Origin of the sequence: Agrococcus sp. TF02-05 (genome assembly GCF_017565345.1) — a bacterium.
Taxonomy (GTDB): domain Bacteria; phylum Actinomycetota; class Actinomycetes; order Actinomycetales; family Microbacteriaceae; genus Agrococcus; species Agrococcus pavilionensis.
The window spans coordinates 1-56,238 of sequence record NZ_JAGEKO010000010.1; the positions used below are offsets into that span (position 1 = coordinate 1).

The window sequence follows — 56,238 nt, forward strand, 5'->3', positions numbered from 1 at the left end:
GGAGGCGGTCGTGATGTCGCTCGTACCCCGCGACGTCGGGTCGACTGGTGCGGTTGCACGCGCGTGCTTATGCTCGAGCCGGGGAGGGCCGGGGTGTGAGGCCGTTGGGTCGGGCGTGCAGTCGTGTGCGCCGCGGTCGCAGGCGAAAATCCCGACACGAAAGCCCGACAGACGACGAAGGGCCTCCGCCGATGGCGGAGGCCCTTCGTCGTCTGTCGGGGTGACAGGATTTGAACCTGCGACCTCGTCGTCCCGAACGACGCGCGCTACCAAGCTGCGCCACACCCCGGTGCTGCCCGACTCGAGCCTAGGCTCGCGCGTGCAACCGCACCAGTCTACCCGACGTCGCGGGGTACGAGCGACATCACGACCGCCTCCGGGGGAGTGCCGAGCCGGAACGGCGCGAAGATCGACGATCCGATGCCCTGCGAGACGCCGAGCGGCACCGAGCGACCCTCGTGGCTCCACGTGCTGAGCCCCGACGCCTGCGCGCGCGGGATGTCGCAGTTCGTGACGATCGCGTGCCCGCCCGGCACCCGCACCTGGCCGCCGTGCGTGTGCCCCGCGAGGATCGCATCAGCCCCGAGGTCGACGAAGGCGTCGAGGATGCGGCGATACGGCGCGTGCGTGATGCCGAGCGTCGTGCGCGGCTCGTCGCCGAGCGCCTTCCGCATGCGCGAGATGGCCGCCTCGGTCTCGTCGAGCCGATCCCAGGAGCGGTGCGGGTCGGCGACGCCGAAGGCGGCGATCGTCGTCCCCTTGACCTCGATCGCGCGCGCCGAGTTGTTGACGTCGAGCCAGCCGAGGCCCTCGTAGGCTCGCTCGAGCGCCGCGAGGTCGAGCCGCTCGGGCCCGCTGCCCGCCGGCTCCTTCGAGGGCCCGGCGAAGTAGCGCAACGGGTTCTTCAGCTGCGGCCCGAAGACGTCGTTCGAGCCGTGCACGAAGAACCCTGGCACGCCCTGGAAGACGCGCAGCGCATCCGCCAGCACAGGCACTGCGGCGCTGTGGCCGAGGCTGTCGCCCGTGTTGACGATGAGGTCGGGCTCGACCGACGCGAGCCCCTCGAGCCACTCGAGCTTCGCGCGCTGCCACGGCGCGAGGTGGATGTCGGCGAGGTGCAGGAGCGTCAGCGGGCGGGCGCCCGCCGGCAGGATCCGCAGCTGCTCATGGCGGATGCGGAAGGCGCGCGGCTCGATCGCGGTCGCGTAGGCGCCCAGCGCGGCGCCGGCGGCGAGCACGCCGCCGACGACCGCGCCGAGGGCCCTCGGACTAGCAGCCAGGGTCGCCCCCGGAGGCGTTCGTGCCGACGACGAGCGAGACCGGGTCGGTCGGCTCGCCGGGGCTGCCCGCGAGCGGGTTCTGCGCGAGCACGGTACAGAGGTTGCTCTCGCCGTGGTCCTGCCACGTCACCTGCACGAGTGCGGGATCGAAGCCCGCGTCGGCGAGCGTCGCCTTGGCGTCTGCGAGCGACTGCGCGACCACGTTCGGCCACGTCTGCGCGCCCTCCGGCGCCTGCGACGGATCCGCGGCGGGGGCGCCGCTCGAGGGGTAGATGATGATCGGCGTCGTGGTGGTCACGAGCGCGCCGGCGCCCGGCGCCGTGTACTCGACGGTGCCCTCGGCCTGCGTGCCCTCGACCGGGCCGGCGACCTGCACTGTGAAGCCCGCGGCCTCGAGCGTCGCCTGCGCGTCGGCGACCGACTGGCCGCTCACGTCCGGCAGCTCGCCCGCGTTGCCGCGCAGCGTGTCGGCGTCGGGGGTGAGGAACTGCCCGCCGGGGTAGCGCGCGATCGCCTCGCCCATCGCGGCGCGGAAGATCGTCGAGCGCACGTTCCATCGCGGCTGGAGCGAGTAGTTGCCCACGATGTTGCCGACCCAGACGGCCGTGGCGACGGTCGGGCTCGAGCCGTTCACCCAGGTCTGCACGACGCCGTTCGTCGTGCCGGTCTTCGAGATGACCGGGGTCGAGCCCGGAGGGTTGTTGATCGGGTTGCGCTCGGTGACCGTCGTGAGCACCGACTGCATGACCGACGCGACCTCGGGCGAGATCGCCTCCTGGCAGTCCTGGCCGGGCGGCTGCACCTCGGATCCGTCGCGCGCGACGATGCGGTCGATCGCGATCGGCTTGCAGTAGATGCCGCCGTTGGCGATCGTCGCGAACGCCGACGCCATGCCCATCGGCGTGACGGTCGAGCCCGAGCCGATGACAGCCGGGGCGAAGATCTGCCAGTCGCCGTTCGCGGGGAACGTGCCCATCCGCTCCGCGGTGTCGTGGATGTCGCAGAGGTCGAGCTCGCTCGCCATGCGCACGACGCCCGTGTTGACCGAGTTGACCATGATCTCGGTCGGGGTCATCCGGGAGTACTCGTTGCCCTCGTTGTTCTGCGGGTCCCACGGCTCGGAGACGAGGCCGGTGCACTCGGCGCGGAACGACCCCCGCGGCCACTCCTCGCGAGTGGCGTCGAGCTGCTGGTTGACGGAGTGCCCGTCGATGATCCACTGCGCGAGGGTGAAGATCTTGAACCCCGAGCCGGGCTGGAAGCCGCTCGATCGGCCGTGCTCGAAGTCGGCGTTGAAGTTCACCGCGGTGCCGGTCGGCGCATGCTCGGTGCGGTTGTCGTAGTCCTTGTTCTGCACCATCGTGAGGATGCGGCCAGTACCGACCTCGAGCTGCGTGACCGCGGCGCCCGACTGCCAGCGCGTCTCGTCGTTCGGCACCTGCGCGTCGACCGTCGCCTGCACGGAGTCGTTGAGGTCGAGGTCGATCGACGTGAAGATCTGGTAGCCGCCCTGCGCGAGCGCGCGCGCGTTGTCCTCGGGTGTCGCGCCGAGGATGTGGTTGCCGTCGATCGTGTCGACCGCGAGCACGCGCTGCACGTAGTCGCAGAAGAAGCGCGCGGAGTCGTAGCCGGCGATGCAGCCGTTGTTCGGCGGCTGGATGTTGACGAAGCTCTCGTCCACGGGAGTGGCGAGCGCGGCGTCGCGCTCCTCGGCGGTGATGAAGCCCTCCGAGGCCATGTTCCGGATGATGAAGTCGCGCCGCTCCTGGTTGCGCGCGAAGTTGTCGGCGTTGAAGAGGTTGCGGATCGACGGGTTCTGCACCGTGGCGATGAGCGCCGCCGACTCCGCGACCGACAGCTCGGCGGCAGGCTTGCCGAAGATGCGCTGCGCACCCGACTCGATGCCGTAGACGTTGCCGCCGAAGTTCGCGATGTTGAGGTAGGCGAGCAGGATCTCGTTCTTCGTGTAGCGCTGCTCGAGGCTGATCGCGAGCCGCATCTCGGCGAGCTTGCGCTGGTACGACTCGGTGTACTGCTGGTCGCACACCGCTTGCGCTTCCTCGTCGTCCGAGAGGCACGCGTCGATCGCGATCTGCTGGCGCACGAGCTGCATCGTGAGCGTCGAGGCGCCCGACTCGCCGCCGAAGCCCAGCTGCGAGAGGCCCGCGCGCACGACCGAGGGAGCGTCGACGCCGCTGTGCGAGTAGTAGCGGCGGTCCTCGCCGGCGACGAGCGCGTCGACCGCGGTGCGCGGCACCTGCTGCCACTGCAGCACCTGGCGGTCCTGGCTGTAGAACTGCGCGATCTCGACCGGCTGCCCGTCGCGGAGCCCGTAGATGCGATTGCGCTCGGCCTGCTGGGTGATCTGCGAGTACGTCGGCAGGCTCTCGAAGATGTCGAGGCCGCTGTTCGCGGTGCTCGACGCGACCGCCAGGGCAGGGGTCAGCGTCGCCGAGACGAGGATGCCGGCGATCGCGCTGAACCCGATGAGACCCAGGAGGGAGCCGAGCAGGCTTCCTGGCTTGTGACGTGAAGCGGCCATAGCATACGAGGGTACGGCACCGACCTATGAGAGCTGAGGCTGCAGAACGATGGCGACCACGACTTGGGAGTACGCGACGACGCCGCTGCTCATCCACCGCGAGACGGCGATCCTCAACACCTGGGGAGCCGACGGATGGGAGCTCGTGCACGTCGCGAACGGTCCCGAGGGCGGGCTCGTCGCGTTCCTGAAGCGCCCCATCGAGGCCGGCGCGTGAGCGTCGCGCAGCGGCTCGAGGAGCTCGGGTTCGAGCTGCCCGCGGTCGTCCCGCCGGTCGCCTCCTACGTGCCCGCGGTGTCGGCGAACGGCTTCGTCTATACCTCCGGCCAGCTGCCGATGGTCGACGGGCAGCTGCCCCGCACGGGCAAGGTCGGCGCGGAGGTCTCGGCCGACGAGGCGATGCTCGACGCGAAGCAGTGCGCGCTCAACGCGCTCGCGGCGATCGCCGCCGAGATCGGCTCGCTCGACCGCATCACGCGCATCGTGAAGGTCGTCGGCTTCGTCGCGTCGGCGGATGGGTTCCACGGCCAGCCGGGCGTGGTCAACGGCGCGAGCAACGTGCTCGGCGAGATCTTCGGCGATGCCGGCAAGCACGCCCGCAGCGCCGTCGGCGTCGCGGAGCTGCCGCTCGGCGCGCCGGTCGAGGTCGAGGTCATCGCGGCCTTCGCCTGACCCGCCGATCGTCGAGCAGGCCCCACTCCTCTCGTCGAGTAGGCCCGCACCCCGTTCGTCGAGTAGGCCCGGAGGGCCGTATCGAGACGGCAGCGATCGGTCTCGATACGCGCCTTCGGCGCTACTCGACCAGCGGAGTGGCGCTACTCGACCGACGGGGCGACTACCGCAGCTGCGAGCGGATCGCCTCCACCACGCCCTGGTCGGCGAGCGTCGTCGTGTCGCCGAGGTCGCGGCCCTCGGCGAGGTCGCGCAGCAGCCGCCGCATGATCTTGCCCGAGCGGGTCTTCGGCAGGTCGGGCACGATGAAGACCTGCCGCGGCCGCGCGATCGCGCCGATGTCGCTCGCGACGTGCTGGCGCAGGATCTGCTCCGCCTCCTCGATGGAGTGCTCGCGCGACGCGGACTGCTTCAGGATCACGAACGCCACGACCGCCTGGCCCGTGGTCGCATCCGACGCTCCCACCACCGCCGCCTCGGCGACGCCGTCGTGCGCGACGAGCGACGACTCGATCTCGGCGGTCGAGAGCCGATGTCCCGAGACGTTCATGACGTCGTCGACGCGGCCGAGCAGCCAGATCTCGCCGTCCTCGTCCTTGCGGGCGCCGTCGCCGGCGAAGTACTTGTCGCCGAACTTCTCCCAGTACGTCTCGCGGTAGCGCTCGTCGTCGCCGTGGATCGTGCGCAGCATCGACGGCCACGGGCTCGTCACGACGAGCAGCCCGCCCTCGCCGTCGCCGACCGAGGCGCCCGACTCGTCGAGCACGTCGATCTCGATGCCCGGGATCGGCACCTGGGCGCTGCCGGGCTTGAGCGTCGTCACGGCGGCGAGCGCCGAGATCATGATCGCGCCCGTCTCGGTCTGCCACCACGTGTCGACGACCGGGGTCGTGCCGCCGCCGACGACGTCGCGGTACCACATCCACGCCTCGGGGTTGATGGGCTCGCCCACCGTGCCGAGCACGCGCAGGCTCGAGAGGTCGCTCGACTGCGTGTGCTGGCGCCCGAGCTTCATGAACGTGCGGATGGCCGTGGGTGCCGTGTAGAAGATCGTCACGCCGTAGCGCTCGATGATCTGCCAGGGGCGCTCGGGCGTCGGGGTGTCGAACGTGCCCTCGTGCATGACCTGCGTCGTGCCGTTCGCCATCGGGCCGTAGACGACATAGCTGTGGCCCGTCACCCAGCCGATGTCGGCCGTGCACCAGTAGACGTCGGTCTCGGGCTTGAGGTCGAAGACGTGCCGGTGGGTGAACGAGGTCTGCGTCAGGTAGCCGGCGCTCGTGTGCAGGATGCCCTTCGGCTTCCCGGTCGTGCCGGAGGTGTAGAGGATGAAGAGCGGGTGCTCGGCGGGGAAGCCTTGCGCCTCGTGCTCGTCCGACGCATCCGCCATCGCGTCGTGGTACCAGACGTCGCGGCCGTCGACCCAGTCGATCTCGTTCTCGCCGCGCTTGACGACGAGCACGTTCGTGACGCCGTGGCCCGGCTCGCGGAGCGCCTCGTCGACGGTCGGCTTGAGCGGGAACACCTTGCCCTTGCGCCACGCGCCGTCGGTCGTGATGACGAGCGTCGCGCCCGCGTCGTCGATGCGGCTGCGGAGGTTGGAGGGGCTGAAGCCGCCGAAGACGGCGGTGTGCACGGCGCCGATGCGAGCGCACGCGAGCATCGCGACGACGGCCTCGGGCAGCATCGGCAGGTAGATCGCGACGCGGTCGCCCGCCTTGACGCCGAGCGACGTGAGCACGTTCGCGAGCCGCTTCACCTCGGCTGTCATCTCGGCGTAGGTGATGGTGCGGCGGTCGCCCGGCTCGCCCTCCCAGTGCAGCGCGACGCGGTCGCCGTTGCCTGCCTCGACGTGGCGGTCGAGGCAGTTGACGGCGACGTTGAGGGTGCCGTCGTGGAACCAGCGCGCGTGCGGGGGCTGCCAGTCGAGCACCTCGGTGAAGGGCGTCTCCCACTGCAGCTCGCGCGCCTGCTCAGCCCAGAACCCGAGGCGATCCTCGGCCGCGCGCTCGTAGAGCTCCGCGGTGGTCGACGACGCGCTCGCGAGCGCCTCCGGGGGCGCGAATCGGCGGGTCTCGGTGAGCAGGTGATCGATGCGGTCCGACACTGGCGTTTCTCCTGACTTCTTCGTCCGCGGATGAGTCTATGCACGAGCCGATGCGCTCGCCGCCGTGTTGCTCCCGGTTGCGCATGATTGCGTGCCTAGCATTGGCCTCGTCGGCCCTGCCGACGCGAGCAGGCGACCGACGGATCCCCCATTCGTCCCCCTGCGGCGGCGTCCTCCATCCCCCGGTGGGCGCCGCCTTGCTCGTCCTGCGGCACTGGCTCTCCACAGGCGGATGCGTCGGGCCGGCCGCGTCGCGCTCGCGCCGCTACCGTGCGGGCTCGTGCAGGCTCGATCGCGGGGCGTCCCCTTCGTCGCCGGCGCCGATCGCGCGGTCGACGCGGGGCCGGCGCGGACGAGCGCCGCCGGGGCGCCGCTGCGCGAGTTCGCCGAGCTCGCGCCGCTCGTGGCGGAGGCGGCGGTGACGGATGTGTTCGTCACCGGCGGGCAGGTGTGGGTCGATCGCGGCGCGGGCGCCGAGCCGGTGCCGCTGCGGCTCGCGCCGGAGCGGGCGAGGGCGCTCGCCGTCGCGCTCGTCGCCGCCGGCGGCCGGCACGTCGACGAGACGACGCCGTGCGTCGACGTGCGCCTGCACGACGGCATCCGCGTGCACGCCGTGCTGCCGCCGATCGCGGTGGCGGGCGCGCAGCTCTCGATCCGGCTGCCGCGCGTGCAGCCGCTCTCGCTCGACGAGCTCGACGCGAGCGGGTGCTTCGCGACCGTGCCGCTCGATCGGGTGCGCGAGCTCGTCGAGCGGCGCGCGAACGTGCTCGTCACCGGAGCGGCGGGCTCGGGCAAGACGACGCTGCTCGGCGCGATGCTCTCGCGCGCGTCGCCCGCGGAGCGCATCGTGACGATCGAGGACGTCGCCGAGCTGCGCATCCGCCACCCGCACGTCGTCGCGCTCGAGGCGCGGCAGGCGAACGCCGAGGGCGCGGGTGCGATCGGGCTCGAGCAGCTCGTGCGCGAGGCGCTGCGCATGAGGCCCGACCGGCTCGTGCTGGGGGAGTGCCGCGGCGCGGAGGTGCGCGAGCTGCTCTCGGCGCTCAACACCGGGCACGACGGCGGCGCCGGCACGCTGCACGCCAACTCGCTGGGCGACGTGCCCGCGCGGCTCGAGGCGCTCGGCGCCGTCGCGGGGCTCTCGCCGCCCGCACTCGCGCGGCAGGCGGTGAGCGCGCTCGACGCCGTGCTGCACGTCGAGCGCGACGCGCGCGGCCGCCGGAGCGTCGCTGCGATAGGGTCGCTCGCGCTCGACGGCGAGCGGCTCGCGGTGCGGCCGCGATGAGCGGCGACGTCGCGCTCGACGACACCGCCGCGACGGTGCACCGGCTCGCGGCGCTCGTCGCGGGCGGGGTGCCGCTCGCGCGAGCCTGGGCGGTGCTCGGCACGGATGCGTCCACGCTCGACGCACGAGCCGGCGGGCTCGTGCGCGCGGTGCTCGCGGTCGCCGGCGAGGCGGGCGCCCCGATGGCGCCGACGCTCGAGCGGCTCGCGGCCCTGCTGCGCGAGCAGTCAGCGCAGCGCCGCGCGCTCGAGGCGGCGCTCGCCGGTCCGCGGGCGACCGCGCGGCTCGTGATGCTGCTGCCGGTGGTCGCGCTCGGCTTCGGGCTCGCGCTCGGGCTCGACGTGGTGGGCGCCGCGACGGGCGGCGGGATCGGGTCGTGGTCGGTCGCGGCAGGGGCGCTGCTGATGGTCGGCGCGTGGCTCTGGTCGCGGGCGATCGTGCGCCGCGCGGCGCGCGGCGACCCGGCGCCGGGGCTCGCGCTCGACCTCGTCGCGGTGGCGCTCGCGGGCGGCGGCGCGGCCGATCGCGCCCGAGCGAGCGCCGCTCGCGCGCTGCGGGACGCGCGGATCGAGACGAGCGGCTGGGACGACGTCGACGCCGCGCTCGCGCTCGCCGAGCGCGCCGGCGTGCCAGTGCGCGGACTGCTGCTCGCCGAGGCGACCGCCGCGCGCACCCGCGCCCGGCTCGACGGCGAGGCCCGCGCCCAGCGCGCGGCGGTGCAGCTCGCGCTGCCGCTCGGCGCGTGCGTGCTGCCCGCGTTCACGCTGCTCGTGATCGTGCCGCTCGTCGTCTCGATGCTCGACGGCGCGCTCGCGCCGCTCGGGTGAACGCCGGCCGGATCGCTCTCCGCCAGAGCGCCGCGTCGGCTAGGTTCGAGCCATGCGCAACGCCTGGAACGCCGTCGTCAACTGGACCGCGGCGCTCTTCGCGACCTCCGCCGGAGCTCCGCACCCGATGGTCGCGACCGACGACCCCCGCGCGGCGGGGGAGCGCTCGCCCGAGCGCTGATCGCCGCCGCGCTCTCCACAGGCGACCCCGCCGGCCGCTCGCGCGAGCCGGCTCCTGCCCCACGCTTGGCCTCCTGAGGGAAGGAGGCGAGCATGCGGATGCTCGAGAGGCTCGTGCACGAGGAGGACGGTGCGGCGACCGCCGAGTACGTCATCGCGACGATGGCTGCGGTCGGGTTCGCCGGGCTGCTGGTGGTGATCCTGCGCTCCGACGAGGTGCGGGCGGTGCTCACCGACATGGTCCGGCGTGCGCTCACCGTGCAGTAGCGCACGGGGGCGCGGCGAGCTCGGTGCGGTCACGGCCGAGCTCGCCGCGGCGCTGCCCGCGGCGGTGCTCGCGATCGGGCTCGCGGTCGCGGCGGTCGCCGCGGCTGCCACGCAAGTGGGGCTCGAGCAGTCGGCAGGCGCGGCGGCGAGAGCGGCCGGGCGCGGAGACGACCCGGCGATCTACGCCGACGGGGCGCTGGCGCGGGTGGAGGCGGACGGCGAGCTCGTGTGCGCGGTGCTCGAGCGGCCGGCGCTCGGGGGAGCGGTGACGCTCGTGGCGCGGAGCTGCGCGCACAGCGGGGGCAGGTAGCGGTGGCGTCTCGATGGTCTCGACATGGGCCTTCGGCCCTACTCGACCACCGGGAAGCGGAGTCGAGCGCGGAGCGCGGGGCGGGGGCCGTGCTCGCGCTGGCTGTCGCAACAGCGGCGCTGCTCCTCGGGCTGCTCGTCGTGGGCGCGGGCACGGCGTCGATCGCGCAGGCGCGGGCTGCCGCGGCGGCCGACGCGGGAGCGCTCGCCGCGGCCGACGCGCTCTCCGGCTACGCCGACGGCGCGCCGTGCGGGCTCGCGCACGCGGTCGTCAGCGCGAGCCGCGCTCGCCTCGAGCGCTGCTCGCTGCGCGGTCTCGAGGCGAGCGTGACGGCCGTCGTCCCGGTCGGGCCGTGGCTCGCATCCGCCACCGCGCGGGCCGGTCCGCCGCCGTGAGAGCGCAATGACTCCATGTGTATTGTGTCGACGTGATCCCGTCGGATCGATCCCCCTACCTATAGAGCAGTGAGCGTGAGCATGGGCAAGAAGCTCGTCATCGTCGAGTCCCCGGCGAAGGGAAAGACGATCGAGCGGTACCTCGGCGAGGGGTACCAGGTGCTGGCCTCGGTCGGCCACATCCGCGACCTCGTGAGCCCGCGCGACCTGCCCGCCGACCTCAAGAAGGGCGCCTTCGGCAAGTTCGCCGTCGACGTCGACAACGGCTTCGCCCCCTACTACGTCGTGAGCGACGAGAAGAAGAAGACCGTCTCCGAGCTCAAGAAGGCGCTCAAGGACGCCGAGGAGCTCATCCTCGCCACGGATGAGGACCGCGAGGGCGAGGCCATCGCGTGGCACCTGCTCGAGGTGCTGAAGCCCAAGGTGCCGGTCAAGCGCATGGTGTTCCACGAGATCACCAAGGAGGCGATCGAGCAGGCCAAGGAGCAGATGCGCGAGCTCAACATGCCGCTCGTCGACGCTCAGGAGACGCGCCGAATCCTCGACCGGCTCTACGGCTACGAGGTGAGCCCGGTGCTGTGGCGCAAGGTGCGCCAGGGCCTCTCGGCCGGTCGCGTGCAGTCGCCGACCGCGCGCCTCATCGTCGACCGCGAGCGCGAGCGGATGGCGTTCGTTCCCGCCGCCTACTGGAGCCTCGCGGCGCAGTTCGAGGCCCCTCAGTCGACGACACAGGGATCGCGCTTCGGCGCCCGGCTCGTGCGGCTCGACGGCGCGCGCGTCGCGACCGGCAGCGACTTCGACGACCGCGGCCAGATCAAGGGCGTGCGCACGATCCTCGATCAGGAGGGCGCGGAGTCGCTCGCGAGCGAGCTCGAGCGCGCCTCCTTCCACGTCGCGAGCGTCGAGTCGAAGCCCTACCGCCGCCGCCCCTCCGCGCCGTTCACGACCTCGACGCTGCAGCAGGAGGCGGGCCGCAAGCTCAAGCTCTCCGCGAAGCAGACGATGTCGGTCGCGCAGTCGCTCTACGAGCAGGGCTACATCACCTACATGCGCACCGACTCGCCCTCGCTCTCGGCGCAGGCGATCAAGGCGGCGCGCGACCAGGCCACCGCGCTCTACGGCGCCGGCTCCGTCCCGCAGGCCGCACGCCACTACGCGGGCAAGTCCAAGTCGGCGCAAGAGGCGCACGAGGCGATCCGCCCCTCGGGCGACGCGTTCCGCACTCCGGCCGAGGTCAAGGCATCCCTCACCCCGAACGAGCACCGCCTCTACGAGCTCATCTGGAAGCGCACGGTCGCGAGCCAGATGATCGACGCGACCGGGCAGACGGCGACCATCACGATCGCGTCGGAGAAGACGAGCCGCGGCGTCGCCGAGTTCACCGCATCCGGCACCGTCATCACCGAGCCGGGGTTCCTGCAGGCGTACGAGGAGGGGAAGGATGCGTCGCGGTACGCCGACGACGCCGAGTCCGACGGGAACCTCCCCGACGTCAAGCAGTCCGACCCGGTCTCGCTCGCCAAGCTCGAGCGCAAGGACCACGTCACGACGCCCCCGCCGCGCTACACCGAGGCGAGCCTCGTGAAGGCGCTCGAGGAGCTCGAGATCGGGCGCCCCTCGACCTACGCGTCGATCATCGACACCATCGTGCGGCGCGGCTTCGTCACGCAGCGCGGCGGCGCGCTCGTGCCCAACTGGATCGCGTTCTCGACCATCAAGCTGCTCGAGGACAACCTCGGCGACTACGTCGACTACGACTTCACGGCCGAGATGCTCGCCGACCTCGACCGCATCGCCGACGGCGACCTCGACCGGCAGGAGTGGCTGCGCCGCTTCTACTTCGGCAGCGACGAGCGCCCGGGCCTCAAGAGCACCGTCGAGAACCTCGGCGACATCGACGCCCGCGCGGTCAACTCGATCCCGGTCGCCGAGGGCGTCACGCTGCGCGTGGGCCAGTACGGTCCCTACCTCGAGGGGCAGGGCCCCGACGGCGAGGTGAAGCGCGCCAACATCCCCGAGGACCTCACCCCCGACCAGCTCACCCCCGAGAAGGCGGCGGAGCTCTTCGCCGCCGAGCCCGCCGAGGACCGCGTGCTCGGCCAGCACCCCGAGACCGGCCTCGACGTCGTCGTGAAGAACGGCCGCTTCGGCCCGTACATCGAGGAGGCGCTGCCGGTCGAGCTCGATGACGAGGGCAAGCCCGTCGCGCCCAAGAAGGGCAAGGCGGCGCCGAAGCCGCGCCGCGCGTCGCTCTTCAAGTCGATGGAGCCCGAGTCGGTCGACCTGCCGACCGCGCTCAAGCTGCTGTCGCTCCCGCGCATCGTGGGCGTCGACCCCGAGTCGGGCGAGGAGATCTCCGCCCGTCCGGGCCGCTACGGGCCGTTCCTCTCGAAGGGCACCGACACCCGCTCGCTCGACGACGAGGACCAGATCTTCTCGATCACGCTCGAGCAGGCGCTCGAGCGCTTCGCGCAGCCGAAGTACGGGGCGCGCAAGGCCGCGAGCGCGCTCAAGGAGTTCGACGCCGACCCCGTCTCGGGCAAGCCCGTGAAGGTGCGCGACGGCCGCTTCGGCCCGTACGTGACCGACGGCGAGACGAACGCGACGATCCCGCGCGGGGAGGACGTCGAGGGCATCACCTTCGAGCGCGCGATCGAGCTGCTGCAGATCAAGCGCGAGAAGGGGCCGGCGAAGAAGCCCGCGCGGAAGCCCGCGGCGAAGAAGCCGGCCGCCAAGAAGCCCGCGGCGAAGAAGGCGCCCGCGAAGAAGCCCGCGGCGAAGAAGACCACCGAGTCGTGACCGGCGCGTTCATCACGCTCGAGGGCGGCGACGGCTCCGGCAAGTCGACGCAAGCGGGGATGCTCGTGGCCGCGCTCGAGGCGGAGCGCCGCTCCGTCGTGCGCACCCGGGAGCCCGGCGGCACCGAGCTCGGCGTCGAGATCCGCCGGCTCGTGCAGCACACCGACGGCCACGTCGCGCCGCGCGCGGAGGCGCTGCTCTACGCCGCCGACCGCGCGCAGCACGTCGCGACGCTCGTGCGCCCCGCGCTCGAGCGCGGTGACGTCGTGGTGCAGGACCGCTACCTCGACTCCTCGGTGGCCTACCAGGGCGCGGGCCGCGAGCTCGACGGGCAGCAGATCCGCGACCTGTCGCTGTGGGCGGTCGACGGGCTGCTGCCGCACCTGACGATCCTGCTCGACCTCGACCCCGCCGAGGGCCGCAAGCGGATGGCCGCCCGCGAGGACGCGCCGTTCGACCGGCTCGAGCAGACGGGCCTCGACTTCGCGCTGCGCGTGCGGGCCGCCTACCTCGCCCTCGCCGAGGCCGAGCCGGCGCGCTTCGCCGTCGTCGACGCGACCGGCAGCCCCGAGGCCGTGCACGAGCGCGTCATGTCGCACGTGCGTGGCATGCTCGCTGCCGGGCGCTGAGCGGGAGCACGGGGGAGCGATGGGCGGCTGGAGCGAGATCGTCGGCCAGGCCGACGCGGTCGCGCAGCTGCGCCGCGCCGCGTCCACCGATGCGGAGGGCGACGAGCCCGGCGCGATGACGCACGCGTGGCTGCTGACCGGACCGCCGGGCTCAGGCCGGTCGAACCTCGCGTACGCGTTCGCCGCGGCGCTGCTCTCGGGCCCCGACGGCATCGAGCCGGAGGTCGAGACGCTCGTCGAGGCGCGCACCCACCCCGACCTCGTCACGCTCTCGACCGAGGGCGTGCTCATCACGATCGCACAAGCGCGGTCGGTCGTGCAGCGCGCATCCCTCGCGCCGTCGACCGCGCGCTACCGGGTGGTCGTGGTCGAGGACGCCGATCGGATGGCCGAGCGCACCTCGAACGCGCTGCTCAAGGCGCTCGAGGAGCCGCCGCCCGAGACGGTCTGGATCCTCTGCGCGCCGAGCGAGGCCGACCTGCTGCCGACGATCCGCTCGCGCGTGCGCACGGTCAACCTGCAGGTGCCCGACCCCGTCGAGGTCGCGGCGCTGCTCGTCGAGCGCGACGGCGTCGACCCCGGCGTCGCCGAGCGCGCCGCGCGCGAAGCGCAGAGCCACATCGGCATGGCCCGCCGGCTCGCGACGAGCGAGGAGGCGCGCGCCCGGCGCGCGGAGACGCTGCAGATCGCGATGCGCGTCTCGACGGCGTCGTCGGCCGTGCTCGCGGCAGCGCGGTACGTCGAGATCGCGACGGCCGACGCCGACGCGCTCTCGGCAGAGCGCGATGAGGCCGAGCGAGCGCAAGCGCTGCGGCAGCTCGGGGTCGAGCCCGGCGGCACGGTGCCGCCCCAGCTGCGACGGCAGCTCAAGGAGCTCGAGGACGCGCAGAAGCAGCGCGCGAAGCGCGGCATGCGCGACGGCGTCGACCGCATCCTCGTCGACCTCCTCTCGCTCTACCGCGACATCCTCATCACGCAGCTCGGCGTCGGGCGCGAGCTCGTGAACGAGGCGATGCGGCCGACCGTGCAAGCGGCGGCCGACTACCTCGAGCGCGCCGCCGTCATCGACGTGCTCGACCAGATCCGCGTCGCCCGCGAGCGCATCGAGGCGAACGTGCCGCCGCTGCTCGCGCTCGAGGCGATGCTCGTGAGCGCCGCGCGCGCTGCGCAGCGCCGCTGAGCGAGACGCGACCGCGCGTCCCTCAGCGCAGGTCGATGGTCAGCAGCATGTCGTCCTCAACACCGCGCAGAAGGCGTTCGTCGACGTCGGTCAGCTGCACGCCGCGCGAGCGACGCGGCGCCACGGTGAGCTCCGACGGGCTCCAAGCGCGCAGCACGGAGATCCGACGGAGCTCGGCCGCTGATCCCGGCAGGGCGTGGAGCCAGTCGAGGAGGGCCGCGGCCGGCGTCTCGCCGTCCACCTGCTCGCGGCCACGGAGCCCGACGACGCCGTCGCAGTCGCACATGCGGCGCGTCAGCGTGAACGTCTCCGCATCCGCGCCGACGCGCTTGGATGCGACGGTGAACGGAGTCGGCTGCGGCTCGACCCCGAGGCGCTCGAGCGTCATGGCGCGGAACTCGTCGTCGAGCAGATCGGCGCGGAGCGCCCAGATCACGGTTGCGCACATCGTTGGTCCTTCCGAGCCGGTAGGGACCCTCAGAATCGCCTCGGCAGCGGAGCCGGCTCCGCGGTCATCGAGACGATCGTATGCCAGCCTCGAGCCCTCCACGCGACTCGGCCGCGCGCCGCAGCACCGCTGATGCGGCTCGCATAGCCGCGCCGCATACCGTAGGAGCATGCATCGCTCCCGCGGCCCGGCCGCCCTCGCCGTCGCGGCCGCCGCGCTCCTCGCGCTCACCGGCTGCCTCGTCCTGCCGGCACCGCCCGCGGCCGCGCCGCCGACCGGGCCGAGCAGCGTCGCCGTGCCACCGTGGGAGCCGACCGGCGAGGACGTCGCGCCCGGCCTCGAGCGGTACTACGGGCAGGACGTCGACTGGACCTCGTGCGGCGACAGCTGGTGCGGCACGATCACCGCGCCGATGGACTGGTTCGGCTCCGTCGACGACGACATCGAGCTCTCGGTCGTCGTCGCCCCCGCGACCGGGGTGCGCGAGGGCGCGATCCTCTACAACCCCGGCGGCCCCGGGGCATCCGGCGTCGACTACGTCTCGCAGTACGCCGACTTCCTGCTCCCGCCCGAGGTGCGCGAGCACTACGACCTCGTCGGCTTCGACCCCCGCGGCGTCGGCGGATCGACGCCCATCTCCTGCTACGACGACCCGCAGGAGTTCTACGACTGGATGTGGGGGCTCCCCGAGGGCCCCGCGCCCGAGCCGCTGAGCGACGAGGACCTGCAGCTGCAGCTCGAGTCGGCGCAGTGGTTCGCCGACGCGTGCCTCGAGCACACCGGCCCCTACCTCGAGTTCGTCGGCACCGAGCAGGTCGCGAGCGACATGGACCTCATGCGGGCGCTGCTCGGCGAGGAGCGGCTCAACTACCTCGGCGTCTCCTACGGCACGCTCATCGGCTCGACCTACGCCGACCTCTTCCCCGAGAACGTGGGCCGCATGGTGCTCGACGCCGCGGTCGCGCCCGACCGCTCCGAGTTCGAGGGCACGCTCTTCCAGGCCGCCGGCTTCGAGCTCGCCTACGGCAACTTCGTCGCCGATTGCCTGCAGCAGCGCGACTGTCCGTTCACGGGCACGCAGGAGGAGGCGCTCGAGCAGACGCGCGCGCTCATCGACGGGCTCGACGCCGACCCGATCGAGGTCGCCGACGGCCGCCAGCTCGGCTCCGGTGCCTTCTTCATCGCCATCGCCGCGAACCTCTACAGCGACCTGCAGTGGCAGGTGCTGCGCGGCGTGATCGCCGACGTCATGGCGGGCAGCGGCGAGAGCGCGTACGCCGAGGCGGATGCGTACTACGGCGTGCGCCCGGACGGCACGTTCGAGGACAACTCCTACGAGGCGCTCGTGTCGGTCAACTGCCTCGACGCGCCCGCGGTGACCGACTTCGACGAGGTGCGCGCGAACGGCGCGGAGGTGCTCGAGGTCGCGCCGACCCTCGGCCCCGGCTTCGTGGGCCTCAGCAGCTGCGCCGCGTGGCCGTTCGAGGCGACGCGCGAGCCGCACGCGATCACGGCGCCCGGCGCCGACCCGATCATCGTGATCGGCGGCCGCAACGACCCGGCGACGCCGTACGAGCAGGCCGTGGCGCTCGCCGACATGCTCGAGTCGGGCGTGCTCATCTCGGTCGAGGCCGAGGGTCACGGGCAGTACTACGCGCCGATGCCGAACGCGTGCGTCGACGAGCCGGTGAACGAGTACTTCCTGACCGGGGTCGCGCCGACCGCCGATCTCGACTGCTGAGCTACTCCGCGGGGCCGCCGCCCTGCCAGAGCCAGTCGGCGACCTCGGGGATGTCGACGCCGTGCTCACGCGTGTACGCGCGAGCGCGAGCACGCGCATCCGCCCACTCCTCGAGCACGTCGGCGCGCGCCTCGGCGAGGCCCGGCACACGCTCGACGACGTCCATCGCGAGCCGGTAGCGGTCGAGGTCGTTGAGCATGACCATGTCGAACGGCGTCGTCGTCGTGCCTCGCTCGACGTAGCCGCGCACGTGCAGGTCGTCGTGCACCGCGCGCTTGTAGGTCAGCCGGTGGATGAGCCACGGGTAGCCGTGGTACGCGAAGACCACCGGGCGGTCGCGCGTGAAGAGCGCGTCGAACTCGGCGTCGGGCAAGCCGTGCGGATGCTGCCCCTCGCTCTGCAGGCGGGTCAGGTCGACGACGTTCACGACCCGCAGCGAGAGCTCCGGCACGCGCTCGCGCAGCAGCGACGCTGCGGCGAGCGCCTCGAGGGTCGGGACGTCCCCGGCGGCCGCGAGCACGGCATCCGGCGCCCGATCCGCGGTCTCGGTGCCCGCCCACGGCAGCACGCCGAGGCCGCGCTCGCAGTGCTCGGTCGCCTCCGCCATCGACAGCCACTGCGGCGCGGGCTGCTTGCCGGCGACGATCACGTTGATGTACCCGGTCGAGCGCACGCAGTGATCGGCGGTCGAGAGCAGCGTGTTCGCGTCGAAGGGCAGGTAGACGCGCACGACCTCGGGGCTCTTGTTGAGCGCGACGTCGATGAAGCCCGGGTCCTGGTGGCTGAAGCCGTTGTGGTCCTGCCGCCACACGTGGCTCGAGAGCAGGATGTTGAGGCTCGCGATGGGCTCGCGCCACGGCACGCGCGCGGCTGACTCGAGCCACTTCGCGTGCTGCCCGAGCATCGAGTCGACGATGTGCGCGAACGCCTCGTAGGTGTTGAAGAGGCCGTGCCGGCCGGTGAGCAGGTAGCCCTCGAGCCAGCCCTGGCACAGGTGCTCGCTCAGCACCTCCATCACGCGGCCGGTCGGCGCGAGGTGCTCGTCGCCGGGCAGCGTCTCGGCGTTCCACTGCCGATCGGTCGCCGCGTAGACGTTCGGCGCGAGGCGATTGGATGCGGTCTCGTCGGGCCCGAAGATGCGGAACGTCTCGGGGTTGTCGCGGATGACCTCGGCGAGCCACGCGCCGAGGATCGCGGTCGCCTCGGCGTCGTCGGCACCGCGCGCGTCGGCGCGCACCTCGACCGCGTGGTCGCGGAAGTCGGTGAGCCGCAGCGGCACGCGCACCTCGCCGCCGTTCGCGACCGGGATCGCGCCCATGCGCAGCTCGCCCTCCGGCGCGTGGCTCGCGACGAGCGGCACGGGGGCGCCGCGCTCGTCGAAGAGCTCGTCGGGGCGATAGGAGCGCAGCCACTCGGCGAGCAGCTCGCGGTGGGCGTCGTCGTCGCGCACGCCCGAGAGCGGCACCTGGTGCGCGCGCCAGGTGCCCTCGATCCGGGTGCCGTCCACCTCGCGCGGCCCTGTCCATCCCTTCGGGCTGCGCAGCACGATCATCGGCCAGGCGGGCCGCGCGGTGAGCCCGCCGGTCGACGCATCCGCCTTGATCGTCGCGATCCGGTCGAGCGCGTCGTCGAGCACCGCGGCGAAGCGCGCGTGGGCCTCGAGCGGCGGCTCGCCGTCGGCGCCGACCTCGACGACGAGCGGCTCGTGGCCGTAGCCGCGCATGAGGGCGACGAGCTCGTCCTCGGGGATGCGGGCGAGGAGCGTCGGGTTCGCGATCTTGTAGCCGTTGAGGTGCAGGATCGGCAGCACCGCGCCATCGGCGCCGGGGTTCAGCAGCTTGTTGCTGTGCCACGATGCGGCGAGCGGCCCGGTCTCGGCCTCGCCGTCGCCGATGACGCACGCGACGAGCAGGTCGGGGTCGTCGAAGGCGGCGCCGTAGGCGTGCGCGAGCGAGTAGCCGAGCTCGCCGCCCTCATTGATCGAGCCCGGCGTCTCGGGCGCCGCGTGGCTCGGGATGCCGCCGGGGAACGAGAACTGCCGGAAGAGCCGCCGCATGCCGTCCTCGTCGAGACCCACGGCGGGGTAGCGCTCGCTGTAGACGCCCTCGAGGTAGGCGCCGGCGACGACGCCCGGGCCGCCGTGGCCGGGACCGGTGACGAAGAGCGTGCGCTGGCGGCGCTCGCGGATCGCGCGGTTGAGGTGCGCCTGCACGAACGTGAGGCCGGGCGTCGTGCCCCAGTGGCCGAGCAGGCGTGGCTTGAGGTGCTCGCGCTCGAGCGGCTCGCGCAGCAGCGGGTTGGCGAGCAGGTAGATCTGCCCGACGCTCAAGTAGTTCGCCGCGCGCCACCACGCGTCGATCTGCTCGAGGTCGGATGCGGTGGGCTCTGCCCGTCGGAGCTGCCACGCGGTCGCCGTCATGGCTCGAGCCTGGGGGAGCGCGTGCGGGTCGGTCAAGCGTTCGTCGAGGGCTCCGGGCATGCGGTAGTATCGTTGATCGTGCCTCGGCACGCCGCCTTAGCTCAGTCGGCAGAGCGATTCACTCGTAATGAATAGGTCCGGAGTTCGATTCTCCGAGGCGGCACCAGCACGAAGGCCCCGCGGTCGCGGGGCCTTCGTCGTCTCCGCCCGCTACGCCCGGGCGATGCCCGCCTCCTCGGCCGGCGTCGCGAGCACGCAGAACTCGTTCCCCTCCGGGTCGGCCAGCACGACCCATCCGCCGTCCTCGAGCCCGCGCCGGTCGTCGACGACGCTCGCGCCCAGGCCGACGATGCGCTCGACCTCCGCGTCGCACGTCGTGCCGACCGGGCGCAGGCAGATGTGCATGCGGTTCTTCACGACCTTGGGCTCGGGCACCTTGAGGAACTCGAGCCAGCGGCCGCCGGGTCCGCGCAGCTCGGCCTCGGCCTCGCTCCACGCGCCCTCGGAGGAGATCTCGAAGTCGTCGAGCACCTGCGCCCACCACCGCGCCTGCGCGATCGGGTCGGATGCGTCGAAGCAGAAGTTGGCCGTGCGCGACACCATGGGCGCCACTCTAGGAGGCGGTGCGGCGCGCTTCCAGGAGCGCGTCTACCCTGGGGCCATGGCCAAGGGCATCCTGATCGTCGACGTGCAGAACGACTTCACCGAGGGCGGCGCGCTCGGCACCGAGGGAGGCGCCGCGGTCGCCGCCGCCATCACGGAGCACCTCCGCACGCACTCCTACGACCTCGTGGTCGCGAGCCGCGACTGGCACGACGCCGACAACGACAACGGCGGCCACTTCGCCGCCGGCCAGCCCGACTTCGTCGGCACGTGGCCCGTGCACTGCGTCGCCGGCACCCCCGGCGCCGACTACCACCCCGCGCTCGACGCCCTCGCGATCGACGTCCACGTCAAGAAGGGGCAGGGGAAGCCCGCGTACTCGGCGTTCGAGGGCACGACCGACGACGGCGAGACGCTCGGCGAGGTGCTCGAGGAGCAGGGCATCGACGAGCTCGACGTCGTCGGCATCGCGACCGACTACTGCGTGAAGGCGTCGGCGCTCGACGCGGCGCTGGCCGGGATCTCGGTGACCGTCATCGACGCGCTCACGTCGGCGGTCTCGCCCGAGACGCGCCAGACCGCCCTCGACGAGATGCGCGACGGCGGCGTGCAGGTCACGCGCCGCCACTGAGGTCAGATCTGTAGTCTCACTACATATAGGCTGGCTGGTGCTGCCGCTCTGCGGGGCACCCTGACAGAGATCTTCGCGTCCTGGCTTTACATAGACCGCCTAACAGATAGACTGGCTAAGTGTCCACACGATCCACGCCCCGCTCCTCGTCCTCCCGCGTCCCCCGGTGGCTGCGCGTCCTGCTGCCCGCGGTCCTGATCCTCGGCTGGCTCGCCGCCGCGGGCATCGGCGGCCCGACCTTCGGCAGCCTCTCGAGCGTCGTTTCGAACGACCAGACGAGCTTCCTGCCCTCGAGCGCCGAGTCGACGCTCGTGCAGGAGCAGCTCGGCGAGTTCCTCGGTGACGACGAGATCCCCGCGATCGTGGTCGCGGCGTCCGACGAGGAGCTCGAAGCGAGCGCGGTCGAGTCCATCGCCGCGCTCCAGGAGGAGATCGCCGGGCTCGAGGGCGTCGTCCAGGCATCGCCCGTCGTGCCGAGCGAGGACGGGCAGGCGGCGCAGATCGTGGCGCTCCTCGACAGCTCGGGCGAGTCGGGCGAGGTCGGCGACCTCGTCGGCGAGCTGCGCGCGCTCGTGGCCGACACCGACCTCGGCGCGGGCGTGGAGTCGAAGGTCACGGGACCGGCGGGCTTCACCGCCGACATCGCCGAGGCCTTCGGCGGCATCGACGGGCTGCTGCTGCTCGTCGCCCTCGGCGCCGTGCTCGTGATCCTCGTGATCGTCTACCGCTCGCCGCTGCTGCCGATCCTGGTGCTGTTCACCTCGGTGGCCGCGCTGTGCCTCGCGATCCTCGTCGTCTTCGAGCTCGCGAAGGCGGAGGTGCTCACGCTCAGCGGGCAGACGCAGGGCATCCTCTTCATCCTCGTCGTCGGCGCGGCGACCGACTACGGCCTGCTCTACACGGCTCGCTTCCGCGAGGCGCTCGGGCAGACGCAGTCGAGGTGGCAGGCGACGCTCTCGGCGCTCAAGGGCTCGTTCGAGCCGATCATCGCCTCGGGCGGCACCGTCATCGCGGGCCTCCTGTGCCTGCTGCTGAGCGACCTCGTCTCGAACCAGCAGCTCGGCCCCGTCGCCGCGATCGGCATCGCCGCCTCGATCCTCGCCGGCCTCACCCTCCTGCCGGCGCTGCTGCTCGCGTTCGGCCGCGTCGCCTTCTGGCCGGTCGCGCCGACGCCCGAGAAGCCGCGCGTCAAGCCCGACGGCAAGGGCCTGTGGGGCGCCGTCTCGAACCTCGTCGACCGTCGCGCCCGCTCCGTGTGGATCGTCACGGCGCTCGTGCTCGGCGCCGGCGCGCTCGGCGTCACGCAGCTGCGCGCCGAGGGCGTGCCGTCGAGCGACTTCGTCGTGGGGGAGTCGGAGGCTCGCGACGGCCAGGCGCTCCTCTCGGAGCACTTCCCGGGCGGCTCCGGCACGCCCACGCAGATCGTCACGCCCGAGGGTGAGCTCGACGCGGTCGCCGAGGCGGTCGCCGACATCGACGGCGTCGAGAGCCTCGCGCTCGCGAGCGAGGACTCGCCCTCGGGCACGCTCCCGTGGCCGGCCGATCCCGCGTCGCCGTTCGCGGCGTTCGAGCCGACCGTCGTCGACGGCAGCGTGCTGCTGCAGGCGACGCTCGTCGACGCTCCTGACTCGAACGAGGCGCAGGAGGTCGTGCGCGAGATCCGCGAGGCGGCGCACGACGTCACCGACGAGGCGATCGTCGGCGGCACGACCGCGACCGCGATCGACACGAACGACGCATCCTCGCGCGACCGCGCCGTCATCATCCCGATCGTGCTGCTCGTCATCGGGCTCATCCTGATGGTGCTGCTGCGCTCGATCGTGGCTGCGGCGGTGCTGCTCGCCACGACCGTGCTGTCGTACTACACGGCGCTGGGCGTCGGCGCGATCATCCTGCAGTGGCTCGTGATCCCCGACATGGATCCGGCGGTGCCGCTGTTCGCATTCGTGTTCCTCGTCGCGCTCGGCGTCGACTACAACATCTTCCTCATGACCCGCGTGCGCGAGGAGGTCGGCAAGCGCGGCCACCGCGCGGGCGTGCTCCGCGGCCTGCGCGTGACCGGCGGTGTCATCACCTCGGCGGGCGTCGTGCTCGCGGCCACCTTCGCGGCGCTCGGCGTCATCCCGGTGCTGTTCCTGCTGCAGCTCGCGATCATCGTCGCGCTCGGCGTGCTCATCGACACGACGCTCGTCCGCTCGCTGCTCGTGCCCGCGCTCGCACTCGAGATCGGGCCGAAGACCTGGTGGCCGTCGAAGCTCGCGAAGGAGCCGCGCACTCCCGCGGCGGACCGATCGGACTCGGAGGTGAGCGCCACCGCGTCGCGCTGACCTCGCGTACGCGGTCGCGGCTTGCGCCGATCGTATGACGATAATACGGTTGGGGTGAGCGAGAGGCGGCGTCGATGCTGGAACGGAAGGCTGCGCCCCTGCGGGAGCAGGCGGTGGAGGTGCTGCGCGCATCGATCGTGCGCGGGGAGCTCGTGCCGGGCGCGCGCATCACGGAGAAGGCGATCGAGCAGCGCCTCGGCGTCAGCCGGACCGTCGTGCGCGAGGCCCTGCGGCAGCTCGAGAGCGAGCGGCTCATCCGCATCCAGCCGGGTGTCGGCCCGGTCGTCGCCGAGCTGACGCTCGACGAGGCCCGGCAGCTCTACGAGGTGCGCGCGGCGCTCGAGGCGACCGCCGCGCGGCTCGCGGCGCGCAACGCCGACGACGCGCAGATCGCCGCGCTCCAGGCGGCCTTCGACTCGATCCCGGAGCAGCGCCCCGACGAGATCGACGCGCTGCTGGCCATCAAGAACGGCTTCTACGTCGCGCTCATCGCCGCGAGCGGCAACCACATCATCGGCGAGCAGCTGGCCAACGTGCAGGCGCGCATCAGCCAGCTGCGCGCCGTGACCCTCGGTGCGCCCGACCGGCAGGCCGCGATGCGCGCCGAGCTCGGCGCCGTCGTCGACGCCATCGCGCGGCGAGACGAGGAGGCGGCCTACCGGCTCTCCGTCGCGCACGTCATGGCCGCATCGAGCATCGCCCTCGACCACCTCAGCACCCGCGCGAAGGACATCGCATGAGCCACACCCTCTTCCTCGGCCTCGGGCGCATGGGCGCGCCGATGGCGCGACTCCACGCGGAGGCGTTCGAGACGCACGTCTTCGACGTGTTCCCCGACGCCGTCTCGGCGGTCGTCGAGGGCTCGAGCGCCCGGCCGGTGGCCGACCTCGCGAGCGAGGGCGCCGACGTCGACGTCGTGATCCTCATGCTCCCGACGAGCCGCCACGTCGAGGATGCGCTCACCGGCGAGGGCGCGCTCCTCGAGCGCCTGCCCGCGGGGTCGCTCGTGATCGACATGGGCTCGAGCGAGCCCGGGAGCACGCGGTCGCTCGCCGCCGCCGCGGGGGAGCGCGGCGTCGACTACGTCGACGCGCCGGTCTCCGGTGGCATCGCGAAGGCCGAGACGGGTGAGCTGACCATCATGGCGGGTGGCACGGACGACGCGGTCGCGCGCGCCATGCCGCACCTCGAGACGGTCGGCAGCTCGATCGTCCACGTCGGGCCAGCCGGCGCCGGCCACGCGGCCAAGGCGCTCAACAACCTCGTCAGCGCGACGAACATCGCGGCCGCGACGGAGGCGGTGCTCATCGCGAAGCACTTCGGCATCGAGCCGGCGGCGATGATCGAGGTGCTCAACGCCTCGACCGGCATGAGCCAGGCGACTCAGGTCAAGTTCCCGCAGCACATCCTGCCCGGCACGTACGCCTCGAAGTTCGCGTACGACCTCATGCTCAAGGACATGGGCATCGCGAGGCGCATGGCCGACGAGGTCGGATTCGCACCGGTCACGGGCGCGGCGTTCGACACGCTCTCGGAGGGCCGATCGGCGCTCGGCGAGCACGCAGACCACACCGAGATCGCGCGCGTGTACACGCGGACGACCGGGATCTCCATCGACGAAGGGCACGCACGATGACGGACATCGACCCGCAGGAGTACATCGACGACATGGCGCGCAAGCGCGGCTACGTCCTCGACTACCACAAGGTGATGGCGAAGCAGGACTTCCCGGTGCTGCAGGCGGCGAACCACATGGTCTCCGCCGCCTACCTCGACCAGCGCACGCTCGACCGCAAGACGAAGGAGCTCATCTTCATCGTCTCGCTGACGGTCATGCGCGCCTCGAAGGGCCACATCCAGTCGCACATCCGGGTCGCGCTCGACCTCGGCCTCACGCCGACCGAGATCCTCGAGGCGATCGAGATCGCCCTGCCCGAGGCGGGCATCGTCGCGTTCCAGACCGGCTTCGAGGCATGGCGGGAGGTCGTCGGCGCCGATGGCATCGAGCCGACCGTCGCCGTCCACGAGGGCGGCTCCGGCTCGGGCGAGTAGCTCGCGCCATGGCATCGCACGAGCCGTGGGAGGTCGTGGTCATCCGCCACGGCACGCGCAGCACCCGACGCAGCGAGGTCTTCCTCAACTACGCCTTCTACGGGGAGGACGACGGGCCGTTCCGGCTCGACTACTTCCTGTGGGTGCTCCGCCGCGGCGATGAGGCCATCGTGGTCGACACCGGGTACTCCGAGGCGGGGGCGACCGCGCGCGGCCGCGAGATCCTCATCGACCCCGTGGATGCGCTGCGGCGCCTCGGGATCGAGCCGGGCTCCGGCGTGCCCGTCGTCGTGACGCACGCGCACTACGACCACATCGGGAACCTGCCGGCGTTCGCGTCGTCGGAGATCCACATCGCCCGGTCAGAGCTCGACTTCTGGACGAGCGACGTCGCCGACCGGCCGCTCTTCTCGCACTTCGGCGATCCCGCCGAGATCGAGGAGCTGCTGCGCGCCGAGGCGGAGGGAAGGCTCCGCCCCTTCTCGGACACGGCGACGATCGCCGAGGGGGTCGAGCTCGTCGAGGTGGGCGGCCACACCCCGGGCCAGGCCATGGTGTCGGTCGCCACGAGCGCCGGCACGGTGCTGATCGCGAGCGACGCGGCGCACTTCGTCGAGGAGCTCGAGCGCGACATGCCGTTCGTGTCGATGGCCGACGTGCCGCAGTCGTACCGCGTGCTCGATCGGATCCGCGAGACGGACGCAGCGCTCGTGCTCACGGGCCACGATGCGGGCACGCTCGATGGGCTCGAGCCGCTCGGCGAGCCGCTGCCGGGGCTCGCCGGCGTGATCGGCCGGCGCGCGTGAGCCTGCCCGCCGACGTCGTCGAGCGCTGCCGCGCCGACGCGCGCCTCGCCGCCGCGAGCCGCGGTGCCGACGTCACGATCGCGCTGCGCGACAGCAGCGGCGAGCACGTCCTCCGCCTCCACGACGGGCGCGTCGCCGCGGGCAGAGCCGCCGACTGCTCGATCGCCATGGCGGACGAGGCGTGGTCGGCGCTGCTCGCCGCGGAGCCGAGCGCGGGCGATCAGCACGTGCTCGCACTCGTGCGGGACGGCCGTGCGAGCGTCGAGGGCGACGAGCTCGCCTTCGCGCAGCACCTGCACCTCGTGCGCCGCATCGTCGAGGCGATCCGCCCGGCGGCCGCCGCGCCCCGGGCCCCCGAGCGCCGACCGCTGTCGCTGCGCGGGCAGTACGTGCGCATCGACGGGCCGCAGGGCGCATCCGACGTCTTCGTCGAGCGCGCCGGCACCGGCCCGCAAGTGCTGTGCCTCGCGACCGCCGGCAGCGACTCGAGCCAGTACCACGGGCTCGTCGCCGAGACCGATGTCACGGACCGCTTCGAGCTCATCGCCGTCGACCTCCCGTGGCACGGCAAGTCGACGCCCGTGCCCGGCGTCGATCCGCTCGAGTACCGGCTCGATCCCGCGACGTACACCCAGCTCATCGTCGCGATCGCGGATGTCGCCGACCTGCGGCGGCCCATCCTGCTCGGCCCGTCGATGGCGGGCGCGGCCGTCGTGCGGGCGATCGCGCTGCACCCCGACCGCTTCGCAGGCGCTGTCTCGTGCCAGGCCGGCCCCAGCGTGCGCGGCCGCAGCACGCCGGCGCTCCGCTCCGCGGTCGTCAACCAGGCGCTCCACGTGCCCGAGTGGACCTACGGGCTCATGAACCCGGCCTCGCCGCTCGAGCACCGCGACCGCGTGTGGTGGGGCTACTCGTCCGGCGCCTACGGCGTCTACGACGCCGACATCACCGGATACCAGCAGTGGGATCTCGACGAGGTCGAGCACCTGCTCACGCCCGAGTCGCCGCACGTCGCGGTGCTGTCGGGTGCCTTCGACACGAGCGTGCCACCAGCCGCATCTCGCGAGCTCGCGGACCGCATCCCGAACTCGTCGTTCGAGCTCATGCCCGAGCTCGGCCACTTCCCGCACGCCGAGCACCCCGCGGCGTTCGCGCCGCACCTCGAGCGGGCGATCGCTCGCGTGCTCCGGAGCGAGCGACCCCCGGCGGATACGATGGACACAACCAGTTGAAGGAGTTCGCATGAGCGCGACCACCACCGAGATGCAGGTGCTCGACGGCATCCACGGCAAGCTCTTCATCGGCGGCGAATGGGTCGACGGTGAGCAGGGCACGATCGAGGTCAGGGACCCCGCTACCGGCGAGGTGATCAAGGAGATCGCGAACGGCTCGGTCGAGGACGGCGTGCGCGCGCTCGACGCGGCCGTCGCGGCGCAGGACTCCTGGGCCCGGACGCCCGCGCGCGTGCGCGGCGAGATCCTGCGCAAGGCCTTCGACCTCCTCCAGGAGCGCAAGGAGGAGTTCGCGCTCCTCATGACGATGGAGATGGGCAAGCCGCTCGCCGAGGCCCGCGGCGAGGTCGCCTACGGCGGCGAGTTCCTGCGCTGGTTCTCGGAGGAGGCCGTGCGCATCGACGGTCGCTACTCCATGACGCCCGAGGGCACCGGCCAGATGATCGTCACGCACCGCCCCGTCGGCCCGTGCTTCCTCATCACGCCCTGGAACTTCCCGCTCGCGATGGCGACCCGCAAGCTCGGCCCGGCGCTCGCCGCGGGCTGCACCGCGGTCGTGAAGCCCGCGACGCTCACGCCCCTCACGACGCTCGCGCTCGTCGCGCTGCTCGAGGAGGCGGGTCTGCCGAAGGGCGTCGTGAACGTCATCACGACCAAGTCGACCGGCGCGCTCTCCGAGCGGCTGCTCGCCGACCCGCGCCTGCGCAAGGTCTCGTTCACGGGATCGACCCCGGTCGGCGTGCAGCTGCTGAAGCAGGCCGCCGACAACGTGCTGAAGTCGTCGATGGAGCTCGGCGGCAACGCGCCGTTCGTCGTCTTCGAGGATGCCGACCTCGACAAGGCGGTCGAGGGCGCGCTGCTGGCGAAGTTCCGCAACATCGGCCAGGCCTGCACCGCGGCCAACCGCTTCATCGTGCACGAGTCGGTCGCCGACGAGTTCTCGCGCCGCATCGGCGAGGCGGTCAAGGCGATGAAGATCGGCCGCGGCACCGAGGAGGGCGTGCAGATCGGCCCGCTCGTCGAGGACAAGGCCGTCGACAACGCGGTGCGGCTCGTCGAGTCGGCGGTCGGCGACGGCGCGACCCTCGTCACCGGCGGCAAGGCGATCGACGGCCCCGGCTCGTTCTTCGAGCCGACCGTGCTCGACGGCGTCACGCCCGACATGGCCGTCTCGATCGAGGAGATCTTCGGCCCGGTCGTCGCGATCCAGCGCTTCTCGACCGAGGAGGACGCCGTGCGCCTCGCGAACGCGACCGAGTACGGCCTCGTCGGCTACGTCTTCACCGAGGACACGAAGCGCGGCCAGCGGATGATCGACCTCATCGACACCGGCATGATGGGGCTCAACGTCGGCGTCGTCTCGAACGCGGCCGGTCCGTTCGGCGGCGTCAAGCAGTCGGGCCTCGGGCGCGAGGGCGGCGCCGAGGGCATCCACGAGTACCTCGAGACGAAGTACACGCTCATGCCCAACCCGTTCGCCTAGCGGCGACGGGCCGCACGGCGGCACGAGAGAGGGCGAGCGGGGAACCGCTCGCCCTCTCTCGTGCGCCGCCGCGAAGCCGGCTCGACAGTATTACCGTATGACGATAATGTGATCACACCGCGCGAGTGGACCAAGGGAGATCACATGTCGCAGCACACCGTCGATCAGGAGATCGGCACGCCAACCATCCGCCAGCTCTCGAAGAGCGATCGCCGGAAGCGCATGGTCGCGGTCGGCATCGGCAACTTCATGGAGTGGTTCGACTTCGCCATCTACGGCTACTTCGCCGCGATCATCGGTGCGCAGTTCTTCCCGTCCGGCAACCCCACGGCCGAGATGCTCTCCGCCCTCGCCGTCTTCGCCGTCGGCTTCCTCTCGCGCCCCATCGGCGCCCTGTTCCTCGGCCCGATGGGCGACCGGCTCGGTCGCCGCGCCGTGCTCATCATCACCGTCATGGGGATGGGCATCATCACAGCGCTCATCGGCCTCGTGCCGTCGTTCGCAGCCATCGGGATCGCGGCGCCCATCATCGTCGTCATCCTGCGCCTGCTGCAGGGCATGATGGTCGGCGGCGAGTGGACGAGCGCGGCCGCCTACATCGGCGAGAGCGCGCCCGCCGGGAAGCGGGGGCTCTACGCGAGCCTCATCACCGCGACGGCCGGCCTCGCGTTCCTCGTCGGCACGCTCACCGCAGTGCTGCTGACCGCCGTCATGGAGCAGTCCGCCCTCGAGTCGTGGGGCTGGCGCATCCCGTTCGTCGCCTCGTTCCTCATGGCGGTCGTCGCCGTCTACATCCGCCGCAAGCTCGAGGACACCCCGGTCTACGAGGAGCTCGAGCGCAAGCGCAAGGCCAACGAGATCGAGCACACGAGCCGCGGCGACAAGGCGCGCGCGTTCGTCATGACCCTCGCCTTCGCCGGCATCTTCGGCGTCGCGCTCTACTACCTCGTCACGTACGCCAACAACCACCTCACCGGCGCGGTCGGCATGGAGCGCTTCGAGGCCCTGTGGGCGACGGCCGTCGTCATGGTCATCTACGTGATCTTCAACCCGCTCATGGGCATGGCGGCCGACCGCTGGGGGCGCAAGCCGGTGAACCACATCGGCATCGCGGGCCTCGTGATCTGGGCCATCCCGGCGTTCGCCCTCATGAACACCGGCAACCCGTGGCTCGTGATCGTCGGGCTCGTGCCCTTCGCCCTCTTCGTCGCGGCGGCCGCGGTGACGAACAACGTGCTGCTCGTCGAGGTGTTCCCCGCGTCGGTGCGCGCGACCGGTTCGGCGATCGGCTACAACGTCGCGTACGCGCTGCTCGCCGGCCCCGGCCCGCTCATCGCGGCCTCGCTCGTGGCAGCGACCGGTCTGCTGATCTCGCCGGCGTTCTACGTCATCGCCGTCGGCATCGTCGCGCTCGCCGTGCTGTGGCCGCTGCTGCCCGAGACCAAGGGCCGCGACATCTCGCGCGGCTGATCGAGAAGACAGGAGCTCCATCATGTACAAGGTCGCGGTCGTGCAGGCTGCATCGGTCCCGTTCGACGCCGACGCGGCGACGGCGAAGGCGGAGCGCCTCATCGCCGAGGTGGCCGCGAACGGCGGCGAGCTCGCGGTCTTCCCCGAGGCGTTCATCGGCGGCTACCCGAAGGGCACGTCCTTCGGCACCGCGATCGGGACGCGGACGGACGCCGGGCGCGTGGAGTACGAGCGCTACGTCTCGGGCGCGATAGCGCTCGACGGCGAGGAGGTCGGCCGGCTCGAGCGCGCGAGCGCCGAGCACGGCGTGCACCTCGTGATGGGCATCATCGAGCGGCTCGGCAACACCCTCTACTGCACCGCGCTCATGATCGACCCGGCGGCGGGCCTCGTCGGCAAGCACCGCAAGCTCATGCCCACCGCGACCGAGCGCCTCGTCTGGGGCTTCGGCGACGGCTCGACGCTCGACACGATGGAGACGCCCGGAGGCCGCGTCGGCACGGTCATCTGCTGGGAGAACTACATGCCGCTCATGCGGCAGGCGATGTACGCGAAGGGCGTGCAGATCTACTGCGCGCCGACCGCGGACGACCGCCCGACCTGGCAGTCGACCATGCAGCACGTGGCGATCGAGGGCCGGACCTTCGTGCTCTCGAGCTGCCAGGTGATCATGAGGGACGCCTTCCCGGCGGACCACCCCGTCGAGTACGAGCTGCCGGGCGGCGACACCCTCATGCGCGGCGGCAGCGTCATCATCGACCCGAGCGGTAGCGTGCTCGCCGGCCCGGTGTTCGACGAGGAGGCGATCCTGTACGCCGAGATCGATCAGGCGGCCAAGGTCCGATCGCACCTCGACTTCGACGCCGTCGGCCACTACGCGCGGCCCGACGTGTTCAGCCTCACGGTGAACACCGCGCCGACCGAATCGGTGCGCTTCACGTCCTGAGCGCGATCGAGGCCGCCTCCCGCAGCGGGGGCGGCCTCGTCGCGTCGGTTCAGGCGGATCCGGCGAGCCAGCGGATGACGTCGGCGACCGGTCCGCTGCGGGCGCTGCGGTAGCCGCTGCCAGCCCACAGGTGCAGGCGATCGGCATCGCCGGCCGCGCTCGCCGCGCGACGCAGCTCGCGCGTGAGGTGGTGGACCGCGGGGTAGGCGAGCGGCGCCTCGGCGCCGTGGCGATCGATGAAGGCGTTCCGCAGCGCGCGAGCCGGCCGCCCGGTGAAGGCGCGCGTGATGACCGTCTCGTCGAAGCGCAAATCGGCCAGCGCCGCTCGATGGGTCGGCGACGTGCCGGCCTCGTCGGTGCGCAGCAGCAGGGTCCCGACCGCGACCGCGACGGCGCCGGCCGAGAGGAGCCCCTGCACCGCGCGGGGGCCGTCGACCCCGCCCGCGGCGACGACGGGCAGTTCGGCGGCGACCAGCACGTCGCGCACGAGCCGCTCCGTCGCGACGGGCTCGAGCGCGCGCCCCGGGTCGTGCGTGGCCGAGTGGCCGCCGGCGTCCGTGCCCTGCACGATCAGTCCGTCGACGCCCGCCTCCGCGGCGGCTCGCGCCTCGCTTGCCGTCGTGACCGTCGCGAGCACGCGGGTGCCGGCGGCCTGCAGGGCGCCGATGTCGCGGCGCGACGGGAGCCCGAAGGTGAGCGACACGACGGGCACCGGGTGCGCGACCAGCTGCGCGACCTTCGCGTCCCACTCGTCGTCGTCGCGAGCGGGCGGCACGCCGAGGTCGACGCCGAGCGCGACCGCCTCGGGACGGATGCGCTGCGCGTACGCGTCGAGGGCCGCGGCGTCCCGGGCCTGCTCGCCCGGCACGAACAGGTTGACGCCGAACGGCAGGCCCAGCTCGCGCATCCGCTCGATCTCGGCGGCCATGGCCGCCGTCGTCTTGTAGCCGGCGGCGAGGAACGGGAACGCGCCCGCCCGAGCCGCTCCGGTCGCGAGCGCGGTCGAGGTCGGTCCGCCGGCCATCGGCGCCGCCACGATCGGCAGGCGCGAGTCGAGCAGGGCGGGTGCGGCCATGGGCGTCCTCCGATCAGTCGAGTGCGGCGGGGGCGAGCAGCTGGTGCGCGGCGAGCTCGCGGTAGAGCGGGGACGCGTCGAGCAGCTCCTCGTGGGTGCCGCGCGCGAGCACGCGGCCGCCGTCGAGCACGACGATCTGGTCGGCGTCGACGACCGTCGCGAGCCGGTGCGCGATCACGAGCGTCGTGCGGCCCTCGCTCGCTACGTCGAGCGCGGCCTTGAGCGACGCCTCGTTGCGGGCGTCGAGGTTGGCGGTCGACTCGTCGAGCAGCAGCACGGGCGTCGCCGCGAGCAGCGCCCGGGCGATCGCGAGCCGCTGCCGCTCGCCGCCCGAGAGCAGCACGCCCGCCTCGCCGACCTCAGTGTCGAGACCGCGCGGCGAGCGGCCGACGAGGTCGCCGAGGTTGACGGCGTCGAGCGCCTCGAGCAGCCGCTCGTCGGTCGCGTCGGGCGCGCCGAGCCGCAGGTTCTCGCGCAGCGAGCCGGCGAGCGCGGGCGCGTCCTGCTCGACGTAGCCGATGAGCGAGCGGAGGCTCTCGCGATCGACGTCGCGCACGTCGCTGCCGCCGACGATCACGCGGCCGGCGGTCGCGTCGTAGAAGCGCTCGACGAGCGCGAACGTCGTCGACTTGCCCGCGCCCGAAGGGCCCACGAGCGCGGTGCGCGAGCCGGCGGGCACCTCGAACGAGACGTCCTCGAGCACGGTGCGCGGCTCGTCGGCCGAGGGGTAGGCGAAGGTGACGCCCTCGAACGCGACCATGGGCGCGCCCGGGCGCGGCTCGAGCGCGATGCGCGCATCCGCATCCGCCTCGGACGGGAGCCGCACGATCTCCTGGATGCGGCCGAGCGCGCCGAGCGCGACGCTCACGGCCGAGATCGCGCCCGCGAGCTGGCCGAGCGGCATGATCATGAGGAACAGGAACAGCAGGAATCCGACGAGCTGCGAGATGGCGATCTCGCCCGTCGCGACCCGCAGGCCGCCGACGCCGAGCACGACGAGGAACGCGAGCTGCACGGCGATGCCGAAGATCGGCACGACGAGCGCCGAGATCCGGGCGACCCGCACGCCGGCGCGGAAGGCGTCGCCCGCGCGGTCGCCGATCGCGTCGACCTCTCGCGCGGTCGCCCCCGCCGCCCGCACGGTGCGCACGGCGCTGATCGCGCGCTCGAGCGCGCTCGTGAGGTGGCCGACCTGCTCCTGCGCGGCGCCGGAGGCGCGGGTGAGGAGCGGCATGACGACGAGCATCGCGCCGATCGCGACGGCGAGCACGAGCACGGTGAGGCCGAGCAGCAGCGGATCGATGATGAGCATCGCGATGACGGCGCCGACGAGCGTCAGCACGCCGCCGATCGACTCGACGAGCCCCTGCGTGAGCACCGCGCGCAGCAGCGTCGTGTCGCTGCCGACGCGGCTCACGAGGTCGCCGACCCGGCGCGCGTCGAACTCGGCGATCGGCAGCCGCAGCATCGAGGCGACGAGCGTGCGGCGTGTGCGCAGCACGACGTGCTCGCCGAGCACCTGCAGCAGGAAGTGCTGGAAGCCGTCGACGATCGCGCCGATCACGACGACCGCGAGCAGCAGCCACGGCAGCCACTCGAGCGCACGCGACTGCTCGACGCGCGCGATGAGCTCCTGCGCCATGAGCGGCTGAGCGAGGGCGAAGCCGGCGCCGAGCACCGAGAGCGCGATCGCGCCCGCGAGCAGCCCCTTCTTGGGGAAGAGGTAGGGGAGCAGCTCGCCGACGCTCGCGCGCGGCCCGTCGTCGCCCCGGCGTCGGAGCATCCCGCGTCGCTCGCTCATGTCTCGCTTCCGTCGTCGTGCGCGGCCGTCACCGCTTGCCGTGCTTCTTGTGCACCGCCTGGCGGCTGACGCCGAGCGCATCGGCGATCGCCTGCCAGGCGAACCCCTCCATTCTCGCGCGTCTCGCGAGCGCCGCTTCCTCCCGCTCGAGCGCGCGCCGCGTCGCGGCGAGCGCCGCAAGCTGCTCGAGCACCCCGCGGGGCTGCTCCCCGGTCACCGTCACCTCGTCCATGCGTCAACCGTAGTTGACATGGCAGGTTGCGTCAACCTGCGTTGACACGCGCAACGAGCCGTCGGCGACTGGGAGACGGAAGGATGCGCGGAGCGGAGCGGGGCGGGCAGCTCGCGCTGCACAGGCGGGTAGGCGGACCGTCGCCCGGCCGACCGGGATGTCCGCGGCACGGTCTACTGTGGGGTCTCGTGCCAGCACCCGTGATCGAGGCGACCGGACTCCGCAAGCAGTACGGCGACTTCACCGCAGTCGACGGGATCGACTTCGCGATCGAGCCGGGGGAGGCGTTCGGCTTCCTCGGGCCCAACGGCGCGGGCAAGTCGACGACGATGCGGATGATCGCCGCGACGTCGACGCGCTCGGCGGGCGACCTCCGCGTGCTCGGCTTCGACCCCGAGACGCACGGGCCCGAGGTGCGGGCGCAGCTCGGCATCGTGCCGCAGGCCGACCAGCTCGACGAGGAGCTGCGGGTCGTCGACAACCTCATCGTCTACGGCCGCTACTTCGGGCTGCCGCTCGACTACGTCAAGCGACGCTCGGAAGAGCTGCTCGAGTTCGCGCAGCTGACCGAGAAGCGCACGGCGCGCGTCGACGGGCTCTCGGGCGGCATGAAGCGGCGCCTCACGATCGCGCGAGGCCTCATCAACGCGCCGAAGGCGATGCTGCTCGACGAGCCGACGACCGGCCTCGACCCGCAGGCGCGGCACGTGCTGTGGGACCGGCTGTTCCGGCTCAAGGAGGAGGGCACGACGCTCGTGCTCACCACGCACTACATGGACGAGGCCGAGCAGCTGTGCGACCGGCTCGTCGTGATCGACAAGGGCACGATCGTCGCCGAGGGCAGCCCGGCCGCGCTCATCCGCGAGTACTCGACGCGCGAGGTGCTCGAGGTGCGCTTCGGCTCGGCCCGCAACGCCCAGGCCGCCGAGGCCATGGCCGGCATCGGCCAGCGCATCGAGGTGCTGCCCGACCGCGTGCTCGTCTACGACCACGACGGCGAGGCCGCGATGTCGGCCGTGCACGAGCGCGGGCTGAGCCCCATCACGAGCCTCGTGCGGCGCTCGAGCCTCGAGGACGTCTTCCTCCGCCTCACGGGAAGGTCGCTGATCGAATGAGCGAGTCGATGCCCACGCGCACGCTCGCCGATGCCGGCGGCGTCGACCACGGCGCGGTCGCCCGCCGCTCGCGCACGTGGGGCTGGTGGTTCGTCGCCGAGCACCGCATCCGCGCCATGCGCTCGTACGTCTTCTCGTGGGTCGGGCTCGGCATCGGCGAGCCCTTCCTCTACATCGTCGGCCTCGGCTTCGGCCTCGGCATGCTCGTCGACGCGAACCAAGGGGAGCAGGGCGTCGACGGCGTGCCCTACATCGTCTTCGTCGCGCCCGCGCTCGCGCTCGCGGCGGCGATGCAGACCGCCGCGCAGGAGAACACCTACGGCGTCTTCGGCGGCTTCAAGTGGTTCCCGATGTTCTTCTCGATGGGCGGCACCCCGATCTCGGCCGCGCACATCGTGCTCGGCTTCCAGCTCTCGGTGCTCGTGCGCGTGCTGCTGCCGCTCACCGCGTTCGCGGTCGTCATGATCGTGCTACAGCTCGGCACGGTCGGCGGCGCGCTCGTGCTCATCGGCATCGGGCTGCTGCTCGCGACCGCCTTCGGGTTCGCGGTCATGTCGTGGGTGTCGACGCAGACGGATGACCGGGGCCAGCTCTCGTTCATCGAGCGGTTCGTCGTCGTGCCCCTCACACTCTTCTCGGGCACCTACTTCCCGCTCGAGACCCTGCCGCTGCTGCTGCAGTGGATCGGCTGGATCTCGCCGCTCTGGCACGCGGTCGAGCTCGGCCGCACGGCGCTCTACGGCGCCGCGATCGAGCCGATGATGCTGCTCGTGCACGTCGGCTACCTCGTCGCGATCGCGGTCGTCTGCTGCCTGCTCTCGATCCGCACCTTCGCGAAGCGGCTCGACAAGTGAGCGAGCTGCTGCTCGAGGCCCCGGCGCCCACCGTGCGCGGGCCGCTCCGCGGCATCTACGCGGGCAACACGCGCTCGGTCGTCGCCCGCGGCCTGCGCGTCATCGCGCGCAACAACTGGCTCATCGTCGTGACGGGCTTCTTCGAGCCGGTCTTCTACCTGCTCTCGATGGGCATCGGGCTCGGCGCGCTCATCGGCGGCGTCGAGTTCTACCGCACCGAGGTGCCGTACGCCGCGTACATCGCACCGGCCCTCATGGCCGTGAGCGCGATGAACGGCGCCGTCTACGACTCGACGATGAACGTCTTCTTCAAGATGAACTACGCGAAGCTCTACCAGCAGATGCTCTCGACGTCGCTCGGCCCGCTCGACGTCGCGCTCGGCGAGATCCTGCTCGCGCTCTTCCGCGGCCTCCTCTACGCGAGCGGCTTCATGCTCGTCACGACGCTCATGGGGCTCAACCTCGCGTGGACGGCCGTGCTCGGGATCCCCGCGGCGCTCGTCATCGCCTTCGCGTTCGCGTCGTTCGGCATGGCGATCACGAGCTACATGAAGACGTTCCAGCACCTCGACTACGTGTGGGTCGTGATGATGCCGATGTTCCTGCTCTCGGCGACGTTCTTCCCGATCGAGGTCTACCCGCAGGGCGTGCAGTGGGTCATCCAGGCGCTGCCGCTCTGGCACGGCGTCGACATGATCCGCCAGCTCACGACCGGGCTCGTGCAGCCGTCGATCCTGCTGCACCTCGCGTACTTCGCGGTCATGATCCTCGTCGGGCTCGTGTTCACGACCGCGAGGCTGCGCGCCCTCTTCCTGCGCTGACGCCCAGCGAGCGCCCCTACGCTGGGGCGCCATGGCTCGAGTGCTCATCTTCGCCCCCGCACCCCTGCTCACCGTCACGATCGAGGAGTTCCGCGGCGCTCCCGACGTGCACGTGCACGTCGGCGGCCAGGGCGTGTGGCAGGGGCGGATGCTGCGGTCGCTCGGCGTCGACGTCGCAGTCGTGTGCTCGGTGGCGGGGGAGACGGGGCTCGTGGTGCGGCAGCTGCTCGAGCGCGAGGGCTTCGACGTCGTCGCGATCGAGCGCGACGCGATCGGCCCGGCGTACGTGCACGACCGCCGCGACGACGACCGCGAGCCGATCGTCGAGGCGGAGGGCGAGCCGCTCGCCCGGCACGAGCTCGACGCGCTCTACTCCGCCGCGCTGAGCGAGGCGCCGAAGGCCGACCTCGTCATCCTCTCGGGCCCCGAGGGCGAGGCGATGCTCGAGCCCGACGCCTACCGGCGGCTCGCGAGCGACGTGCGGCAGCTCGGCGTGCCCGTGCTCGTCGACCTCGCCGGGCCGCGGCTCGAGGCGGCGCTCGAGGGCGGCGTCGACGTGCTCAAGGTGAGCCACGAGGAGCTCGAGCAGGACGGCAGGGTCGACGACGGCGACGACGAGCGGCAGCTGCTGCGCGCCGCCCGGAAGCTCGCCGTCGAGGGCATCGGCCTCGTCGCGATCACGCGCGCCGATGCCGGCTCGCTCGTCGTCGGCGAGGAGGGGGCGTGGCGCGTCGTCGCGCCGGAGCTCGAGCCGGTCGAGACGCGCGGCGCGGGCGACTCCTACACGGCCGCGGTCGCCGCGGTGCTCGCGGAGGGCGGGAGCCATGCCGACGCCATCCGGCTCGGCGCCGCCGCGGGAGCGGTCAACGCGACGCGCCGCGGCCTCGGCACGGGCGACGCCGACGCCATCCGGGCGATCGCCGTGCGGGTCGAGCTGCAGCCGATCAAGCCGGAGCAGGAGGAGGACTGATGCGAGCCCTGATCACGAACGACGACGGCATCGACGCCCCGGGCCTCGCGGCCCTCGCGCGCGTCGCCGCGGAAGCGGGGCTCGATGTCGTCGTCGCCGCGCCCGCCGAGGAGCACTCGGGTGCCAGCGCATCCATCATCGCCACGGAGGGCACCGCCGTCACCGCCGCGGGCGGGAGGGGCGTCGTGCACACCGAGCGGCGCGAGCTGCCGGGCGTCGCCGAGGCGCACGCGGTGCACGCGGCCCCCGCGCTCATCGTGCTGCTCGCGCTCCACGGCGCCTTCGGCCCCGTGCCCGACGTCGTGCTGAGCGGCATCAACCGCGGCGCGAACGTCGGGAGCGCCATCCTGCACTCCGGCACGGTCGGCGCCGCGCTCACCGCGGGCCAGGGCGGCGTGCGAGCGCTCGCCGTCTCGCTCGACGTGGGCCTCCGCGAGGGCGGCGGCGAGCACTGGGAGACCGCGGCCGCGGTCGCGGCGCGCGTGCTGCCCGACCTGCTCGCCGCGCCGGCCGGCACGGTGCTCAACCTCAACGCGCCGGATGTCGACGCGCCCGACGGCGTCGAGCTCGTCGAGGCACCGCTCGCGCCGTTCGGGATCGTGCAGACGACGATGACGGAGCAGGACGGCGACGACGTGCGGCTCGCGATCCGGCAGCACCGCGCCGACGACGCACCCGGCTCCGACATGGAGCGCCTCGCGGCCGGCTTGGCGACCGTGACGGCCGTGCCGACCCTCGGCTCGCCCGCCGGGTAGGGGTCAGCGCGCGACGGGCGCGCGATCGGCCGGTGCCGACGCCGTGCTCGCGCGCCGCGGCACGGCAGGATCACCCGGCCTGCTCACTGCCCGCAGCGCCCACAGGATCGTCACGAGATCGACGACCTCCTGGGTCAGCGCGCCCGCGGTGGCGGGGATGATCCCGAACGCGGCGACGAGCATGAGCGCGACGCTGATCGCGATGCCGAGCCAGATGCTCTGGAGCGCGATGCGCTTCGTGTCGCGGCCGATGCGCACCGCGAGGGCGGTGCGCGAGAGGTCGTCGAGCGTGATGACGACGTCGGCCGACTCGCTCGCCGCCGTCGCGCCTCGCGCGCCCATCGCCACGCCGACATCCGCTGCCGCGAGCACCGGGGCGTCGTTGACGCCGTCGCCGACCATGAGCACCGGTCGCCGCTCGATCGCGTGCACCGCCTCGACCTTGTCGGCCGGCAGGCACTCGGCGCGCACCTCGGTGATGCCGAGCTCATCGGCCACGTGCCGGGCGGTCGGCCAGGCATCCCCCGTGAGCATGACCGTCTCCCGGATGCCGACGGCGTCGAGCGCGGCGATCGTGGCGGCGGCCTCCGGGCGCACCGGGTCGCGAGCGATGATCGCTCCGGCGAACCGGTCGCCGACCGCGACGTAGATCGCGAGCTCGCCGCTCTCGAGGCTCGCCTCCCGCGCATCCGCGGCGTGCTCGCGCACGAACGCGAGCTTGCCCACGACGACGCGGCGGCCGTCGATCTCGGCGACGACCCCGAAGGTCGCCTCCTCCGACGCGCTGCGCGCCTCGCGCAGCTCGAGGCCGCGCTCACGCGCAGCGAGCATGACCGAGCTGGCCAGCACGTGCGACGAGTACTGCTCGGCCGAGGCGGCGAGGGCCAGCAGCTCGTCGTCGTCGACGCCGGCCGCGGGCAGCACCCGCTCGACGGTCGGCGCGCCGCCCGTGAGCGTGCCCGTCTTGTCGAACACCGCCGTGCGCGCCGTCGCGAGCTGCTCGAGCACGCCCGCGCCCTTGACGATGATGCCGTGCCGCGCCGCGCGGCTCATGCCGCCCATGAACGCGACGGGCGCGGCGATGAGCAGCGGGCACGGCGTCGCCACGACGAGCACCTCCGCGAAGCGCACCGGATCGCCGGACACGGCCCACGCGATGCCCGCGATGAGCAGCGAGACCGCGGTGAACGGCACCGCGTAGCGGTCGGCGAGGCGCACGACGGGCGCGCGGCTCTCGGCGGCCTCCTCGACGAGCCGCACGATGCGCTGGTACTGGCTCTCGGCGGCGGTCGCCGTCGCCCGGATCCGCACCGCGAGCTGGGCGTTCACCGACCCGCTCAGCAGCCGGTCGCCCGCCGTGAGCTCCACGGGCAGGCTCTCGCCCGTGAGCGACGACTCGTCGACCACCGCGTGCTCGCTCAGCAGCTCGGCGTCGACGGGCACGATCTCGGCGGGGCGCAGCAGCAGCACGTCGCCCGCGCGCACGTCATCGGCGCCGATGTCCTCGAGCTCGCCGTCCGGCAGCTCGCGGTGCGCCCGCTGCGGTGCCCGCTCGAGGAGCGCCGTCAGCTCGCGCTTCGCGCGCCCTGCCGCGTAGTCCTCGAGCGCCTCGCCGCCGGTGAGCATGAGCACGATGATGATCGCCGCGACGTACTCGTCGACGAGCAGCGTCGCGACGATCGCGGTGATCGCGAGGATGTCGAGGCCCCAGTGGCCGCGCAGCACGTCGCGCACCATCCCGACGCCCTGGATGACGACCACGACCGCGGCCCACGCGATACACAGCCAGCGCGCGGCGTCGCCCGCCCCCAGCGCGGCGGCGACGGTCGCCGCGGCGCCGACGAGCACGGTGATGGCGACCAGGGGATAGCGTCGCGCCGCGCGACCGAGCCACAGCATGCCCTCAGTGTGGCCCGCGACAGGCGGCGGTGCCAGCGAGGCGAAGCTTCCCTGCACGGGGAACGAAGCGGCCCGCCACCCTCCCGGGCAGCGGGCCGGACGCATCCGTCGCGCGTCAGCGCTCGATGTCGACGTCCTTCGTCTCCTTCGAGATGACGAGGGCGATGAGCGTCAGCAGGCCGGCGCCCGAGAGGTAGATGCCGACCCAGAAGGGGCTGCCGCCGCCGAGCGTCCACAGCGCCACGGCGATGAACGGTGCGACGGCCGCGCCGAGGATCGACGAGACGTTGTACGAGATGCCCGAGCCGGTGTAGCGCACGTTGGTCGGGAACAGCTCCGGCAGGAGGGCGCCCATCGGGCCGAACGTGAAGCCCATGAGCGACATGCCGATGATGAGCCACGCCATGACGCCGAAGAGCCCGCCGCCCGTGAGCGGCACCCACAGCAGGCCGAAGACGATGATGGCTGCGGTGACCCAGATGAGCGTCTTGCGGCGGCCGAAGCGGTCGGCGAGCGGGCCCGAGACGAGCGTGAAGATGCCGAAGAAGACGACGCCCACGATGAGCATGAGCACGAAGGTGTTGTACGAGTAGCCGAGGCCCGGCACCGCCGCATCCACCGGCGCGCGGCCGTAGGTGAGCGAGAACGCCGTCATCAGGTAGAAGAGCACGTACGTCGCGAGCATGAAGAAGGTGCCGAGGATGAGCTCCTTCCAGTGGTCGCGGAACACGGTCGCGAGCGGCAGGCGCTGCACCGCGCCGCTCGACTTCGCCTTCGAGAACGCGGTCGACTCGACGAGCTTGAGGCGCACGTAGAGGCCGACGATGACCATCACGGCGGAGAACAGGAACGGGATGCGCCAGCCCCACTCGAGGAACGCCTCGGACGGCATCGAGGGGTCGTCGCTCGGCAGCGCCGCGGCGATGATGAGGAAGAGGCCGTTCGCGATGATGAAGCCGATCGGCGCGCCGAGCTGCGGGAACGTGCCGTACCAGGCGCGCTTGCCCACCGGGGCGTTCTCGGTTGCGACGAGCGCCGCGCCCGACCACTCACCGCCGAGCGCGAAGCCCTGCGCGAGGCGCATGAGCACGAGCAGCGCCGCCGCGATCCAGCCCACCTGGGCGTAGGTCGGCAGCACGCCGATGAGGAACGTCGCGACGCCCATCGTGAGGAGGGCGCCGACGAGCGTCACCTTGCGGCCGTGCTTGTCGCCGAGGTGGCCGAAGACGATCGAGCCGACCGGGCGCGCGACCATCGCGGCGCCGAAGACCGCGAACGACGACAGCAGCGCCGTCGTCTCGTCGCCGGCCGGGAAGAAGAGGTGCGGGAACACGAGCACGGCGGCGGTCGCGTAGACGTAGAAGTCGTAGAACTCGATCGTCGTGCCGACGAGGCTCGCGAAGATGACGCGGCCGCGGGAGTTGGCCGGCTTGGACGGCGCGGAGGACGCCTGGGTTGCGGAGATGGACATGCTGCTTCCTGGTAAGCGTCGCGCGCGCGATGGTCGCGGGTGTGCTGGCGCGCGTTGGAGCGGTCCGCTCGTGACGGCCCGGCCGCGTGGGAGCCACTTTCGGCTCCGGGGGACGACCTGCCCAGTGTAACGAGTGTCTGATACCTCGGTCCCTGCCGGCTACGGCCGCATGGACGACAGCGACCGGAGCGCGAGCGCGGCCTCGACGACCGCCTCGGCCGCCTCGCGGCCCTTGTCCTCCTTCGAGCCGGGCAGGCCCGCGCGATCGATGCCCTGCTGCTCGTCCTCGAGGGTAAGCACCCCGAAGCCGACGGGCTTGCCCGTGCGCACGGCGACCTCCGTCAGCCCCATGGTGGCGGCGTGCGAGACGTACTCGAAGTGCGGGGTGCCCCCGCGGATGATCACGCCGAGCGCGACCGCGCCGTCGAAGCCGGCCTCGAGCGCGCCCTGCGCGACGACCGGCAGTTCGAACGCGCCCGGCACGGGCAGCTCGACGACCTCCGCGCCGGTCTCCGCGAGCGCGCCGCGCGCGCCCTCCAGCAGGCCGTCCGCGATGCGCTCGTGCCAGCGGCCGTGCACAATCGCGATGCGCAGCCCGCGTCCGTCGAGGCGGTGGGTCTCGGGGCGTCCCTCTCCGGCCATCAGTGCTCTCCTTGCTCGTCGTTCTGGGTGATGACCGCCGGCAGCTGGTGCCCCATGCGGTCGCGCTTCGCCTGCAGGTACTGCTCGTTGAAGGTGCCGACCCCGACGAGCAGCGGCACGAGCTCGGAGACCTCGACGCCGTGCTTCTCGAGCTCCGCCTGCTTGAGCGGGTTGTTCGAGAGCAGCCGGATCGACTCGAGCCCCTGCTGCTTGAGGATCGCCGCCGCGGCGCCGTACTCGCGCGCGTCAGCGGGCAGGCCGAGCGCGAGGTTGGCGTCGAGCGTGTCGAGGCCGTCCTCCTGCAGGCGGTAGGCCTTGAGCTTGTTGATGAGGCCGATGCCGCGCCCCTCCTGCCCGCGCAGGTAGACGACCATGCCGTTGCCCGACTCCTGCACCTGCTGCATCGCCGCGTCGAGCTGCGGGCCGCACTCGCACTTGAGCGAGTGGAGGGCTTCGCCTGTGAGGCACTCGGAGTGCACGCGCACGAGCGCGCCGTCGGAGAGCTGCCCGGCGATGATCGCGACGTGGTCGGCGCCCGTCTGGCGGTCGCGGTAGGCGGCCATCCGGAACGTGCCCCAGCGGGTCGGCACGTTCGTCTCGACCTCGAACGACACGCGCGCCGACTCCTCGTTCGCGCCCTTGCACGCGGTCGGCAGGCCGCCGGCGTCGAGGTAGTCGATGAGGTCGGCGATCGTGATGACGGGCAGGCCGTGCTCCTCGCCGAACGCGATGAGCGAGGGGAGCCGGCGCAGCTCGCCCGAGTCCTCGACGAGCTCGCCGATCGCCGCGACCGGCTCGAGGCCCGCGAGCTGCATGAGTTCGACGGCCGCCTCGGTGTGGCCGGGGCGCTGCCGCACGCCGCCCTCGACGGCGCGCAGCGGCACGATGTGCCCGGGCCGGCGGAGGTCGGCGGGCGTCGCGGCCGGGTTCGCGAGCACGCGCAGCGTGTGCGCGCGGTCGTCGGCGGAGATGCCCGTGCTGTCGCGGTCGGCGGCGTCGACGGTGATCGTGTACGCCGTCTGCCGCGAGTCCTCGTTCTCGAGCACCATGAGCGGTAGCCCGAGCTCGTCGGCGCGCTCGCCCGTGAGCGGCGCGCACAGGTAGCCGGAGGTGTGGCGCACCAGGAAGGCGATCCACTCGGCCGTCGCGAGCTGCGCCGAGAGGATGAGGTCGCCCTCGTTCTCGCGGCCCTCGTCGTCGACGACGATGATCGGCTTCCGGGCGCGGAGCGCCTCGAGCGCCGCGTCGATCGTGGTGATGCTCATCGTGCGTCCTCCCGCTGGAGCATGCGCTCGACGTGGCGAGCGACGATGTCGGTCTCGATGTTGACCCGGTCGCCGACGGCGCGGAACCCGAGGGTCGTCGACTCGAGCGTCTCGGGGATGAGCGAGACCTCGAACCACTGCTCGGCCTCGCCCGGCGCGCTCACGGCCGACACGGTGAGGCTGATGCCGTCGACGGCGATCGAGCCCTTCCGCACCACGAGGTGCGCGAGCTCGGGTGCGAGCGAGAAGCGCACCGTGCGCTGGCCGTCGCCGTCGGTGACGGCGAGCACGGTCGCGGTGCCGTCGATGTGCCCCTGCACGATGTGGCCGCCGAGGCGGTCGCCGACCGCGGCGGCGCGCTCGAGGTTCACGCGGTCGCCCGCCCGGCGGTCGCCCAGCGTGGACATGTCGACCGAGATCTGCATGACGTCGGCCGTGAACGCATCCGTCGTCTGCTCGACGACCGTGAGGCACAGGCCGTTGACGGCGATCGAGTCGCCGTGCGACGCGTCGCTCACGACGAGGGGGCCGCGCACGGTGAGGCGCCACGCGTCGCCCTGCTCGGATCGGTGCGGCTCGAACGAGACGATCTCGCCGAGCTCTTCGATGATGCCGGTGAACATCACTGCTCGCTCTCTGTCGTGGCCTCGACCAGCAGGTCGCGGCCGAGCTGCTCGAGTCGCGTGACCGCGAGGCGGCGCTGCTCGTCGATGGTGCCGACGCCGATGGCGTCGATCGCGGTGCGCGGGCCCCCGAGGAGGGTCGGCGCGAGGTAGATCGTGAAGCGGTCGGCGAGCCCGGCGCGGATGAACGCGCTCGCGAGCGTCGGGCCGCCCTCGACGTAGAGGGATTGGATGCCGTCGGCGGCGAGGGCGCGGAGCTCGGCCTCGATGTCGCGGCCGGCCGTGCGGAGGCCGCGCGGGTGCGCGCGGAGCGCGGCGGCTGCGGGGATGTCCCGCTCGCCGAAGACGACGGGGAGCGGCTGCGGGGCGTCGTCGACGCCGGGGATGCGCGCGGTGAGCAGCGGGTCGTCGACGAGCACCGTGCCGGTGCCGACGGCGATCGCGTCGTGCGCGCTGCGCTCGCGGTGCACGTGCTCCCGCGCCTCGGCGCCCGTGATCCACCGACTCGAGCCGTCGGCGGCGGCGGCGCGGCCGTCGAGCGACTGCGCCCACTTGACGGTCACGCGGGGCCGGCCGGTGCGCTGCACGAAGAGCCAGTCGGCGATGAGCGCCTCGCCCTCGGCCTCGTCGAGCCGCTCGACCTCGATGCCGGCCACGGCGAGGCGCGCGGCGCCGCCGGAGGAGGCCTCGCCGGGATCGGCGGCCGCGTGCACGACGCGGGCGACGCCGGCCTCGAGCAGCGCGACCGCGCAGGGGCCGGTGCGGCCGGTGTGGTTGCAGGGCTCGAGGGTGACGACGGCGGTGGCGCCTCGGGCCTCGCCGGGCGCGAGCTTCGAGAGCGCGTCGACCTCGGCGTGCGGAGTGCCGGCGCCGCGGTGCCAGCCCTCGGCGAGCACGCGCCCGTCGGGGGAGAGGATGACGGCGCCGACCTGCGGGTTCACGCCCCGAGGGCCGAGCAGCGCGAGCTCGCGCGCGCGAGCCATCGCGCTGCGCTCCGCCGCGCTGATGCTCGCGGTGCCGTTGCCTGCCATGCCGTTCCCTTCCGAACGCGCGCGGGGAACGGGGGGTCGCGAGCGACCCCACGTGCGCCTCCCCTCCGGACTCTCACCGTCGGTGCTGGAATTCCACCAGCTCAGCCGATCGGCCGCTCGGGTTCGAGCGGGCCTCTCGGGTCGCGGACTGTCACCGCCGGTTCAGACTTGCACTGACCCCGGGCACGTTGCACTTGCCACCCTACAACTCGACTCCCGCGCGCCCCATTCCCGCCCGACGCAGCCCGGCCTCGCGCAGAGTTCCGGCACTCTGCGGCGGGCGCGGCGGAAGGGCGCGGCGGTCAGTCGAGGGGCGGCCAGGGGCGCGCGTCGGCGGGCATGCCCGACGCGACGCGCACGGCGTGGTGCTGCAGCACCGGCTCGCCGCGCTGCGTGCCCTGCTCGGTGCCGAGGTAGGCGAAGCCGGCGGCCTTCGCGACCCGCATCGAGCCGAGGTTGCCGTCGTAGCAGCGCCAGTGCACCTCGGGCCACGTCAAGCAGCCCTCCGCGTGCCCGACGACGGTGCGCAGCGCATCCGCCATGAGTCCCTTGCCCTGCGCGTCGGGGTGCAGCCAGAAGCCGACCTCGCCGCGCTCGGTGCGGAGGCCGATGACCCCCGCGAGCGGCCCGCGCAGCGACTCGCGGATCGCCCACACGCGCTCATCGTGCTCGCCGCGCCAGCCGGCGGGCGCGAACCCCCGCACGAAGCCCTCCGCGTCGGCGCGCGAGTAGGGCCACGGGGTGTCGAGGAACCGCCGCGCCTGCTCGGTCGAGCACGCCTCGACGACCCGGTCGATGTCGTCGTCGCGCAGCGCCGTCAGGAGCACCGTGCGGCCGAGCACCGGCAGCGAGGGTCCCGCGAGCGGCGCGGCGCTCATCGCAGCCCCATCGCCTCCAGCGCGCGGGCGAGCGTCGCGTCGGCCACCTCGGCGGCGCGCTCGGCGTTCGCGGCGAGCAGCCGGTCGAGCTCGGCGGGATCGGCGAGCAGCTCGAGCGTGCGCTCCCGCACTGGCGCGAGCTCGGCGACGACCGCGTCCGCGACCGCGGTCTTGAAGACGCCGTAGCCCTCGCCCGCGAACTCCGCCTCGAGCGACGCGACGGGTGTGCCCGTCATCGCCGAGAGGATGTCGAGCAGGTTCGTCACCCCGGGCTTCGCGGCCCGGTCGGCGCGGATCGAGCCGTCGGTGTCGGTGACGGCCGAGCGGATCTTCTTCGCCGTCCTCGAGGGCTCGTCGAGCAGCCAGATGACGCCCTTGTCGTTGTCGGCCGACTTCGACATCTTCGACTCGGGCGATTGGAGGTCGTAGATGCGCGCGCCGCCCGCGAGGATGACGGGCTTCGGCACCGTGAACGTCTTCCCGAAGCGCTTGTTGAAGCGCTCGGCGAGGTCGCGCGTGAGCTCGACGTGCTGCTTCTGGTCGTCGCCGACCGGCACGACCTCGGTGTCGTAGAGCAGGATGTCGGCGGCCATGAGGATCGGGTACGTGAACAGGCCGACCGAGGCCGCCTCCTGCCCGCCCTTGACCGTCTTGTCCTTGAACTGCGTCATCCGGCTCGCCTCGCCGAAGCCCGTGATGGTCGCGAGCAGCCACTGCAGCTGCGCGTGCGCGGCGACGTGCGACTGCACGTACAGGCACGAGCGATCGGGGTCGATGCCGCCCGCGATGTACTGCGCGGCGAGCGTCCGCACCTGCTCGCGCAGCACATCCGGGGCCTGGGGCACCGTGATCGCGTGCAGGTCGACGATCGAGAAGAAGGCGTCGAAGTCGCCCTGCATCGCGCGCCACTGCTGCAGCGCGCCGATGTAGTTGCCGAGGTGGAGCGAGCCCGAGGAGGGCTGCATCCCCGAGTAGAGGCGGGGGTTGGGCATGGATGCGTTCCTGGGGTTCGTGATCAGAGGTCGTAGTCGACGATGACGGGGGCGTGGTCGGACCATCGCGTGTCCCACGCGCTCGCCCGGTCGATGCGGTAGTCGCGCGCGACCTGCGCGAGGGCGGGGGAGGCCATGTGGTAGTCGATGCGCCAGCCGGTGTCGGTGTCGAAGGCCTTGCCGCGCTGCGACCACCACGTGTAGGGGCCGTCGACGCCCGGGTGCGCGGCGCGGCCGACGTCGACCCAGCCGTGCCCGCGGCCGCGCTTGCCGTCGACGCCCGTCACCATGCCGGTGCCGAAGAAGCGGTCGAGGTAGCTGCGCTCCTCGGGCAGGAAGCCGGCGTTCTTCTGGTTGCCCTTCCAGTTCTTGATGTCGAGGGGCGTGTGGCCGACGTTGAAGTCGCCCATCACGACGACGTGCTCGGCGTGCTGCCGCAGCTGCGGCAGCCGCTTGGCCATCGACTCGAGGAAGCGGTACTTGTCGTCCTGCTTCTGGCTGCCGACCTCGCCGCCCGAGTGGACGTAGGCCGAGACGACCGTCAGCAGCGTCTCGCCGACGAGGAAGTCGGCCTCGAGCCAGCGGCCCTTCGTGTCGAAGGTCTTCAGCCCGATGTCGGTGCGGTGCTCGATCGAGGGCTCGCGCGAGAGCACGGCGACGCCCGCGCGGCCCTTCGCGGTCGCGGGGTCGTGCAGCACGTGCCAGCCCGGCACGAGCGGCAGCAGGTCCTCGTCGAGCGCGCGCACCTCCTGCAGCGCGACGATGTCGAAGTCGCCGGCCTCGAGCCACTCGCCCATGCCCTTGCGGAAGGCGGCGCGCACGCCGTTGACGTTGACGGAGGCGATGCGGACCATGCGATCGAGCCTACCGAGGCCCGCAGACGGGCGGCGCCGGGCGCCGGGCGGTCACCGCAGCCGCTTGGCGAGCCGGCGCTGGAGCCTCACCGCGTCGTCGCCCTCGCGCCGCGCGGCGCGCACCTCCTCGAGCAGCTCCGCCGCCCGCTCGGGCGTGAGCGTCGCGTCGAGGCCGCCGATCTCGACGAGCCGCGTGTAGGCGCGGCCGGTGTCGGTGACCGCGACGAGCGCGAGCACGATGAGCAGCACCTGCATGATGAACCCGAGCCAGATGAGGATGATGACGGGCGCCGCGATGCCCGCGAGCAGCGGGTTGTTCTCGACCCCGCGGAACAGCAGCGTCGCGAGCTGCTTGAGCACGAAGAACGCCACGCCGCACGCGAGCGCGGCGGGCACGATCTGCTTCGCGGGCAGCCGCAGGCGCCCGCCGAAGCGGTAGAGCAGCAGCACGACCGTCGAGTCGAGCACGAGCTGCACCGCGTAGCCGATGAGCTGCGCCGTCCAGCCGAGGCCGAGCGCGTCCGCGAGGCTCTGCGTCACCACGAGCACGGCGGAGGAGACGACGACGAGCAGCCCGATGCCGATCGCGACGCCGAGGTCGCCGAGCTTCAGCAGGAAGAAGTTCGAGGGTGCCGGGCCGAGGTCGAACATCGCGCGGAACCCCTCGCGGCTCACCGCGATCCACGCGATCGCGGTGATGAGGATCGCGACCGAGGCGATGAGGCCGGTGTAGCCGACGATGCTCGAGCCCGTGAGCTGCTCGACGTCGAGCGCGCCCTCGGGCCCGAGGAGGCCGGGGATCGCGGCGCCGACCGACTCGATGACGGCCTCCCGCAGCACGACGTTGTCGCCGAGCACCGCCATGAAGATGGAGAACGCCAGGAAGAGGGCGGCGAAGAGCGACAGGAACGCCTGCAGCGTCATGCCCTGCGCGAGCACGGGCCCTCGCATCTCGAGGAACCGCTGCCACGCCCGCACGGGCCACGACCGCATCACGCGGTCGACCAGCTGCTTCATGGGCCCCTCGCTCGTGGCAACGCTCGGCGAGCCCAGCGTAGTGTTGCCGCATGAGTGCGCTCGCAGGAGTCGGGGTCGGGCGCGGCATCGCTGCCGCGAAGGTGCTGAGGATGCCGGAGCCGCTCGCGCCGCCGAGCGACGAGCCCCTCGCCGCCGACGTCGACGCCGAGCACGCGCGCGTGCAGGAGGCGCTGCAGCACGTCGCCGAGGAGCTGAACGCACGGGCCGCCGCCGCCGGCGGCGACGCCCAGCAGGTGCTCGAGGCCGCCGCGCTCATGGCGCAGGACCCGGCGATCCTCGACGACGTGCGCTCGCGCCTCGAGGGCGGCGCGAACGCCGAGCGGGCGACGTGGGATGCGTACGCGGCATTCCGCGAGATGCTCACGGCGATGGGCGGCTACATGGCCGAGCGCGCGACCGACCTCGACGACGTCGCCCAGCGCGTCGTCGCGCGGCTCCGCGGCGTGCCGGCGCCCGGCGTGCCCGTCTCGGACGAGCCGTTCATCCTCGTCGCACGCGACCTCGCGCCCGCCGACACCGCGACCCTCGACCTCGAGAAGACGCTCGCGCTCGTGACCCAGGAGGGCGGTCCGACCTCCCACACGGCGATCCTCGCCCGGTCGAAGTCGCTCCCGGCGGTCGTCGGCGTCGTGGGGCTGCTCGATGCGGCCGCCGACGGGCAGCGCGCGATCGTGGACGCGCGGGCCGGCACGGTCGAGCTCGAGCCCGACGACGCATCCGTCGAGGCCGCCCTCGCCGAGCGCGAGGCGCGCCTCGCCGCCGCATCCGCCCCCATCACCGAGGGCGCGCTCGCCGACGGCACGAAGGTGCCGCTGCTCGCGAACGTCGGCTCGCCGAAGGACGCCGCTGCGGCGGTCGCCGCCGGCGCCGAGGGCGTGGGGCTGTTCCGCACCGAGTTCCTGTTCCTCGACTCGCCCGCCGCCCCGAGCATCGAGCAGCAGACGGCCTCGTACACCGAGCTGCTGCAGGCCTTCCCCGGCAAGAAGGTCGTCGCGCGCGTGCTCGACGCGGGCGCCGACAAGCCGCTCTCGTTCCTGAACGACGCGCACGAGGAGAACCCGGCGCTCGGGCTGCGCGGCATCCGCGCGCTGCGGGCGAACGAGGCGATCCTCCGCGATCAGCTCACGGCGCTCGCGAACGCCGGCGCGGCGACCGACGCCGAGCTGTGGGTGATGGCCCCCATGATCGCCGACGTCGAGGAGGCGGAGTACTTCGTCGCGCTCGGTCGCGAGCTCGGGCTCGAGGTGGTCGGCGCGATGGCCGAGGTGCCGTCGATCGGGGTCGTCGCCGATCAGGTGGTCGAGGCGTGCGACTTCGTCTCGATCGGCACGAACGACCTCACGCAGTACACGCTCGCCGCCGACCGGCAGCTCGGCTCCGTCGCGGCGCTGCAGGACCCGTGGCACCCCGCGGTGCTGCGGCTCGTGAAGATGCTGGGGGATGCGGGGGCTCGAGCGGGCAAACCCGTGGGCGTCTGCGGCGAGGCGGCGGCCGACCCGGCGCTCGCCGTCGTGCTCGTCGGGCTCGGCGTCACGACGCTCTCGATGAGCGCGTCGGCAATCGCCGACGTGCGCGCCGAGCTGCTGACGGTGACGCTGGATGAGGCGCGCGCGCGGGCTGAGCGCGTGCTCGCCGCCCGGTCGGCCGCCGAGGCGCGGCAGCTCGCCGCCGCCGTCTCTGCGGGCTGAGGCTCAGCCCACCCCGGAGGTCCGCTTCCGCGAGCCCTGCGCCCGCGCGATCGCGACCGCGAACTCGCGGGCCCGCTCGCGCTCGCCCTCGATCGGCAGCACGACGACCTCGCGCGCCACGGCGCCCACCTGCTTGCGCAGCCGACGCCTCGCGCGGGATCGCCGCGCCGCGCCGACGGCGCCGCCGATGATCGCGCCGACGACGCCGAGCACGACGCCGAGCAGCAGCCCGCCGATGAGCAGGGCGAGCGGGATCGGCCAGCCGTCGAGCCACGTCGCGGTGCCCTCGACCTGCGGGATGACCGGCGCGACCATGCCCCACAGCGGCAGCAGCACCGGGAGCAGCAGCCACACCCCGCCGAGCACGGCGGCGATGAGGGCGAGCCACTGGAGCGCGCCGAGCAGCGGCCACCACCACGAGGCGCGAGCGCCGAGGTCGGTGCGCGCGACCGCCCGGTCGAGCTCGGAGGGCAGCGACTCGAGCGCGACCGCCGCATGCTCGTGGATCGCCGCCGACCAGCCCTCGCCGAGCCCCGCTGCGGCCGCGTCGGCGTAGGTGCGCACCGCGGTGCCGGCCTGCGCGCGCTGCGCGGCGCTCATCGGCGGCAGGCTCGTGCGGTGCACCTCGGCGTCGCGCCGCGCGTCGCGACCGGGCGAGAGGTGGAGGCGCCGCAGCGGGTCGGGCGCGAGCCGCAGCACCCACGACGTGAGCGGCCAGCCCGTCACCTGCCCGGCGCGCTTGCGGTAGGAGCCGGCGACCGCGTTCGCGACCGCGTCGACGTTCGCGGCGGCCGCGAGGCCGCGCTCGAGCGACTGGGTGTCGGCGGCGCGCACCCTGCCCGGCACGCCCGCGGCCTCGAGCCGGCCCGCGACCGAGCGGATGTCGGCGGCGAGCCGCTGCGACGCCGCCTTCCGCTCCGCCGCGAAGCGCGCGATCACGCGCCGCAGGTCGTCGACCCCCGCGCCCGTCGTCGCCGACACCGGCAGCACGAGCACGTCGCCGAGCCCGTCGCGGCGCAGCAGCCCGCGCAGCGACTCGACGACGCGGCCGACCTCGGCCTCCGGCAGTCGGTCGACCTGGTTGAGCACAGCGGTCGTCACGGCCGCGTGGCTCGCGAGCGGCGCGATGAAGTCGCGGTGGATGACGGCGTCGGCGTACTTCTGCGGGTCGACGACCCAGACGAGCACGTCGACCTGGCCCGCGAGCCGCTCGGCGATCGCCCGGTGCTCGAGCGCCACCGAGTCGAAGTCGGGCAGGTCGAGCACGATGAGCGAGAGGTCCTGCCCCTCGGCGAACGGCCGCTCGACGATGCGCCGGTCGCTCACCTGCAGCCAGTCGAGCAGGGCGGATGCGCCACGCGGGTTCCAGACGGCGGCGAGCGGCACCGAGGTGGTCGGGCGCCGCACGTGCGTCGTGGCGATCGGCTCGCCGACGAGCGCGTTCATGAGCGACGACTTGCCCGAGCCCGTCGCGCCGAAGAAGCCGACGACGGTGTGCTCCGACGAGAGCGCGCGGCGCTCGGCGGCGCTCGCGACGATGCGCCGCACCGCCTCGAGCTCGTCCTCCGGCACGCGGCCCGCGCCGAGCTCCGCCGCCTCCGAGAGCGCGCCGAGCAGCGCGTCGACGGTCGGCTCGCTCACCGGCCCGCCTCGTCGGCACTGGGTTGCGCGCGCGGCAGCACCGGGGGCGGCGCCCAGCCCGAGCGCCGCTCGAGCTCGCGCACCTCGTCGGCCTCGGCCTCGAGCGGAGCCTCGGCGTCGTCGTCGAGCACCTCGGCCTCGACGAGGTCGCTGCGCTGCACCTCTCGCGAGGTCGGGCTCGCGGCGCCGACCGACCGCATCGCGGTCTCGAGCTCCGCCGCCCGGTCGCGCAGCGCATCCGCCGACGTGCCGCGCTCGACGGGCTCGAGCAGCGCATCCCACCGCGCCGCCTCGGCGTCCATGAGCGCGCGCACCCGCGCGTCGAGCTCGTCGCGCGCCTGCGCGGCGAGGCGGCGCACGGCGTCCTCGCCGAAGATCGTCTCGAGCAGCTTCTGCCCGACGACCGCCGAGCCGCCCGCGATCGCGAGCTCGGCGCCCGTGAGGCCGCCGGTCGAGCCGAACACGACGACCATGAGCGCGACCGTGATGACGTTGAGGCCGAGCGACATGACGCGCGCCTTCGTGCGCTTGCCCGCCGCCTGCTCGGTGATGAGCTCGATGAGCCCCTGCTGCCACTCGCGCACGAGCCGGCTCGCCCGCTCGGAGAGGTCGGTGGACGGACGGGCGAGGTCGACGCCGCTCGTCAGCTGCCGCCCGACCGCGCTCTGCCGCACGCGCGACCAGGCGTCGGATGCGGCGCGACCGGCCTCGTCGACCATGACGGCGTGCAGGCCGCTCTCGATCTCGTGCTCGACCTCGACGGCGGGCGGCGGCCGGCCCTGGAACCACGCGACGACGCGGTCCCGCGTGCGGGAGTACCAGGACTCGACGGTGCGGAACACGTCGGAGGTGCCGACGAAGTCCTGCCAGCGGGCGAGCACCTCGCCGCGCAGCAGCACGCCGTCGCGCGTCGCGTCGTGCACGCGCTCGGCCGCGTCGTTGTGCGCCGTGCGCACCGTGGCTCGCAGGTCGCGCACGACGACGAGCTGCTCGTCGCGCGCCTCGGCGACCGCGCGAGCGGTGACCGCGAGCCGCTCGACCGCGCCCGCGAGCGTGCGGCCCGCGACGCGCGCTCGTTCGGCGCGATCGCCCGCGATGCCCCCCAGCCAACCGCCGACCGCCGCGGCCGCGCCCGCCGGCGGCATGCCGCGCTCGTCGAGCGGCGACTCCGTGACGACGAAGACGGGGGCGGCGCCGAGCCCGCGCGCGGCCAGCATGTGCCGCAGGTCGGCCTCGACCTCGGCCTCGGCGCCGGGCGGCACGCGGTTCAGCACGACGCCGACGGTGATGTCGCGCGCCGCGGCGTCGTCGAGCAGCCGCCACGGCACCGCGTCGGCGTAGCGGTTCGCGGTCGTGCAGAAGAGCCACAGATCGGCCGCGGCGAGCAGCTGCGCGGCGAGCTGCCGGTTCTCGTCGGCGATCGAGTCGACGTCGGGCGCGTCGAGGATCGCGAGCTCGCGCGGCACGCGCTCGTCGGCGACGAGCACGACCGAGCCCACGAGCGCCGCGTCGGGGTCGTCGCCGGCCTCGTGCGAGGGCGCGTCGCGGACGACGCCGGTGATGCGGGAGAGCCCGGGCAGGATGCGCGTCGAGGCGAACCACGCGGCATCGGCGGGGGAGTGGAGCAGGATCGGCTGCCGGGTCGTCGGCCGGATGACGCCCGTGCGGGTGACGGGATGCCCGACGAGGGCGTTCACGAGCGTCGACTTGCCCGCGCCGGTCGAGCCGCCGACGACCGCGAGCAGCGGCGCGTCGAGGTGCGCGAGCCGCGGCTGGATGTAGTCGTCGATCTGCCGCACAGCGGCCTTGCGCGCGTCGCGCGCGGCGCCGGCGCCCGCGACCGCGAGCGGCAGCGCGACGCCGTCGAGCGCCGCGCGCAGCGCGTCGAGGCGGTCGAGCGCCGCGATCGTCCCGGTCACGCCGCCAGTCTGCCGCATCGCGCGCTCCGCGTCCCGTGCTGCACCGCTCAACGGCGCCGGTCGCGGAGGCGCGCGACGACGGTCGCGATCGCGATGAGCGCGGCCGCGACGATCGCCGCGATCCCGGTCGGCGCCGACTCCGGCTCGCCCGCGAAGCGCCCGACCGCGATCCACGACAGGCCCCACGTCATGGCGAGCGCAGGCGCGATGCGCCCGCGGCTCCACAGGGCGAGTGCTACGCCGACGAGCGCGACGACGGCGAGCACCGCGATCGCCCACGGCTCGAAGGGCGAGGGCTCGAGCCCGAGGTCGGCGAGGAAGGCGGCGGTGTTCGCGGCGGTCGCGACCGAGACCCAGCCGAGGTAGAGGCCGAACGTGCCGTCGACGACGAGCGCCTCGATCCACGAGTCGGGGCGGCCGCGGCGCAGCAGCACGAAGATCGTGATGAGCACCGCGAGCAGCACGACGATGATGACCTCGGTGAGCCACAGCACGTCGGTCTGTGCCGCGAGGATCCACGCCGCATTCAGCACGAGCGAGCCGATCGCGAGCCAGCCGGTCGCCCGTTGGCGGCGGTCGGCGTGCTGCTTCGGCAGCACTTGCCACACGGCGTAGGCCGCGAGGCCGAAGTAGATGACGCTCCAGATCGAGAAGGCGGGGCCGTCGGGCGCGATCGGCGTCGCGGCGTCGGAGAGGGCGCCTCCCGCGGAGGAGCCGATCTCCTGGCCGCCGAAGAGCCCGCCGCCGAGCGCGGCGGCGGCGATCGTGATCGGCAGCGCGAGCAGCACGGCCCACGCGCGGACGCGGTCGGCGCTCGTCGGCGCGCCGTTCCTCGAGTGCGCGGCCCTGGTCTCGGATGCGGTAGCCATGGCCGCGACGATACGTTGCCAGGCTAACAATCTCCTGGGCGCCGACGACGAAGGGCCGATCCCATGGGGGATCGGCCCTTCGAAGGCAGGCTCGCTAGAGCTTGACGCCCGAGATGAGCGCCTGCTTGACCTCTGCGATCGCCTTGGTGACCTGGATGCCGCGCGGGCACGCATCCGTGCAGTTGAAGGTCGTGCGGCAGCGCCACACGCCCTCCTTGTCGTTGAGGATGTCGAGGCGCACCTGGCTCGCCTCGTCGCGCGAGTCAAAGATGAAGCGGTGCGCGTTCACGATCGCGGCCGGGCCGAAGTACTGCCCGTCGGTCCAGAACACGGGGCACGAGGTCGTGCACGCCGCGCACAGGATGCACTTCGTCGTGTCGTCGAAGCGCTCGCGCTGGGCGATCGTCTGGTGGCGCTCCTTCTCGGGCTTCGAGGCCGCCTGGAGGAAGGGCTGGATCTCGCGGTAGGAGTCGAAGAACGGCTCCATGTTGACGATGAGGTCCTTCTCGAGCGGCAGGCCCTTGATCGCCTCGACGTAGATGGGCTTCGAGATGTCGAAGTCCTTCACGAGCGCCTTGCAGGCGAGGCGGTTCTTGCCGTTGATGCGCATGGCGTCGGAGCCGCAGATGCCGTGCGCGCACGAGCGGCGGAACGCGAGCGACGGGTCCTGCTCCCACTTGATGCGGTGGAGGGCGTCGAGGATGCGCTCGGTCGGGTACATCTGCACGTCGTAGTCGACCCAGCGCGGCTCGTCGTCGACCTCGGGGTCGAAGCGGCGCACGATGACCGTGACGTTGAACGACTCGGGCACGTCGTGCGACGGGGCGGGCTGCGTCTCGCGGTCGGCGCCGTCGTACTCGTTCTCGACCGGCTTCGGCTCGGTCGACGACTGCGCGGCGGCCTCGGCGACCTGGTGCGCGCTCGACTGGTCGTCGGTCGAGGCGGTGTCGGGGCGGTCGGCCATCGGCGTCGGTGCGCCGGTCGGGCCGCTGTGCGAGGCGTGCACGCCCGAGTCCTGGCCCTTCGGGTCGCCCTGTGGCAGCTGGGTGTCGCTCATCAGTACTTCCGCTCCGTCGGCTGGTAGTGGGTCACGCGCACCGGCTTCCAGTCGAGGCGGATGCCCTGGCTGGCGCCCGTCTCGGCGGCCGTCCGGTACGCCATCGTGTGCTGCATG

General features: G+C 72.9%; 52 protein-coding genes, 2 tRNA genes and 1 riboswitch (1 of these 55 only partly in view). Of the genes, 29 read left to right on the forward strand and 25 right to left on the reverse strand.

The features are described from left to right. Positions 1–215: 215 nt before the first annotated feature. The 3 genes from JQT67_RS10450 to JQT67_RS10460 form a co-directional block, all read right to left on the reverse strand. A tRNA-Pro gene (locus tag JQT67_RS10450) sits at positions 216–289 on the reverse strand. Between the two features lie 46 nt (positions 290–335). Further along, on the reverse strand, positions 336–1,238 hold the full coding sequence (locus JQT67_RS10455) for a metallophosphoesterase (RefSeq protein WP_307864303.1): 903 nt from the start codon (positions 1,236–1,238) through the stop codon (positions 336–338). Positions 1,239–1,269: 31 nt separating this feature from the next. Beyond that, entirely contained in the window at positions 1,270–3,822 is a 2,553-nt protein-coding gene (locus JQT67_RS10460; RefSeq protein ID WP_208064616.1) for a transglycosylase domain-containing protein, read from the reverse strand. A gap of 49 nt (positions 3,823–3,871) precedes the next feature. Here JQT67_RS10460 and JQT67_RS10465 point away from each other — a divergent pair, with 49 nt between their 5' ends. Together JQT67_RS10465 and JQT67_RS10470 are read left to right on the forward strand one after the other, a co-directional pair. Continuing rightward, on the forward strand, positions 3,872–4,039 hold the full coding sequence (locus JQT67_RS10465) for a hypothetical protein (protein ID WP_021064908.1): 168 nt from the start codon (positions 3,872–3,874) through the stop codon (positions 4,037–4,039). Continuing rightward, a complete protein-coding gene (locus tag JQT67_RS10470) occupies positions 4,036–4,494 on the forward strand; it encodes a RidA family protein (RefSeq protein WP_021064909.1) in 459 nt (152 codons plus the stop codon). Before JQT67_RS10465 ends, JQT67_RS10470 begins: the two co-directional genes overlap by 4 nt. Positions 4,495–4,657: 163 nt before the next feature. Here JQT67_RS10470 and acs read toward each other — a convergent pair whose 3' ends face one another. Further along, positions 4,658–6,601 (reverse strand): acetate--CoA ligase, encoded by a 1,944-nt coding sequence (acs, locus tag JQT67_RS10475; RefSeq protein WP_208064618.1) that lies wholly within the window; start codon positions 6,599–6,601, stop codon positions 4,658–4,660. 280 nt (positions 6,602–6,881) lie between these two features. Here acs and JQT67_RS10480 point away from each other — a divergent pair, with 280 nt between their 5' ends. From JQT67_RS10480 to JQT67_RS10515, 9 genes are all read left to right on the forward strand, one after another. Further along, complete coding sequence (locus tag JQT67_RS10480) at positions 6,882–7,886, forward strand: TadA family conjugal transfer-associated ATPase (protein WP_374222131.1); 1,005 nt, start codon at positions 6,882–6,884, stop codon at positions 7,884–7,886. Next, a complete protein-coding gene (locus JQT67_RS10485; RefSeq protein ID WP_208064620.1) occupies positions 7,883–8,713 on the forward strand; it encodes a type II secretion system F family protein in 831 nt (276 codons plus the stop codon). The genes JQT67_RS10480 and JQT67_RS10485 overlap by 4 nt, the downstream gene beginning before the upstream one ends. 52 nt (positions 8,714–8,765) lie before the next feature. Continuing rightward, positions 8,766–8,894 carry a hypothetical protein gene (locus tag JQT67_RS13655; RefSeq protein ID WP_279537688.1) on the forward strand — a complete coding sequence of 43 codons (129 nt, stop codon included), beginning with the start codon at positions 8,766–8,768 and terminating at the stop codon, positions 8,892–8,894. A 92-nt stretch (positions 8,895–8,986) separates the two neighbouring features. After that, a complete protein-coding gene (locus JQT67_RS10490; RefSeq protein WP_208064621.1) occupies positions 8,987–9,160 on the forward strand; it encodes a DUF4244 domain-containing protein in 174 nt (57 codons plus the stop codon). Beyond that, complete coding sequence (locus tag JQT67_RS10495; protein ID WP_208064622.1) at positions 9,141–9,470, forward strand: pilus assembly protein TadE; 330 nt, start codon at positions 9,141–9,143, stop codon at positions 9,468–9,470. Before JQT67_RS10490 ends, JQT67_RS10495 begins: the two co-directional genes overlap by 20 nt. Positions 9,471–9,472: 2 nt before the next feature. Further along, on the forward strand, positions 9,473–9,865 hold the full coding sequence (locus tag JQT67_RS10500) for an Rv3654c family TadE-like protein (RefSeq protein ID WP_208064623.1): 393 nt from the start codon (positions 9,473–9,475) through the stop codon (positions 9,863–9,865). Between the two features lie 81 nt (positions 9,866–9,946). Beyond that, positions 9,947–12,664 (forward strand): type I DNA topoisomerase, encoded by a 2,718-nt coding sequence (gene topA / locus JQT67_RS10505; RefSeq protein ID WP_243755945.1) that lies wholly within the window; start codon positions 9,947–9,949, stop codon positions 12,662–12,664. Beyond that, entirely contained in the window at positions 12,661–13,293 is a 633-nt protein-coding gene (gene tmk, locus JQT67_RS10510; protein ID WP_208064625.1) for a dTMP kinase, read from the forward strand. Before topA ends, tmk begins: the two co-directional genes overlap by 4 nt. A 19-nt stretch (positions 13,294–13,312) precedes the next feature. Continuing rightward, positions 13,313–14,473, forward strand: a complete 1,161-nt coding sequence (locus tag JQT67_RS10515) for a DNA polymerase III subunit delta' (RefSeq protein ID WP_208064626.1) — start codon at positions 13,313–13,315, stop codon at positions 14,471–14,473. A 22-nt stretch (positions 14,474–14,495) separates the two neighbouring features. Here the strand turns inward: JQT67_RS10515 and JQT67_RS10520 are convergent, their stop codons facing one another. Then, a complete protein-coding gene (locus JQT67_RS10520; RefSeq protein WP_208064627.1) occupies positions 14,496–14,861 on the reverse strand; it encodes a hypothetical protein in 366 nt (121 codons plus the stop codon). 229 nt (positions 14,862–15,090) lie between these two features. On the opposite strand from JQT67_RS10520, the gene JQT67_RS10525 reads away from it, so the two are divergent. Continuing rightward, complete coding sequence (locus JQT67_RS10525) at positions 15,091–16,662, forward strand: alpha/beta hydrolase (protein WP_208064628.1); 1,572 nt, start codon at positions 15,091–15,093, stop codon at positions 16,660–16,662. A gap of 1 nt (position 16,663) precedes the next feature. Here JQT67_RS10525 and JQT67_RS10530 read toward each other — a convergent pair whose 3' ends face one another. Next, positions 16,664–19,081, reverse strand: coding sequence for a phosphoketolase (locus JQT67_RS10530; protein ID WP_208064629.1), 2,418 nt, complete (start codon positions 19,079–19,081; stop codon positions 16,664–16,666). A 90-nt stretch (positions 19,082–19,171) separates the two neighbouring features. Here JQT67_RS10530 and JQT67_RS10535 point away from each other — a divergent pair. Further along, positions 19,172–19,247: transfer RNA gene (locus JQT67_RS10535), tRNA-Thr, on the forward strand. Between the two features lie 44 nt (positions 19,248–19,291). On the opposite strand, the gene JQT67_RS10540 is transcribed toward JQT67_RS10535, so the two are convergent. Further along, positions 19,292–19,684, reverse strand: a complete 393-nt coding sequence (locus tag JQT67_RS10540; RefSeq protein WP_208064630.1) for a VOC family protein — start codon at positions 19,682–19,684, stop codon at positions 19,292–19,294. Between the two features lie 58 nt (positions 19,685–19,742). Here JQT67_RS10540 and JQT67_RS10545 point away from each other — a divergent pair, with 58 nt between their 5' ends. The 10 genes from JQT67_RS10545 to JQT67_RS10590 all read left to right on the forward strand — a co-directional run bounded on the left by JQT67_RS10545 (position 19,743) and on the right by JQT67_RS10590 (position 30,631). Beyond that, positions 19,743–20,315, forward strand: a complete 573-nt coding sequence (locus tag JQT67_RS10545) for an isochorismatase family protein (protein WP_208064631.1) — start codon at positions 19,743–19,745, stop codon at positions 20,313–20,315. Between the two features lie 119 nt (positions 20,316–20,434). Further along, a complete protein-coding gene (locus JQT67_RS10550) occupies positions 20,435–22,642 on the forward strand; it encodes an MMPL family transporter (RefSeq protein WP_208064632.1) in 2,208 nt (735 codons plus the stop codon). A gap of 74 nt (positions 22,643–22,716) precedes the next feature. Beyond that, positions 22,717–23,382 carry a GntR family transcriptional regulator gene (locus JQT67_RS10555; protein ID WP_035254268.1) on the forward strand — a complete coding sequence of 222 codons (666 nt, stop codon included), beginning with the start codon at positions 22,717–22,719 and terminating at the stop codon, positions 23,380–23,382. Continuing rightward, positions 23,379–24,278 (forward strand): NAD(P)-dependent oxidoreductase, encoded by a 900-nt coding sequence (locus tag JQT67_RS10560; protein WP_208064633.1) that lies wholly within the window; start codon positions 23,379–23,381, stop codon positions 24,276–24,278. The genes JQT67_RS10555 and JQT67_RS10560 overlap by 4 nt, the downstream gene beginning before the upstream one ends. Beyond that, the gene (locus tag JQT67_RS10565; RefSeq protein ID WP_021009866.1) at positions 24,275–24,694 is read left to right on the forward strand and encodes a carboxymuconolactone decarboxylase family protein; all 420 of its coding nucleotides are present in this window, start codon (positions 24,275–24,277) and stop codon (positions 24,692–24,694) included. Before JQT67_RS10560 ends, JQT67_RS10565 begins: the two co-directional genes overlap by 4 nt. Before the next feature lie 8 nt (positions 24,695–24,702). Continuing rightward, a complete protein-coding gene (locus JQT67_RS10570) occupies positions 24,703–25,500 on the forward strand; it encodes an N-acyl homoserine lactonase family protein (protein WP_208064634.1) in 798 nt (265 codons plus the stop codon). Next, positions 25,497–26,732 carry an alpha/beta fold hydrolase gene (locus JQT67_RS10575; protein WP_208064635.1) on the forward strand — a complete coding sequence of 412 codons (1,236 nt, stop codon included), beginning with the start codon at positions 25,497–25,499 and terminating at the stop codon, positions 26,730–26,732. The genes JQT67_RS10570 and JQT67_RS10575 overlap by 4 nt, the downstream gene beginning before the upstream one ends. A gap of 10 nt (positions 26,733–26,742) precedes the next feature. Further along, a complete protein-coding gene (locus tag JQT67_RS10580) occupies positions 26,743–28,215 on the forward strand; it encodes an NAD-dependent succinate-semialdehyde dehydrogenase (protein ID WP_021009869.1) in 1,473 nt (490 codons plus the stop codon). Between the two features lie 144 nt (positions 28,216–28,359). After that, on the forward strand, positions 28,360–29,685 hold the full coding sequence (locus JQT67_RS10585; protein ID WP_021009870.1) for an MFS transporter: 1,326 nt from the start codon (positions 28,360–28,362) through the stop codon (positions 29,683–29,685). Between the two features lie 22 nt (positions 29,686–29,707). Then, complete coding sequence (locus JQT67_RS10590) at positions 29,708–30,631, forward strand: carbon-nitrogen hydrolase family protein (RefSeq protein ID WP_021009871.1); 924 nt, start codon at positions 29,708–29,710, stop codon at positions 30,629–30,631. 49 nt (positions 30,632–30,680) lie between these two features. Here JQT67_RS10590 and JQT67_RS10595 read toward each other — a convergent pair whose 3' ends face one another. From JQT67_RS10595 to JQT67_RS10605, 3 genes are read right to left on the reverse strand one after another with little or no spacing between them, the layout of a single operon-like run. Further along, a complete protein-coding gene (locus JQT67_RS10595; RefSeq protein WP_208064636.1) occupies positions 30,681–31,706 on the reverse strand; it encodes a nitronate monooxygenase family protein in 1,026 nt (341 codons plus the stop codon). 13 nt (positions 31,707–31,719) lie between these two features. Then, a complete protein-coding gene (locus JQT67_RS10600) occupies positions 31,720–33,507 on the reverse strand; it encodes an ABC transporter ATP-binding protein (RefSeq protein ID WP_208064637.1) in 1,788 nt (595 codons plus the stop codon). A 28-nt stretch (positions 33,508–33,535) separates the two neighbouring features. Then, complete coding sequence (locus JQT67_RS10605; protein ID WP_208064638.1) at positions 33,536–33,739, reverse strand: AsnC family protein; 204 nt, start codon at positions 33,737–33,739, stop codon at positions 33,536–33,538. Between the two features lie 188 nt (positions 33,740–33,927). Between JQT67_RS10605 and JQT67_RS10610 the strand changes: the two genes are divergently transcribed. Genes JQT67_RS10610 through surE form a run of 5 tightly spaced genes read left to right on the forward strand, consistent with a single transcriptional unit; the run spans position 33,928 to position 38,254 of the window. Further along, on the forward strand, positions 33,928–34,854 hold the full coding sequence (locus JQT67_RS10610; RefSeq protein WP_031223345.1) for an ABC transporter ATP-binding protein: 927 nt from the start codon (positions 33,928–33,930) through the stop codon (positions 34,852–34,854). Between the two features lie 8 nt (positions 34,855–34,862). Further along, positions 34,863–35,708, forward strand: a complete 846-nt coding sequence (locus JQT67_RS10615) for an ABC transporter permease (protein ID WP_031223346.1) — start codon at positions 34,863–34,865, stop codon at positions 35,706–35,708. After that, the gene (locus JQT67_RS10620; protein ID WP_307864304.1) at positions 35,705–36,529 is read left to right on the forward strand and encodes an ABC transporter permease; all 825 of its coding nucleotides are present in this window, start codon (positions 35,705–35,707) and stop codon (positions 36,527–36,529) included. Before JQT67_RS10615 ends, JQT67_RS10620 begins: the two co-directional genes overlap by 4 nt. A gap of 31 nt (positions 36,530–36,560) precedes the next feature. Continuing rightward, entirely contained in the window at positions 36,561–37,499 is a 939-nt protein-coding gene (locus tag JQT67_RS10625) for a 1-phosphofructokinase family hexose kinase (protein ID WP_208064640.1), read from the forward strand. Continuing rightward, positions 37,499–38,254, forward strand: coding sequence for a 5'/3'-nucleotidase SurE (gene surE / locus JQT67_RS10630; protein WP_021009877.1), 756 nt, complete (start codon positions 37,499–37,501; stop codon positions 38,252–38,254). Before JQT67_RS10625 ends, surE begins: the two co-directional genes overlap by 1 nt. Positions 38,255–38,257: 3 nt before the next feature. Here surE and JQT67_RS10635 read toward each other — a convergent pair whose 3' ends face one another. From JQT67_RS10635 to JQT67_RS10680, 10 genes are all read right to left on the reverse strand, one after another. Then, the gene (locus JQT67_RS10635; protein WP_208064641.1) at positions 38,258–40,153 is read right to left on the reverse strand and encodes a heavy metal translocating P-type ATPase; all 1,896 of its coding nucleotides are present in this window, start codon (positions 40,151–40,153) and stop codon (positions 38,258–38,260) included. Positions 40,154–40,268: 115 nt separating this feature from the next. Continuing rightward, a complete protein-coding gene (locus JQT67_RS10640; protein ID WP_208064642.1) occupies positions 40,269–41,624 on the reverse strand; it encodes an MFS transporter in 1,356 nt (451 codons plus the stop codon). A gap of 159 nt (positions 41,625–41,783) precedes the next feature. After that, on the reverse strand, positions 41,784–42,266 hold the full coding sequence (gene ribH / locus JQT67_RS10645; RefSeq protein ID WP_208064643.1) for a 6,7-dimethyl-8-ribityllumazine synthase: 483 nt from the start codon (positions 42,264–42,266) through the stop codon (positions 41,784–41,786). After that, on the reverse strand, positions 42,266–43,531 hold the full coding sequence (gene ribA, locus JQT67_RS10650) for a GTP cyclohydrolase II (protein WP_208064644.1): 1,266 nt from the start codon (positions 43,529–43,531) through the stop codon (positions 42,266–42,268). Before ribA ends, ribH begins: the two co-directional genes overlap by 1 nt. Beyond that, positions 43,528–44,154 carry a riboflavin synthase gene (locus JQT67_RS10655; RefSeq protein WP_208064645.1) on the reverse strand — a complete coding sequence of 209 codons (627 nt, stop codon included), beginning with the start codon at positions 44,152–44,154 and terminating at the stop codon, positions 43,528–43,530. Before JQT67_RS10655 ends, ribA begins: the two co-directional genes overlap by 4 nt. After that, on the reverse strand, positions 44,154–45,185 hold the full coding sequence (ribD, locus tag JQT67_RS10660; protein WP_243755931.1) for a bifunctional diaminohydroxyphosphoribosylaminopyrimidine deaminase/5-amino-6-(5-phosphoribosylamino)uracil reductase RibD: 1,032 nt from the start codon (positions 45,183–45,185) through the stop codon (positions 44,154–44,156). Before ribD ends, JQT67_RS10655 begins: the two co-directional genes overlap by 1 nt. A gap of 48 nt (positions 45,186–45,233) precedes the next feature. Further along, positions 45,234–45,376, reverse strand: a riboswitch (FMN riboswitch). Positions 45,377–45,487: 111 nt separating this feature from the next. Further along, positions 45,488–46,063, reverse strand: a complete 576-nt coding sequence (locus JQT67_RS10665; RefSeq protein WP_208064646.1) for a GNAT family N-acetyltransferase — start codon at positions 46,061–46,063, stop codon at positions 45,488–45,490. Continuing rightward, positions 46,060–47,055, reverse strand: a complete 996-nt coding sequence (gene trpS / locus JQT67_RS10670; RefSeq protein ID WP_021009885.1) for a tryptophan--tRNA ligase — start codon at positions 47,053–47,055, stop codon at positions 46,060–46,062. The genes JQT67_RS10665 and trpS overlap by 4 nt, the downstream gene beginning before the upstream one ends. Positions 47,056–47,078: 23 nt before the next feature. Then, complete coding sequence (locus JQT67_RS10675; protein ID WP_208064647.1) at positions 47,079–47,909, reverse strand: exodeoxyribonuclease III; 831 nt, start codon at positions 47,907–47,909, stop codon at positions 47,079–47,081. A 51-nt stretch (positions 47,910–47,960) separates the two neighbouring features. After that, a complete protein-coding gene (locus tag JQT67_RS10680) occupies positions 47,961–48,926 on the reverse strand; it encodes a YihY/virulence factor BrkB family protein (protein ID WP_208064648.1) in 966 nt (321 codons plus the stop codon). Between the two features lie 50 nt (positions 48,927–48,976). On the opposite strand from JQT67_RS10680, the gene ptsP reads away from it, so the two are divergent. Beyond that, a complete protein-coding gene (gene ptsP, locus JQT67_RS10685; protein ID WP_208064649.1) occupies positions 48,977–50,635 on the forward strand; it encodes a phosphoenolpyruvate--protein phosphotransferase in 1,659 nt (552 codons plus the stop codon). 3 nt (positions 50,636–50,638) lie between these two features. Here ptsP and JQT67_RS10690 read toward each other — a convergent pair whose 3' ends face one another. From JQT67_RS10690 to sdhA, 5 genes are all read right to left on the reverse strand, one after another. Beyond that, positions 50,639–52,276 (reverse strand): GTPase, encoded by a 1,638-nt coding sequence (locus tag JQT67_RS10690; protein ID WP_208064650.1) that lies wholly within the window; start codon positions 52,274–52,276, stop codon positions 50,639–50,641. Next, positions 52,273–54,195, reverse strand: a complete 1,923-nt coding sequence (locus tag JQT67_RS10695; protein ID WP_307864305.1) for a dynamin family protein — start codon at positions 54,193–54,195, stop codon at positions 52,273–52,275. Before JQT67_RS10695 ends, JQT67_RS10690 begins: the two co-directional genes overlap by 4 nt. A 47-nt stretch (positions 54,196–54,242) precedes the next feature. Beyond that, positions 54,243–55,064, reverse strand: a complete 822-nt coding sequence (locus JQT67_RS10700; RefSeq protein ID WP_208064652.1) for a TspO/MBR family protein — start codon at positions 55,062–55,064, stop codon at positions 54,243–54,245. Between the two features lie 94 nt (positions 55,065–55,158). Then, positions 55,159–55,875 carry a succinate dehydrogenase iron-sulfur subunit gene (locus JQT67_RS10705; protein ID WP_307864328.1) on the reverse strand — a complete coding sequence of 239 codons (717 nt, stop codon included), beginning with the start codon at positions 55,873–55,875 and terminating at the stop codon, positions 55,159–55,161. A gap of 245 nt (positions 55,876–56,120) precedes the next feature. After that, positions 56,121–56,238, reverse strand: partial view of a succinate dehydrogenase flavoprotein subunit gene (gene sdhA, locus JQT67_RS10710; RefSeq protein ID WP_208064653.1) — the 3' end only. The gene runs 1,670 nt beyond the window's last position; the window shows 118 of its 1,788 coding nt (coding positions 1,671–1,788); the start codon falls outside the window, past its right edge; the stop codon is at positions 56,121–56,123.

Bases quoted from the DNA above. Each gene is read 5' to 3' on its own strand.
- JQT67_RS10460 (WP_208064616.1), bottom strand. From the start codon at position 3,822: ATGGCCGCTTCACGTCACAAGCCAGGAAGCCTGCTCGGCTCCCTCCTG.
- JQT67_RS10465 (WP_021064908.1), top strand. From the start codon at position 3,872: ATGGCGACCACGACTTGGGAGTACGCGACGACGCCGCTGCTCATCCAC.
- JQT67_RS10485 (WP_208064620.1), top strand. From the start codon at position 7,883: ATGAGCGGCGACGTCGCGCTCGACGACACCGCCGCGACGGTGCACCGG.
- JQT67_RS13655 (WP_279537688.1), top strand. From the start codon at position 8,766: ATGCGCAACGCCTGGAACGCCGTCGTCAACTGGACCGCGGCGCTCTTC.
- JQT67_RS10490 (WP_208064621.1), top strand. From the start codon at position 8,987: ATGCGGATGCTCGAGAGGCTCGTGCACGAGGAGGACGGTGCGGCGACC.
- topA (WP_243755945.1), top strand. From the start codon at position 9,947: ATGGGCAAGAAGCTCGTCATCGTCGAGTCCCCGGCGAAGGGAAAGACG.
- JQT67_RS10515 (WP_208064626.1), top strand. From the start codon at position 13,313: ATGGGCGGCTGGAGCGAGATCGTCGGCCAGGCCGACGCGGTCGCGCAG.
- JQT67_RS10520 (WP_208064627.1), bottom strand. From the start codon at position 14,861: ATGACGCTCGAGCGCCTCGGGGTCGAGCCGCAGCCGACTCCGTTCACC.
- JQT67_RS10525 (WP_208064628.1), top strand. From the start codon at position 15,091: ATGCATCGCTCCCGCGGCCCGGCCGCCCTCGCCGTCGCGGCCGCCGCG.
- JQT67_RS10530 (WP_208064629.1), bottom strand. From the start codon at position 19,081: ATGACGGCGACCGCGTGGCAGCTCCGACGGGCAGAGCCCACCGCATCC.
- JQT67_RS10540 (WP_208064630.1), bottom strand. From the start codon at position 19,684: ATGGTGTCGCGCACGGCCAACTTCTGCTTCGACGCATCCGACCCGATC.
- JQT67_RS10545 (WP_208064631.1), top strand. From the start codon at position 19,743: ATGGCCAAGGGCATCCTGATCGTCGACGTGCAGAACGACTTCACCGAG.
- JQT67_RS10555 (WP_035254268.1), top strand. From the start codon at position 22,717: ATGCTGGAACGGAAGGCTGCGCCCCTGCGGGAGCAGGCGGTGGAGGTG.
- JQT67_RS10560 (WP_208064633.1), top strand. From the start codon at position 23,379: ATGAGCCACACCCTCTTCCTCGGCCTCGGGCGCATGGGCGCGCCGATG.
- JQT67_RS10565 (WP_021009866.1), top strand. From the start codon at position 24,275: ATGACGGACATCGACCCGCAGGAGTACATCGACGACATGGCGCGCAAG.
- JQT67_RS10570 (WP_208064634.1), top strand. From the start codon at position 24,703: ATGGCATCGCACGAGCCGTGGGAGGTCGTGGTCATCCGCCACGGCACG.
- JQT67_RS10580 (WP_021009869.1), top strand. From the start codon at position 26,743: ATGAGCGCGACCACCACCGAGATGCAGGTGCTCGACGGCATCCACGGC.
- JQT67_RS10585 (WP_021009870.1), top strand. From the start codon at position 28,360: ATGTCGCAGCACACCGTCGATCAGGAGATCGGCACGCCAACCATCCGC.
- JQT67_RS10590 (WP_021009871.1), top strand. From the start codon at position 29,708: ATGTACAAGGTCGCGGTCGTGCAGGCTGCATCGGTCCCGTTCGACGCC.
- JQT67_RS10595 (WP_208064636.1), bottom strand. From the start codon at position 31,706: ATGGCCGCACCCGCCCTGCTCGACTCGCGCCTGCCGATCGTGGCGGCG.
- JQT67_RS10600 (WP_208064637.1), bottom strand. From the start codon at position 33,507: ATGAGCGAGCGACGCGGGATGCTCCGACGCCGGGGCGACGACGGGCCG.
- JQT67_RS10605 (WP_208064638.1), bottom strand. From the start codon at position 33,739: ATGGACGAGGTGACGGTGACCGGGGAGCAGCCCCGCGGGGTGCTCGAG.
- JQT67_RS10615 (WP_031223346.1), top strand. From the start codon at position 34,863: ATGCCCACGCGCACGCTCGCCGATGCCGGCGGCGTCGACCACGGCGCG.
- JQT67_RS10625 (WP_208064640.1), top strand. From the start codon at position 36,561: ATGGCTCGAGTGCTCATCTTCGCCCCCGCACCCCTGCTCACCGTCACG.
- surE (WP_021009877.1), top strand. From the start codon at position 37,499: ATGCGAGCCCTGATCACGAACGACGACGGCATCGACGCCCCGGGCCTC.
- JQT67_RS10635 (WP_208064641.1), bottom strand. From the start codon at position 40,153: ATGCTGTGGCTCGGTCGCGCGGCGCGACGCTATCCCCTGGTCGCCATC.
- JQT67_RS10640 (WP_208064642.1), bottom strand. From the start codon at position 41,624: ATGTCCATCTCCGCAACCCAGGCGTCCTCCGCGCCGTCCAAGCCGGCC.
- ribH (WP_208064643.1), bottom strand. From the start codon at position 42,266: ATGGCCGGAGAGGGACGCCCCGAGACCCACCGCCTCGACGGACGCGGG.
- ribA (WP_208064644.1), bottom strand. From the start codon at position 43,531: ATGAGCATCACCACGATCGACGCGGCGCTCGAGGCGCTCCGCGCCCGG.
- JQT67_RS10655 (WP_208064645.1), bottom strand. From the start codon at position 44,154: ATGTTCACCGGCATCATCGAAGAGCTCGGCGAGATCGTCTCGTTCGAG.
- ribD (WP_243755931.1), bottom strand. From the start codon at position 45,185: ATGGCAGGCAACGGCACCGCGAGCATCAGCGCGGCGGAGCGCAGCGCG.
- JQT67_RS10665 (WP_208064646.1), bottom strand. From the start codon at position 46,063: ATGAGCGCCGCGCCGCTCGCGGGACCCTCGCTGCCGGTGCTCGGCCGC.
- trpS (WP_021009885.1), bottom strand. From the start codon at position 47,055: ATGCCCAACCCCCGCCTCTACTCGGGGATGCAGCCCTCCTCGGGCTCG.
- JQT67_RS10675 (WP_208064647.1), bottom strand. From the start codon at position 47,909: ATGGTCCGCATCGCCTCCGTCAACGTCAACGGCGTGCGCGCCGCCTTC.
- JQT67_RS10680 (WP_208064648.1), bottom strand. From the start codon at position 48,926: ATGAAGCAGCTGGTCGACCGCGTGATGCGGTCGTGGCCCGTGCGGGCG.
- ptsP (WP_208064649.1), top strand. From the start codon at position 48,977: ATGAGTGCGCTCGCAGGAGTCGGGGTCGGGCGCGGCATCGCTGCCGCG.
- JQT67_RS10700 (WP_208064652.1), bottom strand. From the start codon at position 55,064: ATGGCTACCGCATCCGAGACCAGGGCCGCGCACTCGAGGAACGGCGCG.